Below are 53,776 nucleotides of genomic sequence, written 5' to 3'. Positions count from 1 at the left end.
GCCCGCCACCAGCGCCAGCACGGCCGCGACCAGCAGGGCCGCGCCGCTGCCGGTGAAGGTGTAGGCCGCGTCGCCGAGGCTCAGGCGGCGGTCGCCGAGGACCCCGGCCAGCGGCGGTGCGGCGACCACCGCGACCAGGGCGGTGACCAGCGCCAGCGCGCGGGGGCGCGGGGCGTCGTCCACGGCGGCGGCGGTGGCCCAGGCGACCCCGGCGCACACGCCGGTCAGCGCCGCCGCGACCACCACGACGACCAGGTTCGTGACCAGGGCCGCCACCAGCAGGGCGACCGCCCCGGCGACCACGGCCAGGCCGAGCAGCCGGCGGCGGCTCAGCGGGGCCAGCAGGCGCGGGCCGGCGAACACGCCGTACGCCAGCCCGGCCGTCAGGCCCAGCAGCAGCGCGCCGTAGCCGGGGTCGCCGCCGCCCAGCACGCGGACGTGCACCCGGGCGGCCGCCAGCAGCGCCGCGACGGGCAGGACCGTTCCGACGACCGCCGCCGACAGGCCGGGGACCCCGCCCTCGCGGCGCAGCAGGGCCGCGACCGGCGCGGGGAACTCCGCCTCGCCGCCGGGCAGGCCGCCCAGCATCGCCGTCACGAACCCGGCCGCCCCGAAGACCACCGCCGTGGCGTACAGCACCAGGTGGACGCGGTCGGCGCCGCCCAGCAGCGCGTCCGCCAGCAGCGCCAGCAGCACGAACGCCAGCGCCGCCAGCGGGGCCGTCCCGAAGACCAGGCGCAGGGCGCGGCGGCGCACCGCCCGCCCCACCGTGCCGTCCTCGTCGTCGGCGACGCCGGTGGCGACGCCCTCGACGGCGGAGGCCGCCGCCGCGCTCCACACCATGCCCGCGCACGACACCAGGACCGCCACGATCGCCGTCCACAGCACCGGGTTGACCGCCGTGACCAGCAGGTCCACCACCGGCACCGAGAGCATCAGGAACGCCCGCAGCCCGTCGGCGGCCACCAGCGCGATCCGGCGGTCCAGGCGCGCGGCGGCCGTGCCGAACACCGGCGCCAGCAGCACCGGCAGCAGCCACGCCACCAGCACCAGGCCCACCGACTGCGCGCGGGTGGCCAGGGCGTCGTCGCGGGTCAGCGTCGCCGCCATCGCGGTCAACGCCGGAACCGTCAGCCAGTGGCCGAGGCTGGACAGCGACAGCATGGGACGCAGCCGCCGCAGCGGCTCGTCACCGGGTTGCGGCTCGGCGGAACGCGGCCGAGTGACGCCCGTTCTGGTCATGCACGTCAGGGTATCGGCGGGAATGTCATTAGGAGCCCGACTTCGCCGAGGACGGCGCCGACTTCGCCGACTTGCCCGTGCTCGACTTGCCCGTGCTCTTCTTGGCCGCCGGCTTGCGCGTCGTCGTCCGCTTCTTCGGACCGCCGCCCGCGGCCACCTTCTCACGGCGTTCGGCGAGCAGCTCGGCGGCGCGCTGGATGGTGATCGACTGGACCTCGTCGCCCTTGCGCAGCGACGCGTTGGTCTCACCGTCGGTCACGTACGGGCCGAAGCGGCCCTCCTTCACCACCACCGGCTTGCCGCTGACCGGGTCGTCGCCCAGCTCGCGCAGCGGCGCGGCGGCCGCGGCCCGGCCCCGCCCCCGCTGCTTGGGCTGGGCCAGCAACTCCCTGGCCTGCTCCAGCGTGACGGTGAACAGATCCTCCTCCGAGCCCAGCGAACGCGAGTCGGTGCCCCGCTTGATGAACGGCCCGTAGCGGCCGTTCTGCGCGGTCACCGGCTCGCCGTCGATCTCGCCGAGCACGCGCGGCAGCGACAGCAGCTTCAGCGCGTCGTCCAGCGTGACCGTGTCCAGGCTCATCGACTTGAACAGGCTGCTGGTGCGCGGCTTCGGCGCGTCCGCCTTCTTCGTGCGCTTCTTCTTCTCGCCCTCGGCGGGCTCGGCCGGCTCCGGCAGGATCTCGGTCACGTACGGGCCGAACCGCCCCGACTTGGCGACGATCCGGTGCCCGGTCCCCGGGTCCACGCCCAGCTCGCGGTCGCCGGACGGCTGCGCGAACAGCTCCTCGGCCTTCTCCGCCGTCAGCTCGTCGGGCGCCAGGTCCTCGGGGATGTTGACGCGCTCGCCGTCGCGGTCCAGGTAGGGCCCGTACCGGCCGACCCGCACCATGATGTCGGTGCCCCTGATCGGGAACGAGGAGATGCCCTTGGCGTCGATGTCCCCGATGTCCTCGGTGAGCTGCTTGAGACCCTCCACGCCGCCGTCGCCGAAGTAGAACCGGGTCAGCCAGCGCACCCGCTGCGCCTCACCGCGCGCGATCTCGTCGAGACCGTCCTCCATGTGCGCGGTGAAGTCGTAGTCGACCAGGTTGCCGAAGTGCTTCTCCAGCAGGTTCGTCACGGCGAACGCCAGGAACGACGGGATCAGCGCCGTGCCCTTCTTGAACACGTAGCCGCGGTCCAGGATCGTCGAGATGATCGACGAGTAGGTGGACGGGCGGCCGATCTCCCGCTCCTCCAGCTCCTTGATCAGGCTGGCCTCGGTGTAGCGCGCCGGGGCCTTGGTCGTGTGGCCCAGCGCCTCCAGCGCGCGCGCCGCCAGCGGGTCGCCCTCGGCCAGGTTCGGCAGGCGGCGCTCGGCGTCGTCGCGGTCGGTCGCGGGGTCGTCGGCGCTCTCCACGTACGCCTTCAGGAACCCGTGGAACGTGATCGTCTTACCGGTCGCGCCGAACTCGACGGCCTCGCCCCGCGTCGACACCCCGGCCACCCGCACCGACACCGACTGGCCGACCGCGTCCTTCATCTGCGACGCGATCGTGCGCTTCCACACCAGCTCGTACAGCCGGAACTGGTCGCCGCTCAGCCCCGTCTCGGCCGGGGTGCGGAACACCTCGCCGGCCGGGCGGATCGCCTCGTGCGCCTCCTGGGCGTTCTTGACCTTGGAGGCGTACACGCGCGGCCGGTCCGGCACGTACTCCGCGCCGAACAGCGTCGACGCCTGCCGCCGCGCCGCCGTGATCGCCGTCTCCGACAGGGTGATCGAGTCGGTCCGCATGTAGGTGATGAAGCCGTTCTCGTACAGCTTCTGCGCCACCGACATCGTGTACTTGGCGGAGAACCCCAGCTTGCGGCTGGCCTCCTGCTGCAACGTCGTGGTCCGGAACGGCGGGTATGGCTTGCGCGTGTACGGCCTGCTCTCGACCGACCTGACCTCGTAGGGGCGGCCGGTGAGCCGCTCGGCCAGCCCGCGCGCGGCGGCCTCGTCCAGGTGCAGGACGTTCTGCGTCTTCAGCACGCCCTGGGGCGAGAAGTCACGGCCCTGCGCGACGCGCTTGCCGTCGAGGGAGACGAGGGTCGCCTTGAAGACGCGCGGCTCCTCCCCCTTGCCGGTGTCGAACTCGGCGGCGATGTCCCAGTAGTTCGCCGGGACGAACGCGATGCGCTCGCGTTCCCGCTCCACCACCAGGCGGGTCGCCACCGACTGCACGCGGCCCGCCGACAGCCTCGGCATGACCTTCTTCCACAGCACGGGGCTGACCTCGTAGCCGTAGAGGCGGTCGAGGATGCGGCGGGTCTCCTGGGCGTCGACCAGGCGCAGGTTCAGCTGGCGAGGGTTGGCGGCGGCGTGCCGGATCGCGTCCTCGGTGATCTCGTTGAAGGTCATCCGGTGCACCGGGACCTTCGGCTTGAGGACCTCCTGGAGGTGCCAGGCGATCGCCTCGCCCTCCCGGTCCTCGTCGGTGGCGAGATAGAGCTCGTCGGCCTCGGCCAGCAGCTTCTTGAGCTTGGCCACCTGGGCCTTCTTGTCGGCGTTGACCACGTACAGCGGCTCGAAGTCGTGCTCGACGTTCACGCCGAGCTTGGCCCACGACTCCCCCTTGTACCTGGCCGGGACCTCGGCGGCACTCCCGGGAAGGTCCCGGATGTGGCCGATGCTGGACTCCACGACATAGCCACGGCCCAGGTATCCGGCGATCTTCTTCGCCTTCGTCGGCGACTCCACGATCACCAGGCGGGTCCCGCCGCTCTTCGCAGTGCCGTTGTTGGCTGGCACAGTCGCTCCAACCTCGCTGTCTGGTCTCTTCTACCCCGAACCGACGTCAACGCCGCCCGGCGGCGCTTTGCTTCCCGCGCTCTCCCGCCGGCGTTCCCACAGGCGGCGGTCCGCCCACCCGCCGCCGCTCCGTGGCCGTCGCCCGTCCACTCGGGACGGGCGGCGCCAGAGGTGCCGCGACTCCGACAGGATGACACGTCCGCGCCGCTGCACGGACCGCGCCCGCTACCGGAGGCTCCTCCGCCGTACATCGGCGGGCCATAATTGGCCGCAATGGTGGAGTACACCTACCTCGTCCTGCGACTGCCCCGCGGCACCACCCGTGAAACCGCCCGGCAGGTCCTCACCGAGCACGCCGAGCACGGTGGCTGGGAACTGGACCGGCTGCGCGTTCACCCCGACGGTAGCCGGTGGATCCAACTGCGCCGGAAGATCATTCGTCAGGTCCGGACGTTCTGACCGGTCCCGCCCGGAGCGTAGCACTACGTACCAATGCTATGACGTGCGGTAATCATTCGGTGCCGCAATGATAGGTGTCCGGACAGGGCTTTGCCCGCCCCGGACCGCGCCTCCGGGACGGGCAAAGCGTCTTGTGGCCCCCTCCCGCGGCGGTGTGCGGTTTTCCCGACACCGCCACGATCAGGGGTTTCGTCGTGCCGACCGGCCGTGCGGGGCGCCGTGCCCCGCCGCGCCCAGCGGCCACGTTCGGTCAACCGTGCGGACCTCGCGGCCGTTGCCACCCGGGCGGACCGGCGGCTCGTCCTCTCCGGCGGCCGGACACGGGGCCCGGCCGCCGGATCGGCGTTCCGCAGTTCACGGACATACCGTGAACGGTTTTACGGTCGGACCGTCCGGATCACCGGCGGCCGGGGCGCAGCCGGCGGCCCAGCGCCAGCGTCCCCGACAGGGCGGTCATCACGACGGCGGCGACCAGCACCCACACCGAGCCGGGCTCCTTCTCCATGGGCTCGGTCGCGGCGACCGGCTTCACCGCGCCGAGGGTGTCGGTCACGTTCCCCACCTCGGGGAGGCCGCCGGTCTCGGGGGCCTTCACGTCGCCGCCCACCGGCAGGCTCGACAGCTGGGGCAGCTGCACGCCGTCCACGCCGGGCAGGTCGCCGCTCCTGACCGCCTGGGTCCGCTCGGCGGGCGCCGGGGCCATCGGGACGACCGGGACCTTCGGCAGGACGCCGGTGCCGGGCAGGTGCGGGACCTTGGGCAGCGCCACCGGGGGCCGCTTGGTGTCCACCGGCAGGGTCGCCGCGTCGGCGGGCAGCGCGGCCGGGTCCAGTGGCAGCGCCGAGGGCTTCACCGGCAGCGCGCCGACCATCGGCAGGTCCATCGCCGGGGCGGGCGTGGCCGTACGGGCGGCGGGGTTCTGGACCGGAAGCCCCTTGACGGTCCTGCCCGTGTCCAGCGGGAGCTGGGGCAGGCCGTTGCCGAGCGACGGGACGGCGGGCAGCGGCTCGGGCTTCGCCGCGCGGGCGGCGTCGGCGGCGGGCAGCTTCGGCAGGGCGGGCAGCGCCGCGGCCGGGCTCATCGGCAGGGCGCGGGGCAGCTCCCGCACGGCGGGCAGCCCGGGGGTCCGCGCGGCCTTCCCGTTCTTCTCGTAGGAGTGGTAGCCGCCCCAGCTCGGGCCGCTGCCGCCGCACTGCGGGTCGGTCTTCCCGGCGACCTGGACGATGTTGCCGCACACGTCCACCGGGGCCTTGGTCGGCGCGTGCGTCTGGTTGCCGCCCTTGGTGTGGTTGCCGGAGCTCTGCGGGCCCTCGACGACGGCGGTGCCATGGCAGCCCGCGGCGGCGTCGCCGAGGATGGCCACGGCGTTGCCGCACACGTTCACGGGGATGGTGACGGGCGCGTTGACCTGGTTGCCCGCCAGCACGCCGCCGGTGCCGCTCGTGGTCTGGTCGCCGCCGGAGCTGCTGCGCACGTGCGCGCCGCCCTGGCAGAACGCGCCCGCCTCGCCCAGCACGGCCACGGCGTTGCCGCAGACGCTGACGGGCACCGACACCGGGGCGTTCACCTGGTTGCCGCCCAGGACCGAGTGGTCGCCGTTGGTGGTCTGGCTGCCGGTGCCGTGCCCGCCGTTGCGGACGCTGGCGCCCCCGTCGCAGTCGGCGGTGGCGTTCCCGACGGCGTTGCCGCAGACGTCGACCGGCGCGGAGATCGGGGCGTTCACCTGGTTGCCGCCGCCGACGCTGGACTTGCCGGAGGTCTGCTGCCCGGCGCCGGTGCGGCCGCCGTTCTTGACCTTGGCGCCGCCGTCGCAGCCCGCGACCGCGTCGCCGAACAGGGCGGCGGAGTTGCCGCAGATGTTGATCGGCGCCGAGATCGGCGCGTTGACCTGGTTGCCCGCGATCACGCCGCTCGTGCCGTCGGTGACCTGGCCGCCGTGGCCGCCGTTGTCGACCTTGGCGCCGCCCTTGCAGCCCGCCTCGGCCGAACCGAACACCGCCAGGGCGTTGCCGCAGACGTTGACCGGGGCCGAGATCGGCGCGTTGATCTGGTTGCCGGACGCGACGCCGCTCTTGCCGGAGGTCTGCTGGCCGCTCGCGCCGCCGTTGTTGTGGACGGTCGCGCCGCCCTTGCAGCCCGCCTCGGCCGAGCCGAGCACCGCCAGGGCGTTGCCGCAGGCGTTGACGGGCGCGGAGATCGGGGCGTTGATCTGGTTGCCGGAGGCGACGCCGTGCTTGCCGGAGGTCTTCTGGCCTCCTCCGCCGCCGTTGTTGTTGTGGACGGTCGCGCCGCCCTTGGACTTGCCGTGGCCGTTGCCGCTGATGTCGACCGGGGCGGAGATGGGCAGGTTGACCTGGTTGCCGCCGAGGACACCGGACTGGCCGGAGGTGGTGTCGGCGAAGGCCGCGGCGGGGATGGCGGACGCACCGAGAGCGACGAAGCTCGCGGTGAGCGCGGCGGTACGGGCGGTACCGATGGCCCACGTACGCATGATGCTCCTCTTGTTCGGGGGAGAACTGATGACTTGCAGGGAAGAGCCGAGATGCGGGCGCGCGAGGGCATGGCGAGGCCATGGGTTGGAGTCGCGCGGGGTCATCCCGGGGGTGACGCGCCGCCAGGGGGCGTCGCGTCGCGGTCCGATTCGCCCGAGCCGCACGGGCGGGGGACCTCAGAGAGGGAACTAGTCAGGTGCGAAGCTCGGCTCGTCCGCGGCGGTGCGGACGGCCGGCGGGACCGCGCCGGGGGCGCGCAGCAGCACGCCCTGCGGACGGCCCGGAACCCAGGCCCGGCGGGCCAGGGGGGCGCCGATCCCACCGATGAGGATCAGGCCGGCGGCCGGGCTGACGCCCCCGGCCTGTGCCAGCGCCGGGATCGGCGCGACCGGGGCCGCCTGGTCGGCGGCGCCGGAGTGGGAGGCGTTCTTCTCGAACGTCCCGGCGAAGACGTGCGCGTCGCCCGCGGTCCGGTGGACGCGCTTGGAGGCGTTCCGCTTCACGGAGCGCTTGGCGACCGGTTCGCCCTTGTCGGCCTTGGCCGCCGGGACCGCGCCGGCGTCCGGCACGACCTGCCGGACGGGCGGGTCCGCGGGGGGCCGCTCGACCTTCACGGGAGGCTCGACCTCGCGGTCCTTGACGGCGCGCACGATCTCCCGGACGGGTCGTTCCGGGAGCACGCGCCGTTCGGCGACGCGCACGGCGTCACCCACGACCGGGGTGTCCGCGACGACGCGCCGGGCGTCGGGGGTCTCGGCCTCGGCCTGCGCGGCCCCACCGAGCAGCCAGCCCGCGGCCGCGAGCCCCACGACGACCAGGAGCCTGCGGACCGCGCCACGGCACGGCACGGCGGAGACCGCCCGCCGAAGTGCCGCGCCGAAGGTCACAGGTGCTCCTCACCGTTCACACCAAGAGCGGGTCATCCCGCCCTCCACGTTTGGTGACCGTAGCACCACGCTTCGCACTCGTGACGGCGTTTCGGCGAGAAAATCAGGCGTGATCAAGGAATTGGTCGAGAACGCGCACGCCGAAGCGCAGTCCGTCCACCGGGACGCGTTCGTCGATCCCGTGGAACATTCCGGAGAAGTCCAGTTCCGGGGGGAGTTTGAGCGGCGCGAAGCCGTAGCAGCGCATGCCGAGCTTGGCGAAGTGCTTGGCGTCCGTCCCCCCGCTCAGGCAGTACGGAACGGGTAGGGCGCCGGGGTCCTCCGAGATCAGGGACCGTTCCATGGCGGCAACCAGGGCCCCCTCGTACTCGACCTCCAGCGCCTGGTCGTGATAGACGAATTCGCGCTTGATGTCCGGACCGATAAGTTCGTCCACAACGGTGAAGAACTCTTCCTCATATCCCGGCAGGAAACGCCCGTCGACCTGAGCGGTGGCGGTCTGGGGAATGACGTTCGTCTTGTATCCGGCGTCCAGGCGCGTGGGGTTCAGCGTGTGCCGGAGCGTGGCCCCGATCATCCGGGCGAGCGGCCCGATCTCCGCCAGGCACTTCTCGGGCTCCGCGGGGTCGAACTCGACGCCGTAGGCCATACAGGCCCGTTCCAGGAACGCCCGCACGGTCTTGGTCATCTGCACGGGGAACCGGTGCTCCCCCAGCCGCGCCACGGCCCCCGCCAGCGCCGTGACGGCGTTGTCGGGATGGACCATGGACCCGTGCCCGGCGGTCCCGCCGGCGGTGAGCTGCATCCAGGCGATGCCCTTCTCGGCGGTCTCGATGAGGTACATCCGCTTGTCACCGGGCACCGTGAGGCTGAAGCCCCCGACCTCCCCCACCGCCTCGGTGCACCCCTCGAACAGCTCGGCGTGCTCCTGGACCAGCCACTGGGCCCCCCACTTGCCCCCGGCCTCCTCGTCCGCCAGGAACGCGAGCACGACGTCCCGCGACGGCCGCCGCCCCTCCCGCAGCCGCTGCCGCACGACGGCGAGCATCATGGCGTCCATGTCCTTCATGTCGACGGCCCCGCGCCCCCAGACGCACCCGTCGGCGATCTCACCCCCGAAGGGGTCCCGCGTCCAGTCCTCGGCCCGCGCGGGCACGACGTCGAGATGCCCGTGCAGCAACAGCGCGTCCCGCCCCGGATCGGTCCCCTCGATCCTGGCGATGACACTGGCCCGCCCGGGGTGCGACTCGTAGATCCGCGCCTCGAGACCGACCTCGTCGAGCAGCCCCGCCACGTACTCGGCGGCCACGCGCTCCCCCGGCCCCGAGTTGTCCCCGGGGTTGCTGGTGTCGATCCTGATCAGCTCCTGGCAGATCCGGACGACCTCGTCCTCAGCGACGTTCCCGTCGGCCACAGCGACCCCTCACCCTGGACAGCAGCTACCCGCCCATGGTGCCCCCTCGATCGACTTCGCCGCGAGTCCGGACCTTTGGTATGGTGAACCCCGTCGCGCAGAGCCGCGACATGCACACCTGTCCGGGTGGCGGAATAGGCAGACGCGCTAGCTTGAGGTGCTAGTGCCCTTTACGGGGCATGGGGGTTCAAGTCCCCCCTCGGACACCGAACTCCATATATGGGGGCAAAGCGGGACGAAGGCAGCTTCGTCCCGCTTTGCGTTGCCGACCAGCCAACCATGCGGGTATCGAGCCAGGTCGAACCCATGACCCGCCAGCAAGCAAGCGCCGCACAGGCCACAGGCGTCCTCACCCCCAGCAGGCCGAGCACGGCCACTGCATCACACCTGCCTACATCGACTACCAGCTCGCTCACAACACCGCAGAGCTACGACGGCCCCGTCTGGACCTGTTGTACCTGCACACCCCCGAGCACGGCGCACATGTAGACCGGGACCAACTCCTTCACCAGATCCGCGGCGCGTTCGAAGTATGCGAACAAGCCGTCCACCAAGGCCGCATCACCGGATACGGCGTCGCGACCTGGAGCGGCTTCTCCAGCGACGTGTTCACCGTCCCCGAACTGCTCGCCGTCGCCCAGCAAGCCGCCGACGGATCCAAGCACCACTTCACCGCCATCCAGCTTCCGGTCAGTCTGGTTCACCTCGCGCCACTCACCCAAGCCCTCAACGAGGATGGTCCGATCGGCAGGCGACCCGAGAGGGCTCGAGGTATGAGCGTCCGTCCCTCGCAGCGGCGGCGGACTGCCCACCCTGGTCAGCGAGGAACTCGCCGAGCTGATCGCCCCCGGGCTGTCGGCCAGCGCCGCCGCGCTGACCGTGGTCGCCTCCACACCGGGTATCACCGGCGTCCTGCCGTCCGCCTCGACCGCGGCACACTTGCAAGACGCACTAACCGTCTTCCAACGCGCACCGCTACCGCCCGAGCATCTCCGGGAGATCTGCCGTGTTCTCCGAGCCTGACGATCCGGCCGTCCGCGACCGTACGCACACCGCACTGGCCACCGCGGCCAACCAGCTCGGCTGTGCCCTTCTCCCCAATACTGCCGACGCCTGGGGCACGGAGGCCCGCACCCTCGGCGCCCCCGTGCGGGACGGTCACGCTCGTTCCTGGCTACGCGTCGTCGAAGTCCCTGAGCACAAACGCGGCGGCAAACCGTGGACGGGCACCGCCCAAGCCGCCGAGTCCATCCCAGCCAGCATCCCCGGCCCCGGCTTCTTCGCACCGCGGAGTGGTCCTGCGGGCCCTACGCCTACCGCGCCGAACTCACCACACCTACATAGCCGCCCCAGTCTGCTCGCCCTTGCCTCTCTGACCGTCGCTCCATCGCCGGTAGGACGCGAGCCGGGGCGCATCAGGGCCTCCAACCAAACCGGAGCGCTCCCATCGTGGTTAGGCGATCAAGGCTGCGGGGTAGGGGTAACGCCGCAAAAGTCACATTGCGCCCACGGGGGGACATGATGGCGCACATTCAAGTCAAGAACTTCGACAAGCCCGACGAGACACGCTCGTTCGAGGGCAAGGGCCACGCCGACATCGTCATGATGGCCGACCGGGCGGTGGGGCGCGGCGTCTTCGAACCCGGCTGGCGCTGGTCCAACAACGTCAAGCCGATCGCCGGCACCGACCTGTGTCAGGTGTCGCACCTGGGCTACTGCGTCTCCGGGCACATGCGCGTGTACATGGCCGACGGCACGGAGCAGGAGGTCAACCCCGGCGACGCCGTCGCCATACCGCCGGGCCACGACGCCGAGGTGGTGGGTGACGAGACGTGCGTCCTGCTCGACTTCGGGGAGATCTCCGAGTACGCCAAGCGCTCCTGACAGGAGCATTCCGGTCCCATCCTCACACCCGTGGGGACGGGACCGGACGTCTATTCAACGCCGCCGACGACCCAGCGCCCATCTGACGGAGCCCAGGCCCTGGGCAAGTTCCGCCGTGCGCCAAATCGTGGCCGATGAGGTGACCGCATTCCTCGGCGCCGCCCCGAGACGCGGGGGCCTTGATCCACCCCGCCGCGCCCGGGCGTGCTTTTCGGTCACTGCGAAGATGAACCCGCAGGTCAAGACCGTGATTGCAGCCATCGCCCCACGGGCCAGGCGGTCATCGTCCGCCTGATCATCCGCCGGGCGAGGCGGTTGAACCCCCAAGCCGCCGGGCAGGACGAGCTGTTCGGTCTGCGGCGCTACCACGCGGTCTTCACCGACTCCCCGTTCCCCCTGGCGCACCCGCCCGCAGCACGCCGAGGGGCCCTGCACTTCGAGTTCGAGTCCGGAGAGCGCAGGGTCCCGTGTGGCTCAAGGGCACCAAGCCCCTTCTCAAGGGCGGCAAGCGCGGCGTCAACATCCCCGGCTTCGGTGATCTACTCGAAGGCGACAAGTTCAACACCGGAGGCGCCGGAGCCGCCGAGCAGACCCCGGAGGACCTGCCCGCCTCGTGCATCCCCAAGAGCGGCGCCATCGTTTTCAACGCCGAGGTCGACCGCCAGAAATAACCCCGGAGAACACAGGAGGTGAAGTCCCCCTCCGGCGTTCTCTAGTGCGATGTGGGCCGCGAGGGTTGCTTGACGTGTCGGGCGTCTGGAGAGGTGGGCCCGACAGCTATTCGTGTCGTACTGCGGGGCCATTGTTGTTTGGGGTCCAGTTCCAAGTGGTGATTGTGGTTTGCATTAGGCGGGTGGCTGTTGAGAGGTGGGCGCCGGTCCACCAGGACAGGGTTACTGCGCGGCGGCAGTCGGGGTGGTCTACGGGGATCCAGGTGCCGGGGAGGCGGGTGGTGGTGTTGCGGGCTATGCCGGGGACGAGGCCGATGCCGAGGCCCGCGCCGATCAGTTCGGCGATGGCGCTGAGTTCGTCGACCTCGCAGATGATCTTCGGGGTGAGGTTCCGGGTGGCGAAGAGGCGGTCGAGCAGCCGCCGTTGCCAGTGTCCCCTGCTCGCGGAGATGAAGGACTCGTCGGCGAGGTCGTCGATGCTCACCGACGGGCGGCCCGCCAGGGGGTGGTCGTGTGATGCGCCCACTCCCACCGGCTCCTCGAACAGCCGGACCGATTCCAGGTCGTCGGCGGGGATCGGCTGTGAGGCGACGCAGAGGTCGATCTCCTGGGCCCGCAGGGCGCGGGCCATCTCCGCGGCCGGCATCTGGTGGAGTTCGACCTCGATGCCGGGGTGGGCGCGTTTGTACGCCGCGAGTGGCCCGGTGAACGTCAGGAAGGTCTCCGACGCCAGTCTCACGGTGCCGAATCCCTCGCCGGTGGACTCGGCCACGGCCCGCCGTCCCGCGTCGAGTTCGCCGAGGGAGCGTTCGACGTAGCCGCGGAAGAGCCTTCCCGCCTCGTTCAGCCGGAGCCTGCCCGCCCGGTCGAACAGGGGGGTGCCGAGTTCGTTCTCCAGCCGGGCGATGGTGCGGCTCAGGGACGGTTGGGCGACGCGGAGCTCCTCGGCCGCGCGGCTGAGGTGCTCCAGGCGCGCCACCACCAGGAACTGCCTGAGCATGTGCAGGTCCATGATCGTCGGCTCTCTTCCGGGGGCTTCGTCATGCCCTCGGGATCATAGCTTCATAGCCATATTGATCTTAGACGGGATAGCGGTTGAGGCATAGCTTGTGGGCGTCGATGGATCAGTAGTGAGGAGGACGCCATGGTCATCGCAGCCGACAGGTCCGTGCCGGTGCGCGCCGCGCGCCGGACGAGAGCCAGTGGGTGGGTGCTGCGGGCCGTCGTCAGCGCGCACGCGATAGCGGGGTTCGGGCAGCCGGTGTTCGCCGGGGTGTTCCTGAGCGGTGACTACGACGGCCTGCGCTGGCATCTGACCGGCGCGAACGTCGTCACCTCCATCGGTTATCTGCAGGTGGTCGTGGCGGTCGTGGTCTGGGTGCGGTTGCGCCGGGCGTGGCCGTTCTTCGCCACGCTGGTCGTGGTGGTGGCCGAGACGGTGCAGTACTTCGCCGGGATGGAGGGCGCGCTGTGGCTGCACTTCCCGCTGGGGGTGCTGACCATCGTCGGGCTCACCGTGATGTTCATCGACGTGTGGCGGCAGCCCCTCGGACGGTCCGCGAAGGAGCCCGGCGATGAGTGAACGGGAGACCGCCCCGGTCCGGGGGGTGACGCGGCGTCGGGTGCTGGGCATCGGCGGGGCCCTCGGCACGATGGCGTTCGCCGGGGTCTCGACCTCGGCCGCGCTGGCCCGCCGCCCGTCGCACACCGGCGCCGAACTGCGCAGCGCCGTGCCGCTGCCGCCCCCGTTCCAGGTGCCGCTGCCGGTTCCCGCCGTGCTGAAGCCGGTCGGCACCGCGGGCGGGATCGACCGTTACGAGATCACCCAACGCGAGGCGACGGCGGAGATCCTGCCCGGTGTCCGGACGCCGCTGTGGACGTACGAGGGCACCTTCCCCGGGCCGACGATCGAGTCACGGCGGGGGCGGCCGGTCGTCGTGACGCACCGCAACGAGCTGCCCGTGCCGACCGTCGTGCACCTGCACGGTGGACGGACCCGGGCCGATTCCGACGGTTATCCGACCGACCTGGTCCTGCCCGAGGGGTGGTCGGACGGCCATGCCCACGGCGGCCATGGGACGCACGGGATGCACGATCCGCGGGCCGTGGTGACCAGGCGGACGCGGGACTACACGTTCCCGCTGGACCAGCGGCCGACGATGCTGTGGTACCACGACCACCGCATGGACTTCACCGCTCCCGCGATCTGGCGCGGCCTGGCCGGGTTGCAGATCGTGCGCGACGACGCCGAGGAGGCGCTCGGCCTGCCCGCCGGGCGGCGCGAGCTGCCCCTCATGATCGCCGACCGGGCGTTCGCCGCCGACGGGAGCCTCGTCTACCCCGCCCTCGATCCGGCGCTGCGGCGCCGGCCGGGCGTCCGCGAGCCCTATCTCGCGGGGGTCCTCGGTGACGTGATCCTGGTCAACGGGGCCCCGTGGCCGGTGCACGAGGTCGACGCGGCCCGGTACCGGCTGCGCGTCCTGAACGGCTCGAACGCCCGGCACTACGAGCTTGAGGCGGTCACCGACGACGGACGCCCGCTCGCCCTCGTCCAGGTCGGCGCCGACCAGGGGCTGCTCGCCGCGCCGGTCACCCACCGGCGGCTGCCGATGGCCCCGGCCGAACGCTACGACTTGGTCGTCGACTTCTCGTCCGTCCCGGTCGGCGGCCGTGTCCGGCTCGTCAACCGGCTGGGCTCCGGGCGCACCCGCGACGTGATGGCCTTCCGGGTCGCCCGCAGGGCCGCCGACGACAGCCGCGTCCCGCGCGTCCTGTCGGACGATCTGCCGACCTGGCGGCGGTCGGACGCCGTCCGGGTGCGCGAGTTCTCCTTCCGCGCCGGACGGATGCACGGCGGCCACGGGTGGCTGGTCGGCGGGCTGCCGTTCGACCCGGCCCGCTCCGACGTCACCGTCCGCCTCGACGACGTCGAGGTGTGGCGGCTGGTCGCCGACGTCCACCATCCCGTGCACCTGCACCTGGTCGGCTTCCGGGTGCTGTCGCGCGGCGGGCGGCCCCCGCTGCCCCACGACGCGGGCCTCAAGGACACCATCTCCCTGCGGCCGGGCGAGTCGGCCGAGATCATCACCCGGTTCGACGGCTACCGCGGCCGCTACCTGTTCCACTGCCACAACGCCGAGCACGAGGACATGGGGATGATGGCCAACCTGGAGGTCATCTGATCCCCGCCGGAGAAACCCGGGGCGGTCCGGTCACATTCGTCGGGCGGGGTCCGTCAGGGCAGTGAGTGAACGAAGTTCCACCAGCCGCCGGGAGGCCCCGATGTCCGTCACGCTCGTCGTCGTCACCGTTCTGACCGCCGCCTGGGTCGGGTTCTCCGGCTTCTCGCTGCTGCGTCGCGCCGACTTCGTCGTCCAGCCCCTGATCGCCTACGGGGTGCCCCAGGCCTGGTGGACGTGGCTGGGCGCGGCCAAGGCCGCCGGTGCGGTCGGCCTGCTGGCCGGGCTGGCGGTGCCCGCGATCGGTGTGGCGGCCGGGGTCGGCCTGGTGGCCTACTTCCTGGGCGCCGTCGTCACCGTGCTGCGGGCGCGGTCGTACAAGACCGTGGCCTTCCCGGTGCTGTACCTGGTCCCGGTCGTGGCCACCCTGGCGGTGGGAGCCGCCGTCTGACCCGCTGTGCGGCAAGGTCCCGGGCGGTCCGGGACCTTGCCGCGTCAGGGTGTGCCGAAGAGTTCGTTCAGGTGGTGGGTGAGGATGGCCAGGGCCGCGTCGCCGTCGCGTTGGCCGCCGAGGACGCTCTGGCCCAGGCCGTTGACCAGGGCCAGCAGCCCGGCCGCGGTCATCTCGGGGTCCCTGCCGGGGGCGATCTCCCCGGACCGCTGGGCGGTGCGGATCTGCTCGGCGAGGAAGGACTCCAGGCCGTCGGGCTGGGCCGTGGCGTGTTCGGCCAGCACCTCGGGGTCGTTGAGGACCAGCGTGTAGTAGGCGGCGTAGGTCCTGGTGATCCGGCGGCTCTCCGCGTCGGTGGGCAGGACGCACGACAGGATCGCGGTCACGATGGCGCGCGGCGCGGGCGAGGGGCCCGCCGCGCTGATCCACTCCAGCATGCGGGCCTGGAGCTGGGCGCCGAGGCGGTCCAGCGCGTCCAGCAGGAGCGCCCGCTTGGTGGTGAAGTAGTACTGCACCAGCCGCAGGGAGACGCCGGCCTCGGCGGCGACCGCCCGCATGCTGGCCGCCTGTAGTCCCTGGGTGTCGGCGATCCGCAGCAGCGCCTCGGCGATCCGCTTCCTGCGCTCCTCGTGGTCGACCCGCGCGGGCATGGGCACCGCCCCTTTCGTGATACAGGCGTATCATGATACAGACGTATCATGAAAATCGGTGGGTTCAGGGACGACAGGAGCGGGGAGCGCTTCCGCGCCGCCTACGAGCGGGCGCTGCGGGAGCTGTGGCCGGGGCCGAAGGAGACGCTCGACGTCCCGACCGCCTTCGGGACCACCCGCGTCTACCGCGCCGGGCCGCCCGGCGGCCGGCCGATCGTGCTGCTGTCGGGGGCCGGCGGGAACGCGCTGATGTGGCACCGGTACGTCGAGGCGTTGAGCCGCCGCCATCCGGTCGTCGCGGTGGACACCGTCGGCGAGCCGGGCGCCAGCGTGCAGACCGCCCCGATCGGTGACGGCCGGGACGGCGCGGCCTGGCTGGAGGAGCTCCTGACCGCGCTGGAGGTGACGGAGGCCCGGGTGGTCGGCTGCTCCTACGGCGGCTGGCTGGCCCTGCTCCACCAGATCCACCACCCCGGCCGGACCGCCTCCCTCGTGCTGCTCGACCCCGCCGGTTTCGCCGACCCGGGGTGGCGTTTCCTCACCTGGGCGATCGCCGGCGGGCTGGCCGGGATGGCGCCGCGTCCGCTGCGCCCCCCGCTGGCGCGGGCGGTCTCCAACAGCACGATCCTGGAGACCGAGCTCATGCGCATGATGCGGTCGACGATGGGCTTCCGCCGCGGGCTCCCGGCCGCCCGGGTCCTCACCGACGAGGAACTCCGCCGCGTGCGCGTGCCCTGCCTGTTCCTCCTCGGCGCGCGCAGCGCCCTGCACGACTCCCGCCAGGTCGCCGAACGCGTCGGCGCGCTCGTGCCCACCGCCCGGGTGGAGATCGTGCCCGGCGCCGGTCACGCGCTGCCGACGGACCACCCGGAACTGGTCGCCGAACGCGTCCTCACGGCCGCTCGGTGATCCGGCCGGTCACCGCGTCGATCGCCGCCGCGACGCTCCCGCGCAGCTCCCGGGCGTCGGCTCCGGCGCGGGACCGCAGGTTCACCCCGTGCGCCAGCAGGGCCAGGACCTCGGCGGCGGACTCCGGATCGGACCCGGCGGCGAGCTGGCCCCGGTCGCGGGCGGTGAGGAGCGCCGCGCGCAGGGCGTCGCGCAACCCCTGGTGCTGCCGGTCGAGGACGGCCCGGACCTCGGGATCGCCGTTCTCGGCGCCCGCGTGGGCGTTGGAGACCATGCAGCCCCACCGGGCGTGCTCGCCCGTGCAGCGCGCCTCGATCAGCGCGGTGAAGAAGTCGGTGATGGCGGGCAGCCCGCGGTCGTCCCCGGCGAGCCGCTCCTGGGCCGGGCGGGAGCGGCTCTGGACGTAGCGCTCCAGCGCGGCGCGGTAGAGCCGCTGCTTGCCGCCGAAGGTGGCGTACAGGCTGGAGCGGTTGAGCCCGGTCGCGTTCACGATGTCCTGGACGCCGGTCGTGGCGACGCCCTGCCGCCAGAACAGCCGCACCACCGTCTCCAGGACCGCGTCCGGATCGAAGTGCTTGACGTCCGGCATGGTCCATCCCGTCATCTTGAAATGAGGATTCCAAGATACTCCGCTCCGGGGGTGGCCCGGGAGCCGCGGCGGCGTCTATCTTGAAACGGTCGTTCCAAGAACTGCGGTGAGAGGACCCCCGTGAGCGTCAACGCCGAGCTGCGCGCCTTCTACGAGAGCCGCCAGAAGCAGATCCCCGCCGACATCCGCGCCGTGATGCGGCGGGCGGCCCGTGAGCAGGAGGAGTCCGGCCAGGCCGGCCGCGCCCTGAACGCGGGCGCCAAGGCCCCGTCCTTCGCCCTCCCCTCGGCCACCGGACGGACCGTCGCCCTGGACGGGCTGCTCGCGCGGGGACCGGTGGTGCTGACCTTCTACCGCGGCGCCTGGTGCCCTTACTGCAACATCGCCCTGCGCTCCCTGCAACGGCACCACGACGACATCACCGCCCGGGGAGCCCGCCTGGTCGCCGTCTCCCCGCAGGTCCCCGACGAGTCCCTGTCCCTGGCCGAGAAGCACGGGCTGGGCTTCGACGTGCTGAGCGACCTGGGCTGCGACGTCGCCAGGCGGTACGGCCTCGCCTTCGACCTGCCGGACGACCTGGCCGCCGTCTACGACGGCCTCGGCATCGACCTGCTCCGCTCCAACGCCGGGCACGCCCGCACGCTGCCCCTGCCCGCGACCTACGTCATCGACCGCGGCGGCGCGATCCGCTGGGCCTTCGTCACCACCGACTACACCGCCCGCGCCGAGCCCGCCGACATCCTCGCCGCCCTCGACGCGCTCGGCTGAACGCGCATCCCCTCTCCGCCGTCCGGCCCGCCGAAGGTGTAGGCCCGCTTATTTGGGCATAGAGGCGGCGTAACCTTCGTGAGGAGGACGGAGATGACTGTTACCGGGATCATCACCGCGATCGTCATCGGTGCGATCATCGGCGCGCTCGGACGGCTGGCGCTGCCCGGGCGGCAGCCCATCGGGATCCTGCTGACCATCGGTATCGGCATCGTGGCCGCGCTGCTCGGCACCGCGATCGCCCAGTCGGTCGGCGTCGCCACCACCGACGGCATCGACTGGATCGAGCTGGTCTTCCAGATCGGCCTGGCCGTCGTCGGTGTCGCCGCCGTCGCCGCGTTCCGGCGACGGGGTCACGGCACCCATCGGTAACCGGGCCTGAGCGGCGGCGCGGGGCCCGGCCCCGTGCCGCCGCCGCTCGGCTCGGGAACAACAACGCGGGCCGCGCGGTTACCCCTGATGGCTGGTGTGCCTGGTGTCCCCGGGCCTCACCCATCGCCTTCGCGGAATACCGTCCGGCCGGAGCCGCGTCGTGCCACTCGCCGAGAGGCGACCCGCACACCAGTCCACAGCTTCCGCCGCCCACCCCGACGAAGGTCGGGGTGGGCGGCTTTCCTACGGCCATGGTGCGGAGGCGCCGGGCCGTCGAGGGTGGTCCGCATGCGATCACCTGTGCTCCTCCCCGCGCTCGCCGCCGCGGGCGCCCTGACCCTGGCCGCGTGCGGCACGTCCGTTCCGGTGGTGAGGACGGCCACCGCCGCCCCGGCGGGGTTCGCCCTGCCGCGCCCGACCGGCCCGCACCAGGCCATCGGGACGACCGAACTGCACCTGGTGGACCGGGACCGCCCCGACCCCTGGGTGCCGGGCCGGCCCCGTGAGCTGATGGTCAGCGTCTGGTACCCGGCGGCCGCGCCGTCCGGCCGGACCGCGCCGTACCTGCGTCCCGGCGTGGCCCGGACGCTCGCCCAGGCCGACGCGCTCGGCGTGTTCAAGGCGGGAACGGTCGACTGGGCGGGCGCGCGCACCCATGCCGCCGAGACCGCCCCGGCCGACGTCCGGCGCGGCGCGCGGCCGGTCGTCCTGTACTCCCCCGGCTTCGGCGTTCCCCGCGCCCTCGGCACGACGGTCGCCGAGGAGCTGGTCAGCCGCGGGTACGTGGTCGTCACCATGGACCACACCTACGAGACGGCGCCGGTGGAGTTCCCCGGCGGGCGGGTCGAGGTCCAGCGCCTGCCCGAGCAGGGCCCGGCGCGGCTGAGGACCGCGCTCGACACCCGCGTCAGGGACACCCGCTTCGTCCTGGACCGGCTCGCCGACCTGCGGCGCGGGCGCAACCCCGACGCCGGGGACCGCCGCCTGCCCCGCGGGCTGGGACGGCTGCTCGACCTGTCCAGGGTGGGCATGGCCGGGCATTCGGCCGGCGGGATCCAGGCGGCCGAGACCATGCGCGTCGACCGGCGCCTGGACGCGGGCATCGACATGGACGGCACCCTGCAGTACGCGGAGGGCGACCTCGTCCAGGTGGCCCGCACCGGGCTCGACCGGCCGTTCCTGCTGATGGGCGCGGCGACCGGCGGGACGCCGCAGACGCACCTGACCTCGCCGTCCTGGGGATCGTTCTGGAAGCGTTCGACCGGCTGGAAGCGCGACCTCAACGCGCCCGCCGCGAGCCACTACTCCTACACCGACGTCCAGGCCGTCCTTCCGGCGCTGGACGAGAGGCTCGACATCCCCGAACGGGACCGCGCCGCCCTGATCGGAACGGTCGATCCCCGGCGGATGACCGCCTCGACGCGGGCCTACGTCACGGCGTTCTTCGACCGGACGCTGCGCGGCCGGCACCGTCCGGTCCTCGACCGCCCCTCCCCCCGGCACCCCGACTTCCGCTTCATCGGCTGAGGGGGCCGACCCTGACGCGGCCCTGAGCCGACCCTGAACCTCCCCTGGGAGGGGCCTCGGAAGGGCCGGCGCGGACCTAGCGTGATCGACGTTCGGGCGGCCGCGGCCGCCTCACCGGCACGTTGGTCCTGAAGGGACAGCCCATGCCTTTTCGAAGAAGTCTGGTGGCGCGCGGCGCGGCCGTGGCGGCGGGGGCCGCCATGGTCGCCGGCGCCGTCAGCGGCTTCACCGCCCCCTCCCCCCGGCAGGCGGCGCCGGTCGCCTCCCAGGAGTTGCGGTGGGCTCCGTGCGACCCGAAGTATCCGGGGGCCGAGTGCGCCGATCTCTGGCTGCCGGTCGACTGGGCCCGCCCGGACGGGCCGAGGTTCGCCCTGGCGCTGGCCCGCCGCAGGGCCGCCGATCCGGGCGCGCGCGTCGGCTCGCTGGTCTTCGGGCCCGGCGGGCCGGGCGACTCGGGCGTGAGCAGGGTGGTGACCGGGATCCAGCGGTTCAGCCCCGAGGTTCTCCGCCGGTTCGACATCGTCAGCTTCGACCCGCGCGGCGTGGGCGGCAGCGACGCGGTGGTGTGCTCCGGCGAGCTGCTGGCCCAGCGGCCGTCGCCCAGGATGACCGGCCAGGCGGACTTCGACCGCACCGTGGAGTACAACCGGCGGCTCCGCGCGGACTGCCGCGCGCGCAGCGGCCCGGTGTTCGACCACCTGGACACCGGGAACACCGTCCGGGACCTGGACGCCGTCCGGGCCGCGCTCGGCGAGGAGAAGCTGACCTTCCACGGCAGCTCGTACGGCACGATGCTCGGGGCGCAGTACGCCGAGACCTACCCGCGCCGGATCCGCGCGATGGTGCTGGAGAGCGTGATCGACCACAGCGTTCCCACGGCCCGCGGGTTCCTGAGGGCGCAGGGGGCCGCGGCGCAGGACTCGTTCGAGGAGTTCGTGAGGTGGTGCGGGCGCACGGCGGACTGCGCGCTGCACGGCCGTGACGTGCGGGCGGTCTGGCGAGGCCTGCTGGCCCGCGCCGAACGCGGCGAGCTGGAGAACCCGGGCCGGCGGGGCACCTCCCTGTCGCCGATGGACCTGGTGAACCTGATCGCCTTCAGGTCGTTCTACAAGGCCGACTACGCGGGCCTGGCGAAGACCGTCGCCGGGATGGAGGCGAGCGCGCCGCTGCCGCCGTCGGCCACCACGCCCGCGCCGATCCCGATGACCGTCCCGGTCTTCTGCTCGGACTGGCGCCTGCCGGTGCGCGACCACCGCGAGTACGCCTCGATCGTGCGGGAGATGGACAGGGTCGCGCCGGACATGCCGTACCTGATGCCGCTCCACGCGGTGGCGGCGTGCCTGGGATGGCCCGCGGACAACCCGCAGCACCGCCTCAAGGTGCGCGGCGCCCCGCCGATCCTGGTGTCGAACGCGGTGCACGACCCCGCCACCGGCTACCCGTGGGCGGTCTCGGTGGCGCGGCAGCTCGGCCGCCAGGGCGTGCTGCTGACCTACGAGGGCGCGGGTCACGGCAGCGTCACCAGCGGCCCGTGCATGGAGAACGCGGTCGACCGCTACCTCGTCGAGCTGGCGGTCCCGCCGCGCGGCACCCGCTGCCCCGCGGTGGGGACCTGACCGGTCCCCCTCAGGCCGTCCGGTCGTCGGGCGGGGCGTCGAGACCGAAGCGGTCGCGGACGTCCGGGCGGCTCAGCAGCCCGTCGGGGTAGCCGGGGCCGGGGCGCGGGGCGACGTCCTCCACGCGCAGGGGCGCGTGGCAGTGGGAGCAGACCACCTCGGCGGCGCGGTCGTCGGGGAGGGACTCCCACCAAAACTTGACAGTGACTAGTTCTGCGTGGCTCAATCTTTCCATCGACAAGATGCGGAGGCGGCAGGCCCGGCCTCCCGCGGAAGGAGACGGTGGCCATGTTCGACACTCTGCTGTTGCTGCTGGGTCCCCTGCTGGGGTTCCGTCTGCTGGGGGCGCTGGGCGTCCGCCGCTTCGCCGACTGGCGCGTGGCCGCCGGGCACGGACTGGCGTTCATGCTGGTGTTCACCGGGGCCGCGCACTTCGTCCCCGGCAGCGTCACCGTGATGCCCGGTCACGACGACATGGTCGCGATGGTCCCCCCGTTCGTACCGTTCCCCCACCTGGCGGTCTACGCCACCGGCGTGCTCGAACTCCTCGGCGCGCTGGGGCTCGTGGTGGGGCGGACGCGCCTCGCCGCCGGGGTCGGCCTCGCCGTCCTCTTCGTGCTGATGCTCCCGGCCAACATCTACGCCGACCTGGAGGACGTGTCCCTGAACGGGGACCCCGCCACCCCGCTGTGGTTCCGGATCCCCGAGCAGGTCGTCTTCATCGCGGTCGCCCTCGGGGCGGCCGGGGTCGGGGCCAAGCGCGCCGAACCCGCACCGGTCGGGGCCGACGCCGCCGAGCGCGCGGCCGCCGGACGGTGAGATCCCGCCGGGCCGGACTTCGGGCCCCGGCGTGTCCGACGCCTTCCCGCCCGGCCCGCCGTGCCTGCATGATGCCCTGGCGGTGGCGGTGCACGGCGGAGGAGGTTCGGGTGATCCAGGTTTCGGTGTGCGGCCCTCGCGAGGCCGCGCCGCAGGACGTCGCCAACGCCCGGGAAATCGGGCGGTTGCTGGGCGAACGGGGCGCGGCCGTCATCTGCGGGGGCTACGGCGGGGTCATGGAGGCCGCCGCCGAGGGCGCGTCCTCGGTGGGCGGGCTGGTGGTCGGGGTCCTGTCCGGCCCCACCCGGGGAGGCTCCACCCCCTACCTCACCGTGGCCATCCCCACGGGGATGGGGGAGGCGCGCAACGCCGTCATCGCCCTGGCCGGGGACGCCGTCATCGTCGTCGGCGGCTCCTGGGGCACCCTGTCGGAACTCGCCCTGGCCCGGCGCAACGGCACGGTCGTCGTCCAGCTCGGCGGCTGGCGCGTCGTCGACGAGAAGGGACGGCCCGTCGAGGGGGTGCGCTACGCCGACAGCCCGGTGGAGGCCCTCTGGCTCACCGGGCTGTTCGGCTAGCCGGGCGAGCCGGGGCGTGGAGCTCCGCCGCCGCCTGGAAGGATCGTTCCTCGTGCGCCCGCGCGGCCCGGAGCCGCTCCGCGCCCCCGGACACCCCTGTTGAACCCGGTGGGGGGCGGTGGACGTAGGGCTTCGTGTGCTGCTGTGGGGAGGGGTCCGGGTGTCTGCGGGGCGTTGGCGGAGGGTCGTGTCGTGGGTCGTCACCGGGGCGGCCCTCGCGTTCGTGTTGTTCGCCCTGCTGCTTCCCAACCGGGTGGGGCGGGTCGCCCCCGAGGCGTTCGTCCGGGTGCCCGTCGAGGGGGTGTGCGGGCTCGGGGCGCTGCTCCTGCTGCGGGGGCGCTGGCGGAAGGCCGCCGCCGTCCTGGGTGGAACGCTCCTCGGGGTCGTGCTGGTGGTGAAGGTCCTCGACATGGGGTTCCACGAGGTCCTCGTGCGGCCCTGGGACCCCGTGCTCGACTGGGCCTTCGTGGGGGCGGGGTGGGAGTTCTTCACCGCTTCGTACGGCGGCACGTTCGCCGGGGTGGGGGCGGTGGTGGCGGGGATCGTCGCCGTCGTCCTGATGGCCCTGTCCTCGTTGCGGGTGGCCGGGGTCGCCGGGCGGAACGGCGACGTCGCGGGCCGCGTCGTCATCGGGCTGTGGGCCGTGTGGACGGCGGGGACCGTGTTCGGGACGCAGTTCGTGCCGGGGGTTCCGGTGGCGTCGCGGGACACGGCCCGGCTCGCCGTCGGGCGCGCGCTCAAGGTGCGGGACGGGCTGCGGGACAAGCGGGCGTTCGCCAGGGAGTCCCGGGCCGACGCCTTCCGCGGCGTTCCGGGGGGCCGGATGCTGGAGGCGCTGCGGGGCAAGGACGTCGTGATCGCCTTCGTGGAGAGCTACGGGCGCAGCGCCGTCCAGGATCCGCGGTACGCGCGGCGGGTCGGGGCCGTGCTCGACGCCGGGACCGAGCGGCTGCGCCGGGCCGAGGTCGGGGCCCGCAGCGCCTTCCTGACCTCGTCCACGGCCGGGGGCGGGAGCTGGCTCGCGCACGCCACGCTGCTGTCGGGGGTGTGGATCGACAGCCAGCAGCGGTACCGCGCGCTCGTCTCCGGCGACCGGCTGACGCTCAACGGGGCCTTCCGGCGGGCGGGCTGGCGGACCAGCGCGTTCATGCCCGCCATCACGCGGGCCTGGCCGGAGGGCGGGTTCTTCGAGTACGGCAAGGTCTACGACGCCCGGAACCTCGGCTACCGCGGACCCCGCTTCGCCTACGCCACCATGCCCGACCAGTACACGCTGTCGGCCGTCCAGCGGTTCGAGCGGGACGCCCACGCCGGTCCCGTGATGGTGGAGACCGCGCTGGTGTCCAGCCACGCGCCCTGGGCGGCCGTCCCGAACGGGGTCGTCGACTGGCGGCGGATCGGGGACGGGTCGGTGTTCAACGGGCAGGGCGCGGGGCTGGACGCGCGGATGCCCGCCGACGTGCGCGGCGCGTACCGGCGCTCCATCGAGTACTCGCTGAACACCCTCATCTCCTACGCCGAGACCCACGGCGACGACGACCTGGTGCTGGTCTTCCTCGGCGACCACCAGCCCGCCCCGCTCATCACCGGCGAGAACGCCGGCCGCGACGTGCCGGTCACCGTCGTCGCGCGGGACCGGAAGGTGCTGGACCGGATCGCGGGCTGGGGCTGGCGGGACGGGCTGAGGCCGGGGCCGGACGCCCCGGTGTGGTCGATGCGGGACTTCCGCGACCGGTTCCTGACGGCGTTCGGGTCGCGTCCCGGCCCGAACGCCCACCGCTGACACCGCCGTTTTCTGGGCCTGTGTCCGAACGCCCCGCCGGTTTACCGTGGAGATCGTCCGGTTGGGGAGGCGCCCATGCCGTGTGGTCGTGTGAGTGGTCCCGCGTACGTGCGCGTGGGGTTCGCCGACAGCCTCTATCAGCGGGTCGCCTGGCTGATGCTGACGGCGGCGCTGGACGCGGCGCTGCCGGGGCTGGGGAGCGCGGCGCGGCGGACGCGGGTGATCGTCGACTCCGCCGAGGGGACGGTGGGCGCTCCCGTCGCGTTCGACCCGGAGCGGTGGCTGTCGCTCACCCTGGCGGCCGGGGAGGGCGGGCGGCCGCGGTTCGGGTCGCCGGTCCCGGGGCTCGCGCCGGGGCAGCGCCCGCCGCACGACGCGATGCTCCTGGAACGGCCGCGCTCCGGCGGCGACGACGAGTTCCACGAGGTGCTGGCCGTGCGGCGGCCCGTCCGGTCGCCGCGGGAGGGCGAACGGCCCGTCGCCGAGCCCCCCGCGGAGGAGGAGCGGCCCGAGGACGAGCGGATCCTCACGGTGGCGCGGGCGGTGTCGGCGCTGGCCGCGCTGTCGGAGGAGCCGAAGTCGCGGGAGCGGGCGCGGCAGGTCGCGCTGCTGCTGCCCCCGGCCCTCGGCATGGACCCCGGTGACGTGGAGCGCGTCCTGAACGGGCTCAGCGGCCGCGACGAGCAGGAGCGCTTCCAGCGCGCCCTGGACGACCTGGTGGCCGAGTGCCAGGCGTTCGGGGAGGAGGCGGTCGCCGCCGCATGGCGGCGGCGGGCGCGGCGCGACCATCCGGCGCGGGTCCCGGGCAGGGGCGCGGAGTTCCGGGTCGTGCTGCGGTGCGCGCTGGGCGACCTCGGGGCGCGGATCGTGGACGGCCCGGCGGTGCTGCGGTACGCGCGCAGCGTCGTCCACCTGATGACCTACCAGGAGGGGCTGCCGTGGACCGCCGCCCGGTCGGTGCGGACCGGACGGGCGGTCCGGCAGGTCGTGCTGGCCGACGAGGACGCCGGGATCGCGCTGAACGTCGAGGTCGTCGACGGCGTGCCGCGGTGCAGCCAGATCCTGGCGGCGGACGGGGAGCGGCTGACGCTGTGGGAGGTGCCTAGCCGCGCTGGCGTCGTGCCCATTCGGTGAGGTCGATCGGGCGCGCCGCCCGGCCGCCGATCGGGTGCACGCCGACCAGCAGCTGGCCCCCGCGCTGCTCGATCCGCAGCGGGCCGAGCTGGACGCGGGCGTCGGCGGCGTGGAACGCGGCGACCAGCAGCGCCGCCAGCTCCGGGGACGGTTCCTGCGCGCGGAGCTGGGCGTCGAGGCGCTCGTCCAGGTCGGGGGCCGTGCCGAACAGGTAGCGGGTGTCCCCCGACGGCGGCGTGTAGCCGACGCGCAGCCCGACGGACGCGGCCAGGGCCTCGTACAGGTCGGTGAGGACGGGGCGCGCGGCCTCGTCGGTGGTGGTGATCCGGCCGGGCAGGACGGTGGTGGCGCGCTGGTCGAAGTCGGCGGTCACGGCCGCGCGCAGGGCCGCGAGCTCCGCCTCGGTCGTCTCCAGGGCGCGGACCAGCGACAGGTGGGCGGTCTCGCGCTCGTCGAGGCGGGCGGCGGCGGCCGTGGCGCGTTCGGCGAGGTCGTCCAGGGTCTCGCGGTGGGCGGCGGCGGTCTCGCGCAGCTCGTTGAGGGAGCGGCGGGCGGCCTCCAGGCGGCCGAGGGACTGGCGGAGGTCGGCGACCTCCTTGCGCAGGGTGTTCAGGGTGCGGGAGGCCGTCTCGGCGTCGGCGCGCAGGGCGTCCAGGTCGCCGGTGGTGCGGCGGGCGGTCTCGTCCAGCGTGGCGCGCAGCGCGCGGGCCTCCTCGTCGGTCCTGGTCTCGACGGCCGCCAGGTCGGTGGCGGCGGCGAGGGAGCGCGCGTTCCCGGTGAGCTCGGCCAGGTCGTCGCGGAGCTTCGCCAGTTCGGCGCGGCGCTGCTTGTCGGTGCGCAGCATCATGATCTCCAGCACGACGACCACCCCGGCGAGCAGGATCACCAGGACCGTTACAAAACCCATGAGGCTGGACTATAGGGGCGTTGCCCCCTTCCGTGGGGCGAGCCGGACCCGCAGGTGACCACCGGGATCACGACCATCCGGACGTTCCTGTCTTTTCAAGGAGGATCCGTGTCCGGCGCGCCGTCCCGGCGGACCGCGCGGGCGAGTTCGGCGCGGACGGTGGCGAGGGCCGGGCGCGACAGGCTGGCGCGGCGGGCGACGGTGAGGACCCGGCGGATCACGGGCGGATCGGTGATCCGGCGGACGACGACGCCGGGGGCGCGTTCGGGGTGGGCCAACTCGGGCAGCAGCGTCACGGCCTGGCCCGCGGCGACGAGGGTGAGCAGGGCCGCCTCGTCGGCGGTGTGGTGGCGCAGGTCGGGGGTGAAGCCGCCGTACCTGCGGCACGTGTCCTGGATCGTGCGGCCGTGGCCGAAGCCGGGCGGGCCGCCCGCCCAGACCGCCGACTCCAGGGCCGGGATGTCGGCGTGCGGGAGCGCGGCGGCGGGATGCCCGGCGGGCAGCACCAGCAGCATGTGCTCCTCGTGGAGCACCTCGAACGCCAGTCCCGCCGGGCGCGGCCGGGGCGCGTGCTCGTCCTCCCAGACCACGGCGAGGTCGCAGTCGCGGCGTTCCAGCGCGCCCAGCGCCTGGTCGATCTCGATCCGGGTCTCGACGCGCAGCCCGGGGTGGCGGGCCGACAGGTCGGCGAGGACCGGGGCGAGCAGGCGGGTGGCGGTCTGGAACACCGAGATCCGCACCACGCCCGTCACCGCGCCCGCGGCCGCCGCCATCTCCGCCTCGGCGCGCTCGACGCGGTCCAGCAGGACGTCGGCGTGCCGGACCAGCACGTGGGCGGCCTCGGTGAGGCGCAGGACGCGGCCGTCGCGTTCGAACAGCGGGACGCCCGCCTCGCGCTGCAGGGCGGCGAGCTGGTGGGAGACGGTCGAGGGCGAGTAGGACAGCGCCTCGGCGACGGCGGTGACCGTGCCCCGCCGGTGCAGCTCGGTGAGCAGGCGAAGGCGCTGGAGGTCGAGCATCGTTCGGGAACCTCCGATGTTTTCGGCCGGAATCTTGCGATGGACGGGCCGGATCCCGCCGTCCGACGATCCTCCGTGAGGCCGCTCACGAAGGGAAGACCGCATGGACGCACGTGTGGAACTGATGGTCCGGTACGCGGGCGGATTCTGGCCGGAGGTGATCGACAGCGCGGACGGCGCGTGGCTGACGACCACGGAGGGGCGGCGCGTCCTCGACTTCACCTCGGGCCAGATCTGCGCGACGATCGGGCACGGCCACCCCCGCATCCGGGAGGCGGTCGAGCGCTCCCTGCGCGACGTCGTCCACCTCAACTCGCGGATGCTGTCCACGCCCGTGCTGGACCTGGCCGAACGCCTCGTCGGGGTGCTGCCGGAGGGCCTGGACCGGACGATGTTCGTCAGCACCGGCGGGGAGGCGAACGAGGTCGCGCTGCGGATGGCCAAGCTCGCCACCGGCGGGTTCGAGGTGCTGGCGCTGACGCGGAGCTGGCACGGGATGACGGCGGGGAGCCAGGCGCTGACGTTCTCGGGAGGGCGGCGCGGGCACGGGCCGACACCGCCGGGGATCTTCGCGCTGCCCGCGCCGTACGCCTACCGGTGCCCGGTCCGGCACTGCGCGGGCACCTGCGACACGACCTGCCTGGAGGTCGGGTTCGAGCTGTACGACCAGCAGTCGGTGGGGGCCCCGGCGGCGGTGATCGCCGAGCCGGTGCTGTCGGCGGGCGGGGTGCTGGTGCCGCCGCCGGGGTACTTCGCGCGGCTGGTGGAGCTGGCGCACGAGCGTTCCCTGCTGGTCGTGCTGGACGAGGCGCAGACCGGGTTCGGGCGGCTCGGCGCGATGTTCGCGATGGACCTGTTCGGGGTGACGCCGGACCTGGTGACGCTGTCCAAGACGCTCGGCGGCGGGCTGCCGATCGGGGCGGTGGCGACCACGGCGGGGATCGAGCGGGCCGCCTACGACGCCGGGCTGTTCTACTACACCTCCCACCAGTCCGACCCGCTTCCGGCGGCGGCCGCGCTGGCGGTGCTGGAGGTCGTCGAGGAGGAGGACCTGGCGGCGCGGGCGCGGGAGCGCGGCGAGCGCCTCGGCGGGCACCTGCGGAAGCTGGCCGAACGACACAAGGAGATCGGCGAGGTCCGGGGGATGGGGCTGCTGTGGGGCGTGGAGCTGGTCCGCGACCGGGACACGCGGGAGCCCGCGGTGGAGTTCGGCGACGAGGTCACGCGGCGGTGCGAGACGGCGGGCCTGTGCATGAACGTCGTGCGCGGCGACCGGAGCGGGCTCAGCTCGTGCCTGCGGATCGCGCCGCCGCTGACGGTGACCGACGACGAGATCGACACCGCCGCCGAGATCCTTGACGAGGCGCTGACCGGCGCGAAGAAGGGCTGACACCGCCCCCTCGATCCTTGCGAACGCTGTGCGCTGTTGCGTACATGCATCCCCCTGCGTACAGTGTTCGCAACGAGAGAACGCCGTTCCCGGAAGGGGCGGCGCCGAGAGGGGCTGTGATGGAAGCGCTGCGAGGGCGGCACCCGCGCCGCTGGTGGATCCTGGTCGTGCTCTGCCTGAGCACGCTGGTCCTGGTGATCGACAACATGGTCCTGACGGTGGCGATCCCGCCGCTGGCCGAGGACATCGGCGCGACCCCGCAGGACGCGCAGTGGATCCTGGAGTCCTACATCCTGGTGTTCGCCGGGCTGCTGCTGACGGCGGGCAGCCTGTCGGACCGGTTCGGCCGCCGCCGGGTCATGCTGGTCGGGCTGGCGCTGTTCGGGCTGTCGTCCCTGGCTGCCACCCTCGCCACCGAGCCGTGGCACCTGATCGTCGCCCGCGTGGTGATGGGGATCGGCGGCGCGCTCATCATGCCGAGCACGCTGTCGATCCTGATCACCGTGTTCGACGACGCGGAGCGGCGCACGGCGATGGCCGCCTGGTCGGCGGTCGCGATGGTCGGCCTGGTCGGCGGCCCGGTGCTGGGCGGCGCGCTGATCGCCTGGTTCTGGTGGGGCGCGATCTTCCTGATCAACGTTCCGATCGCGGTGCTGGCGATCGTCGCCGCGCTGGTGCTGATGCCCGAGTCGAAGGGCCCGTGGACCAGGCCGGACCCGCTGGGCGCCGTGCTGTCGGTCGTCGGCATGACCGCCCTGGTGTGGGCGATCATCGAGTGGCCCCGGCACGGCCTGACGCACCCGGTCACGCTGCTGGCGTCCGGCCTGGCCGTCGCCGGTCTCGCCGGGTTCGTCGCCTGGGAGCTGCGCACCGCCTCCCCGATGGTCCCGCTCGGCCTGTTCCGGGCCCGGAACTTCTCCGGCGGCAGCCTGTCGCTGACCCTCGTCCAGATCGGAAACGGCGGCCTGCTGCTGGTGCTGACCCAGTACCTGCAGCTCGTGCTCGGCTACTCCCCCACCGAGGCGGGGCTGGCGTTCCTGCCGATGGCCGTCGCGTCGCTGCTGTTCAACGGCCTGGGCGCGGCCCTCGGCCGGCGGATCGGCAACCGGGCCGCCGCCGCGGGCGGGCTGGCCGTGGTCGCGGCCGCGTTCGCGATCCTGGCCTCGCTGTCGGCCGACGACGGGTTCTGGCCGCTCGGCGTGGCGCTGTTCGTGCTCGGCGCGGGCGGCGGCCTGGCGGCGCCCGCGGCGATCTCGGCCCTGATGAGCACGGTCCCGCCGGAGCAGGCCGGGGTCGGGTCCGCGCTGAACGACACCATCCAGCAGGCCGGCGCCGCCCTGGGCGTGGCGATCCTCGGCAGCGTCGTGACCGCGGGCTTCACCGGGGCCATGCCGGAGGACGCGCCCGAGCGGGCGCGGCGTTCCCTCGGCGAGGCCCTGGCGCTGGGCGACGCGGGCCTCGCGGGGACCGCGCGGGAGGCGTTCACCTCCGCGATGGGCACCGGCTTCACCATCGCCGCCGCGGGGGTGCTGGCCGCCGCGGTGCTCGCCCTGGTGGTGATGCGCGACCCCAGGGGCACCCCGGCCACGGCCGAAGAGGGGGCCGACACGCCCGCCCCCGCCCTCCACTGACACCCCCTTCCTCTTGAAAGAGACCACCGTGACGAACGACGTGACCTGGAACGACAACGGCGACTGGCAGGCCGGCGGCGGGTGGGGCGCCCGCGACTCCCGGGGCCGGGACCTCGACCTGGCGCGCTGGCAGGCGCGGCTGGACGGGCTGCGCGCCGCCCACCGCGTTCCCGGCGCGACCCTGGCGGTGCTGGTGAACGGCCGCGTCCACGAGCTGGCCAGCGGCGTCCTGCACCGGGGCACCGGGGTCGCCGCGACGCCCGACTCGGTGTTCCTGTGCGGATCGATCGCCAAGGTCTACACCGCGACGCTGGTCATGCGGCTGGTCGACGAGGGCCTGCTGGACCTGGACGCGCGGGTCGCCGACGTGCTGCCGGAGTTCGCGACGCCGGACCCGGCGGCCACGCGGGAGATCACCGTCCGGCGGCTGCTGTCGCACACCGGCGGCGTGACCAACGACTTCAACCACGACGGCGGGCGCGGCGACGACTGCCTGGCCGGCTACGTGGCGGCGGCCCGCGACGTGCCGCTGGACTGCCCGCCCGGCACGGCGATCTCCTACGGCGGCCTCGGCTACGTCGTGCTCGGCCGGATCGTCGAGGTGCTGACCGGGATGACCTGGGACCGGGCGCTGCGCGAGAAGGTCCTCGCGCCGCTGGGGCTGGAGCACACGATGACGCTGCCGGAGGAGGCGCTGCGGTTCCGGGCGGCGATGAGCCATCTGGGCGAGGCGGGCGCCGACCCGGAGCCGGCCCCGGCGTGGGACCTGATGCCGCGTTCCGTCGGGCCCGCCGGGCGGATCATCTCGTCGGCCGGTGACATGGCCCGCTTCGCCGGGATGCACCTGGACGGGGGCCTCGCCCCCGACGGGACGCGCGTGCTGGAGCCCGGGACCGTCGCGGCGATGCGGCGCCGCGAGGCCGAGGTCCCCGACAAGTGGACCGTCAGCGCCGACGGCTGGGGCCTCGGCTGGACGCTGTACGACTGGGACGGCGTCGCGGGCTACGGCCACGACGGCGCGGCCATCGGCCAGTACGCCTACCTGCGCGTCGTCCCGTCGGCCGGGGTGGCGGTGGTGCTGCTGACCAACGGCGGGGGCGCGCGGCGGCTGTACCACGAGCTCTTCCGCGAGCTGCTGGCCGAGCTGGCGGGGGTGCGGATGCCGGAGCCGTTCGGCGCCCCGGCGACGCCGCCCGCGATCGACGTGGCGCCGTTCACCGGCACCTACCGGCGGGCGGGCGTGGTGGTCACCGTGGGCGAGAGGGACGGCGCGCCGCACATGCGGTACGAGTTCGTGGACGACATGAAGGACGTGTCGCCGCCGCTGGACATGGACCTGACGCCGGTGATGGAGACCGAGCACGGGACGGTGTTCGCGGCGTCGGGCGCGGGGCCGTCGTTCAGCGAGGACCACATGCCGGTGGTGTTCTCGACGCTGTCGGACGGCACGGAGTGCGTGTACGTGGGGATGCGCGCGACGCCGAAGGTCCCGGCCGCCGAGGGCTAGGCCCGGTCCGGCGCGGAGCGCCGTGTCGCGTACACGGCCAGGGCGCCGAGGGCCAGCAGGGCCCAGCCGCCCGAGACCGGTTCGAGCAGGGCCACCGGGACGCCGGACAGCAGCAGGAGCCAGCCGATCTCGACGGGCAGCGCGCCGGTGGCGAGCACGCTCCTCCTGGCCAGCAGGCCGAGGCCGACCAGCGCGACGCCGCTGAACATGAACCACAGCGCCGTCATGCGGGGGGCGTCGTCGTTGGCGACGGTGTTCCACAGGCCCTCCGCCAGCATGTCGCGCCAGTGCGGGGCCGACTCGACCGCGCCCACCGCCAGGTGCGCGGCGGCGGCGGCCAGGATCAGGCGGGGGAGCCAGCGGTGGAGTCCCGTGGGGTTCATGACGGTCCCTTCTTCCCGGGCGCGGCGCCCGTGTCGGCCATGGCGGCGACGATCAGGTGGTGGAGCGGATGGACGGCGGTGAGGGCGGCGACGGGCCTCACGGCGCCGGGCTCCTCTCCGGGGCGGCGGCCGTCGCGTCCGCCCGCCCCAGGACCAGGGCGCACAGGGCGCGCTTGTCCTCGTGCGGGAGCGGGGGCGCCAGGTGCGCGCCCCCGATCAGCACCAGGTACACCAGCGTGGCCGTCCGGTCCGGGTCGGCGTGGCCGGCCCGCTCGCACAGGTCCCGCACGTAGGCGACGCGGGTGGCGTCCACGCGTTCCTGCACCGCCGCCGCCTCGGGGTCCTGCTTGGCCCAGGCCCGGACCGCGATCTCCAGGTCCGGGGTGGTGTCCCGGAGCGCCTCGGCGACCAGCAGGTCGAGCCGTTCCCGCGCGGGCAGGTCGGCCGCGCCCTCGACCGCGTCGATGACCGCGGTCGTGTACTCGGCCTCGAAGTGGGCCAGCAGCCGGGTCCGGAACTTCGGCACCGACCCGAAGTGGTGGTAGAACGCCCCCTTCGACATGCCCATGCGCTCGCAGACCCGCTCCAGCGTCACCGCCGGGGCGCCCTGCTCGGCCAGCAGCCGCAGGCCCTCCGCCAGCCACTCCCGGGCTCCCCCGCTCTCCATGCGTCCACCTCCATACCAAAATGTTTGGTATGGACCCTACACGGCCGGACGGGCCCGCGCTCCGCGGGTGGGGTGTCCGGCCGTCAGCCGACGAGTTCGCAGTCCGTGGCGCGGGGCTGGCCCCAGTCGTTGCTCTGGAACTTGCGGCGGATCTCCACGTCGCACTCCACGACGCTGCCCTGGCGGATCTCCTTGGGCAGGTCGCCGCGGCGCAGCCAGGGGACGTCGGTGCGCGGGACGGTGCCGCTGTCGTCCTTGCGGACCTGCTTCACCGTGGACGACAGGACGGTGACGTTCACGTTGGAGTCCTCGGACGCGAACATGGGGTTCTCGGCGACGCGGGCCTTGACGCGGCCCTCGGCCATCACGGGGGTGAACGCGCCGCAGCCCGTGGTGAGGCCCGTGGTGAGGAGCGCCAGCGCCGCGCCCAGAGTGATGGCCTTGACCCGCATCCGTGCTCCGTCCGGTGGTGTCGTCCGTGGGGTTCGCGATTCTGACGTGACGGTGGTGGCGGCGGTTCCCGCGCAGGTCAGATGTGTGCCTCGATCTGGCGGACGGGATGTCCCAGGGCCTCGCCGAGGGCGGCCAGGTCGGCGCCGGACAGGGGCTGGCGCTCGGGGTTCCAGGCGGCGATCTCGAAGCGGGCGAAGCCGCACGGCCAGTCGTAGCGGAGGTCGGTCAGGGGGATCCGCGCGCCGCAGCAGGGGACGGTGGCCTCCAGCGCGGTCAGCCCCTCCCGCTCCTCCGCCTCCTCGGCCAGCTCGTCGAACCAGTCGGAGATCTCGCGGCCGCAGCGGGGGCAGGTGACGTGCTGGAGGTTCTCGTGGGGGTGCACGATCGCGACGCGGTCGTACCAGTCGATCTCGACCTCGGGGTCGGGCTCCTCCGGGTAGAGCAGGGCGCGCAGCAGGTCGGCGCAGGCGTCGGCCGCCTCGGGGGACGGCTGCCAGCGGGGGTCGGTGGGGATCACCGACACGACGAAGTCGCTCACCGGAGGATCATGGCAGGGGCCGCCGGCGGCCCGCCCGCGAGGGGCGGGCCGGGCGCGTCACATCGGGTTGTCGCGGAGCCAGAGCTCGATCAGCTGGTCGGTCTCGGCCGTCGTCGGCTGGATGCTCTTCTCCTGGTGGTCCACCTTCAGGCCGACCGGGACCAGGGCCGGGACCTGGCCGCTGTGCAGGGCCTGCCGTTCGGGGAGCTGCTCGTAGGGGCCGGGGCGCCACCAGTAGAGGCGGGGGGTGATCGCCTTCTCGCCCGCCTGGAAGTGGCGCTCGACCAGCTCCTGCATCGTCTCGAACGCCGCGAACAGGTGCACCGGGCCGATCACGTGGACCACCACGTACTCGGGGATCGGGAACGCCACCAGCGCGCCGTACCGGGCCGCCGCCGGGTCCACGTACCGGCTCAGGACGTGGACGTGGGAGCCGACGTAGCGGTGGGTGCCGCCGACGTGCATGATCGGGACGCCCTGGATGTCGTCGGTGCGGGAGTAGTGCTCCTCCCGGTCCAGGGACGCCTCCAGGGCCGCGCCGAAGGCGGCCTCCTCGGTGACCCCGTTCAGCTCGCCGCGGTTCAGCGGCATCAGCGAGTCGGGGTAGTCCACGACCACCGTCTCCAGCAGGCCGGGGGCCAGGGGACGGGTGACCAGGGCCGACCGCATCTCGGGGGTCAGCGCCTCGTCGGGGTAGAGGCGCAGCCGGAACCGCTCGCCGTCCAGGAGGTTCCGGGTGTCGGAGTGGGTGGCGCTGCGGGCGAACATCGTGGCGGTCTGCTCGGCGTACTGCGCCGCGATCCCGGGCAGGTCGGCGCGGGAGTTGCGGCCCGCGTACCGCCGCCACTCGGTGATGTCCTGGGTGGTGGCGGTGCCGTCCGGCAGCGTGAGCCGCAACGTGTCGGGCCGGAGCAGCGACGCCGTCATGCCGCGTTCAGCGAAGGCGCGCAGCAGGGCGTCACCGATGATGTCGGGTGCGGGGGCCGACATGGTCCTCCTGTCGTGATCGTGGAGCGGTCGCTCCTTAGACTCCCCGGACGGCCCGGCGGTTCGGCCTGGTCGGGGACCGATTCGCCGGAGGCCGCCCCGCCGTCCGGCCCGCTGTGCCTACAGTGGTGCCCTCAGGCGGCGGCGCGCGCGGCACCGCCGAGACGCGTTCCTGGGCCCGGCGTTCTCGGGCGGCCGGCCGGGTCTCCGGGACGGTGGGAACCCGAACGGCCGTCCGCGTCCCGTGGCCTCCGGCGGACGCGGGGCGGGCGCGGCTGGATGTGGCCGGAGGGGAATGCAGGGCCGGGCGGCGCGCCGCGGACGGCGGGTCCGGGCCTGCCTCGATAGGGGCCCATCCAGTCCGCGCCGGAAATCAATCCAGGTCATGGCGTGTTGTCCGGGGGATTGTCCCGTTTTCGGAGAGGTGTTTCCCGTGCGCGTCGAGATCTGGTCGGACGTGATCTGCCCGTGGTGCTACATCGGTAAGCGGCGGTTCGAGAAGGCGCTGGCGGCGTTCCCGCAGCGGGACCGGGTGGAGGTCGTCCACCGGTCGTTCCAGCTCGACCCGGACGCGCCGCGGGACGAGACCCGGCTGACGGTGGACATGCTGTCCGCCAAGTACGGGATGACCCCCGAACGCGCCGCCGCGATGGAACGCGAGATGGAGCGCCGCGCCGCCGAGGACGGCCTGGAGTACCACCTGGACGGGGGCCGGGTCGGGAACACCGCCGACGCGCACCGGCTGCTGCACCTGGCGCGGGAGAACGGCGTGCAGAACGCGGTGGTCGAGGCGTTCTACCGGGCGCACTTCACCGACCGGCGATCCCTGTTCGACCGGGACGAGCTGGTGGCGGTCGCCGTGGAGGCGGGGCTCGACGGCGACGCGGCGCGCGCGGCGCTGGAGTCCGGGGCGTACGCCGCGGAGATCGCGGCCGACCAGCGCGAGGCGCGGGAGCTCGGCGCGACCGGGGTGCCGTTCTTCGTGGTGGACCGCCGGTACGGCGTCGCGGGGGCGCAGCCGGCGGAGGCGTTCGCGGAGGTGCTCCGGCGGGCGTGGGCGGACGCGCAGCCGTCGATCACCCTGGTCGGGGAGGACGGCGACGCCTGCGCCGACGGGGCCTGCGCGGTCCCCGAGCGGTCCTGACGGTCAGGAGGCCGGGCCCGCCTCCCGGGTGGGCTCGGTCTTCGGGTCGTCGTCGAGCGCCTCGCGCTCCCTGGCGTGGTACTCCTTCAGACCCTCGGGAAGATCGGTGAAGTCGTCGATCGGGACGTCCCGGGGAACGATGTGCGGGGCCTCCCCCGGCGGGGCGGGTTCGCCGATCTCGGTTCCGGCGCGCAGCGCCACGATGTCGGACTCGCCGCCTATTCCTCCGGCCCTGGTCATCGTCGTCTCCTTCGGTGTACGCCTGGGTTGGGATTCGTTCCCCGTGGGGGCGTTTCACACCTCAGGGGCGGAGGGGGACCGGCCGGGGGCTCAGAGCGCCGTGCGCAGCGCCTCGCAGGCGGCCAGCAGGCGGTCCCGCAGCGGGCGGGCGCGTTCGGCGAACTCCTGCTGGCGGCGGGCGTAGTCGGCGCGGCCCTCGGGCGTCTCGATCCGGACCGGCTCGTAGCCGAGGGCGCGCAGGTCGTAGGGGCTGGCGCGCATGTCGAGGGTGCGCACGTCGCGGGCCAGCTCGAAGCAGTCGGCCACCAGATCGCCACTGACCAGCGGCGACAGCTTGTAGGCCCACTTGTACAGGTCCATGTTGGCGTGCAGGCAGCCGGGCTGCTCCAGGTCCTTCTGGCCGTCGCGGGTGGGCTGGAGCGCGTTGAGCGGGCGGGCCCGCGGGGTGAAGAAGCGGAACGCGTCGAAGTGGCTGCACCGGACGCCGCGCTCCTCCACGACGGCCGCGACGCCGTCCGGGCCGAGGCGCAGCGGCCAGGACGCGTGCCGGACCTCGGGGGTGCGGTAGACCATCGCCCACTCGTGCAGGCCGAAGCAGCCGAAGAACGCGGGCCGGGAGGCGGTGGCGGCCAGGAGCCCGGCGATCCAGTCGACGGACTTCTTGCGGCGCTCCATGAGCGCGGCGGTGTCGAGGGTCGCGCCGTCGGGGGTGTCGCGGTAGTCGCGGCCGTAGTCGGCGGCGTTCCGCAGGACGACGCCCGCGCCGGGGTGCCACTGGCGGAGCTTGGCGGGGCGGTGGCTGTAGTAGGTGAACAGGAAGTCCTCGACGGGATGGCTCCGGCCCTGCTCGCGGCGCTCCAGGTGCGGGTTCACCCACGCGTCGACCCGGGCCCGGTGCGCCTGCGCGCGGGCCCGCCACTCCCGTTCCTCCAGAACCTCCACGGGCGCATGGTATGCGAGCCCGTGGAGGTTCCCCCGCCTCGTCGGCGTCAGGAGGAGGGCTCGACGAACTGCATGTCGAGCTGGATCTTGACGGTGTCGCCGAGCATGCCCGCGCCGAAGCCCAGGCCGAACTCCTTGCGGCTCAGCTCGCCGGTCGCCTCGAAGCCCGCGTGGCGGCTGCCGGTGCCGGGGAACTCCCGGACGCCGTCGAACTCCACGGCGAACGTGATCGGCCGCGTGACGTCGCCGATCGTGAGGTCCCCGGCCATGGTCCAGTCCTCGCCGGAGCCGGTGATCGCGGTGGAGCGGAACGTCATGCGGGGGCGGCGCGCGACGTCGAGCATGTCCTCCTGCTTGACGTGGGCGTCGCGGTCGGCGTTGCCGGTGTCGATGGAGGCGATCTCCACGGTGGCGGTGACCTCGACGTCGGCCAGGGTCTCGCCGACCCGCAGGGCCGCGGTGAAGTCGTTGAAGCGGCCGCGGACCTTGGAGATGCCGAGGTGGCGGATGACGAACCCGACCGACGAGTGGAGCGGGTCGAGCGCCCAGTCGCCGGGCGCCAGGGGCAGGGCGGTGGTTCCGGTGTTCACGGTTTCGGTGCTCATGGCCCCCACGCTGCCGGGGAGCGCGGCGGGGAGGGAGACCGCGCTGAGACTGGCCCTGACACGGCCACGATAAGACGGCGGGGCGGCGGTTACCGTGGCCGTTGTGAGCGACAACGAGCTGGGAACGTTCCTGCGGCTGCGCCGCGAGTCCGTCACCCCCGCCGAGGTGGGCCTGCCCACCGGGCCGCGGCGGCGGACGCCCGGGTTGCGGCGGTCCGAGCTGGCGACGCTCGCCGGGATCAGCGTGGAGTACCTGACCAGGCTGGAGCAGGGCCGGGACCGCAACCCGTCGCCCCAGGTGCTGGCGGCGATCGCCGACGCGCTGCGGCTGTCGCACGAGGAGCGCATGCACCTGCTGTTCGCGACCAAGCACGCGGGCGGCAGGACCAGCCTGCTGACCTGCCCGGCCGAGATGCCGCCGACGCTGCGGCCCCGCGCCACGGTGCTGGCGCTGCTGGAGCGCCTGGAGCCGACGCCCGCCGTGGTCGTCAACCGCCTCAACGACCTGATCGCCTACACCTCCGGCTACGAGCGCCTGGTGCGGCCGCTGGGGATCCTGGACGGCGAACGGCCGAACCTGGTGCGCTACGTGTTCGCGAACCCGCGTTCCCGCGACGCGTTCCCCGACTGGGAGTGGGTCGCGACGCAGCAGGCGGCGGTGTTGAAGGACGACGCGGTGCGGATCGACGAGCACGCGGCGGCCCTCGCGCGGGAACTGACGCTGGTGGCGGGGGCGGCGTTCACCGAGCGGGTCGCGGCCGCGGCGGCGTTCGCGGCGCGGAGCGGGACGCAGCGGATCGCGCACCCGGAGGGGGAGCTGCGGCTGGCGTTCGAGTCGCTGGCGCTGCCCGACACCGACGGCCAGGAGCTGGTCGTGTACCTGCCGGACGACGAGGCGACGGCGCGGGTCCTGGACCGGATCACGGGGCGGCGGCCGGGAACGCTGCGGATGGTCACCGCCTGATCCCGCAGCACCGTCTGGTTCGTACCATTTCAGGGTGATCCCCCTGGACGGACCCCGGACGGCCCGGACCATCGCCGTCGCGGCGCTGTCGGCGTTCGTCGGCGTGTACGTGGTCGGGGCGTTCGGGCGGCCGGGCGCGGTCGCGCTGGTGCCGCTGGAGCTGGCGGTGCTGGCGTCGCTGCTGCCGCACGTGGTGCCGGGGCTGGCCCGGTTCCGGCGGTGGTGGCTGCCGGTGGCGCAGACCGGGGCCGCGGCGGTGGCCGTGGCGGGGTTCGGCGGGCCGGTCGGGCTGCTCGGGGTGGCGGCCGGGGCGCTGCTGCTGGGGTCGCGGTGGTGGGCGTCGGCGCTGGTCGTCGCCGCCGGGGTGGGGGTCGCGGCGGCGCGGGCGGCGTCGGTGGCGGGCGCGCTCGACGCGGCGGGGACGGTCGTGCTGGCCGCGCTGGCGACCTACGGGCTGTGCGCGCTGACCGAACGCGTGGAGGCGGCGGGCGCGGCGCGGCTGACGCGGGCGCTGACGGCCGTACGGGAGGAGCGGCTGCGGGTCGCCACCCTGCTGGAGGCGAGCATCGGGCGGGCGCTGGAGGCGCTGGCGCGGCCGGGGGACGCGGCGGCGGCGCTGCCGGTGGCGCGGTCGGCGCTGAGCACGGCGCGGGAGGCCGCCGCCGACCTGCGGAGCCTGTCGCTGGCGCCGGAGATCGCGACGGCGCGGTCGCTGCTGGCGGCGGCCGGGGTCGAGGTGGCGGTGGACGTCCGGCACGCCGAGCCGCTGGGGCAGGCGGGGGCGCTGCTGGCGACCGTGCTGCGGGAGGCGGTGACCGACGTGGTGCGGCTGGGGACCGCGCGGCGGTGCGTGATCGAGACCGACGAGCAGGGCGGGCTGCTGACGTTGCGGGTGATCAGCGACGGCGTGCCGACCGCGGCGCGGGGCGCGGAGGCGCTGGAGGACGTGCGGCGGCGGCTGGCGGCGGCCGGGGGGCGGCTGGACACCGGGCTGGACGCCGGCGGAAGGTTCCGGGTCGCGGCGTCGGTGCAGGTGACCGCGGTGCCGCGGCCCCGGCCGAGCGCGGAACGCCGGATGTCGCTGGCGCTGCTCGGGGTGGTGCTGGTGGGGCTGTCGCTGCGCGGGCTGTTGCAGGTCCCCCCGTCGCGGCTGTGGATCGCGGTCCCGGCGCTGGCGGTGGTCTGCGGGGCGCAGTTCCTGTGGACGCGGCCGCGCGTGCGCCACTGGCCGTGGTTCCTGGGCGCGCAGGCGGTGCTGAGCTACCTGCCGATGCCGTGGCTCGGCGGGGCGTGGGCCCCGGTGCCGGGGTTCCTGCTGGGGTCGCTGCTGCTGCTGTTCGGGGCGGCGGCGTGGCCGGTCGCCGTGCTGGTCGTCGCGAGCGTGGGCGTGCTCGCGCCCGTCCTCGGCGCGGACGCCGCGACGACCGCGAACGCGATGGTCAGCGCCCTGGTCACCGGCCTGATCGTCTACGGGATGGCGTCCCTGGCGCGGCTGTCGGACGAGCTGCGCGCCGCCGGGGCGGACCTGGCGCGTTCGGCGGTGGTCTCCGAGCGGCTGCGCGCCGCCCGCGACCTGCACGACCTGCTGGGCCAGAGCCTCACGGCGATCCTGCTGAAGGCGGAGCTGGCCCGCCGCCTGCCGCCCGACCGGGCCGGCGCCGAGCTGGCCGACATCGCGGCGATGGCCGAACGCGCCCGCGCCGACATGGCGACCGTCGCCGGTGAGGCCCCGCGACTGGAGCTGGCGAAGGAGGTGGAGACGGCGCGGTCGATCCTGGCGGCGGCCGGCATCGAGGTGACCGTGACCGTCGCGGGCGACCCCCCGGACGAGGCCCAACCGGTCCTGGCGGTGGTGCTGCGCGAGGCGGTCACGAACGTGCTGCGGCACAGCGCCGCGACGCGCTGCGCCGTCGAGGTCTCGGCGGCCGGCCTGACGGTCCGCAACGACGGGGTGTCCGGCGCGGTGACTCCCCCGGGCTCCGGGCTGGGCAACCTGGCCACCCGCCTGTCCGCGGTGGACGCCGCCCTGACCGCGGGACCGGCCGGGGACGGCGGCTTCGTCCTCACCGCTGCACTCCGCCCCGCCCCCTGACCGGCGCGGCGGGCCGCAGGGCGTGGCGTCCGCCCGGACCGACCACCTGGGCGACCGGCACAGCATCGTCCTCGACCCCGCCACCTACCGCCACCTCGGCACCCGGTACACGGTCGCCCGCACGGACACGGTCGAGGGCAGGACGGTCACCTACCGGGCGGGCACCGTCCTCGGCCGGAGCGCGGGTTCAGGAGGGCGAGGCGTCGTAGGTGGTCTGCGCCTCGATGATCTCCGCCGCGTGGCTCTTGATCCAGCCGGTCAGGGCCTGGAGGGGCTCGGTGATCCCGGCGCCGAGCGGGGTCAGCCCGTAGGACACCCGGGGCGGGACGGTCGGCTCGACGGTCCGCCTGACCAGCCCGTCCCGGACCAGGGTGCGCAGCGTCTGGGACAGCATCTTCTCGCTGACCCCCTCCACCTTCGCGCGCAGCTCGGAGAACCTCAGGTCGCCCTCGCGCAGCGCGGTCAGGACCAGGACGCCCCACCGGCCGGTGACGTGGTCGAGGACCATCCGCGCCGGGCAGTCCCGCCGGAAGACATCGTCCATCGCCGTACCGTCCCCACCTGCGAGCCTTCTTGTGGCTCAGTACCTTACCCAAAGGTACGTACTTCCTGAAAGTAAGCTGCTTTCCTATCGTCGGGGCATGGACAACACACAGCGCGTCGCGCTCGTCACCGGAGGCGGGCGCGGCATCGGCGCCGCCACGGCCGTGGAGCTGGGCCGTCGCGGCTTCCATGTGATCGTCAACTACCGCGGCGACGCGGCGGCGGCCCGGGAGACGGCCCGGGCCGTCGAGGCGGCGGGGGGCACCGCGCGCCCGTTCCAGGCCGATGTCCGCGACGCCGCCGGCGTCGCGGACATGGCCGCGGCCTGCGGTCCCGTGGACGCCCTGGTCTGCAACGCCAACATCACCCCGCCGTTCGCGCCGTTCGAGGACATCCCGTGGGACGCCTTCATGGACAAGGTGGGCGGGGAGCTGGCCGCCGCCTTCCACGTCACGCGCGCCCTGCTGCCCGGCATGCGCGAGCGGCGCGGCGGGGCGATCGTCTACGTCTCCAGCCTGAGCGCCGAGCTGACCCGCCCCGGCGCCATCGCCCACGCCACCGCCAAGGCCGCGCTGGACACCTTCGCCCGGTACGTGGCCGCCGAGGCGGGGCCGCACGGCGTCGCCGTCAACGTCGTCTCCCCCGGCGCCGTCCGCACCGACGTCCCGGCCGCCGCGCGCACCCAGACCGAGGCCGAGCTGAGCGCGCGGTCCATCCTCGGCCGCATGGTCGAGCCCGCCGACGTGGCGCCGGTGATCGCCGCGCTGCTCGACGGCGGCTTCCCCGCGGTCACCGGCGCCCGCATCCCGGTGGACGCCGGTTTCCGCGTCCTCACCGCGCCCTGAGGCTCAGCCCGGGGGTCAGCGGGGCGCGACGTGCCGGTCGGCCCAGGAGCGGACGGCCTCGAACAGGATCGGGGCGGTGCGCTGCAGGTTGATCGAGTGGCCGGAACCGGGGACCACCACCGCCCGCAGGCGCGCGGACGGCCCGTACCAGGGAGCCTCCTGCGCCCGCAGGGCGGCGGGGCCGGAGCAGTCGGAACCGGCGCCGCCGCAGATCAGCCGGTCGTGCCGGCCGACCGCGAGCAGGACCGGGACCTGGATGCGCCGGTACTCCTCCGGCGTGGGGAACGCCTCGAACGAGGGGAAGACGTCCGGCTGCGCGGCGGCCTCGTCCCCGGCGAGGGTGGCGGGCGCCATCGTCGGGCGGTGGTAGAAGAAGTCCGCGCGCGTTCCGGGCCTGGTGGTCACGTAGCCGTCGTCGAGCCCCAGACCGGCGAAACGCGGATCACGGCCGGCCGGGTGGAGGGCCTGCTCCAGTTCGGCGAACGCCGCGTCGTTCTGCCGGCTCGCCACCCCGGTGAGCACGATGCCGTCGACGGCCCGGGGCTGGTCGACGGCGATCCGCATGGCGATCGCGGAGCCGAGCGAGTGGCCCGCCAGGACGACGCGCGCGAAGTGGCGGCCGCCGATCCGCCCGGCGCGGAGCTCGCGCAGGACCTGCTGGACGGTCCCGGTGTGGGTCTGGGGCCGGTAGCGGTCGCTGGACGGCCGGGAGCTGCGCCCGGCCCCCAGCCGGTCGATCGCCAGCGTCGCGTACCCGGCGCGGTTCATGGACTCGACGTACGACGGCACGCGGGGCGCGGGCCGCGTCGACCAGTACCCCTGCCCGTACGTGCCGCCGGGGACGAGGACCTGCACCGTGGTCGCCCGCCGGCCGGGGGGCGCGCACAGGGTGCCCGCGACGCGCTGGTCGGCGGGTTCGCCGGGCGCCATCGACACCGCGACCGTGACGCCCTGGCAGCGGGCCGGGGCGGCGGCGTGCGCCGCCGGGACCGGCGCGAACGCCGCGAACGCCAGCGCGGCCGCGGCGATGGGGAAGGTGCGCATGGATCTCCTCGTCCAAGGAAACTCTGTACGCCATACACCATAGCCAATCTTTGTACGTTGTACAGAGTTTTCTTGGACGAGGGGTCGGCGTCCCGCGCCACGGCGCTCGCCTCACCCGGGGCGGGAGGTCCAGGCGTCCACCGTCGCCGCGGCCCAGTCCCGGACGCGCTCGGGGAACCCCTCGGCGGGGAAGTCCCCGTCCCCGGCGACCTCCGCGATCGTCACGGCGAAGCGCACCGGCGGGCGGTCCACGGCCGGGGCCGCGACCTCGGGGGCGGCCGCGAGGGCCCTGCCGGGGGCACGGTGGGAGTTGCCGCGCCGGGCGTGGCGGACCCGCCGGTCCGCGCCGTCGGGACCGTCCCGCAGGTACGCGTGCAGGAGGCTCCAGGGAGGCGCGGCGTCGGTGCCCGGGATCCGGCTGGGGTGCTGGAGCAGGAAGCAGGAGACCGAGACGCCGTGCAGCGGACCCCAGGGCGGCCGCCGGGAGTGGTCCAGCGCGAGCAGCACGTGGAAGAGCTCCTCGCAGGAGCGCGGTTCCGCCGGGGCCCCGCATTCCGGACAGTGGATCACCGTCGCGTCTCCTTCCCCTGACCTGCCGCGCGCCGCCGTCCCCGAGTCTGGGATCTCCACCTGCCGGAGGGTCAAGGAGCGGGGTCGTCGCCGTTCATCGCGCGGGCGAGCCAGTCGAGCGAGCCCGTCTCCAGGGCCTGCCGCGCCAGGCGCCTGGCGGACTCGGTCCGGAGCTGCTCCAGGGAGCTGTCGATCCACGGCTGGGTGTTCCGGTTGCCCTGCTCGCGGTACTCGACGGCCTGGATCAGGCATTCGAGCTTGTCGGCGTCGCGCGCGCAGACGGCCTCGGGGCTGGACTTCCCCTCGTACTCGGACACGGCGCCCGTGATCATGGCGGCGACGGCCTCGGGCAGCCCGCGCGTCTGGTGCGCGGTGACCCGCTCGTTCGACGCCTTCGTGACGTAGGGCCGGGCCAGGTAGGGGATGTCGGTGAGGCGGGTCTCCTGGCTGTCGTGGAAGAGGCTGAGCAGCGCGGCCCGCGCGGGATCGGCCCCCTCCAGCGCGGCCAGCACGCTCGCGATGACCGCCGCGCGGAGCGAGTGGTCCGCGATGCTCTCGGGGTCCCCGACACCCGCGACGAGCCAGCCCGTCCGCCGGTAGCGCTTGAGCAGCCCGATCTCGTACAGGAACCCCGCCAGCCGCTCCGTCTCGTCCGCCACGCTCACCCTTTCCCACGACCGCCGACCACACGACGACCGTAGAGCACGACCCGGCTTCCGATCTTGACGGGCGGTCCGGCGCGCCCCAGGATGAGGCGCAGATGGAATCCTCCGACGCACCGGACGCGCGCCTGACGGCGTTCGGCTCCCAGCTGGTCGAAGTCCATGACCGGCTCCGCGGGGAGCTGGCCCGCCTCAGCGACGACGTGGACGCCTACCTCGACGGCGGCACGCGGCCCCGGGACCTGCGCGCGCACTGCCTGGCCTTCTGCGCCGCGCTGGAACGCCACCACACCGGCGAGGACGCCGGGGCGTTCCCCGCGCTGGCCGAGCGACACCCCGAGCTGGCCCCCACGCTGGACAAACTGCGCGAGGACCACTGGCTGGTCTCCGGCATCCTGCGCAGGCTCCAGGAGCTGGCCGGCGGGCTGGGCCCCGAGACCGGCGACCCTCGGGAGGCGCAGCGGGTGCGCGGGGAGCTGGACGGCCTGATGGCGATCGTGGAGTCGCACTTCCGGTACGAGGAGCGCAGCATCGTCGAGGCGCTCGACGCCCTGAACGTCCCGGAATGGGCGGGCGCGCCGCCCGCCTTCCTGCGGGCGGGCACGCCGACGACCCCGTAGCCCGCGTCCGTTCACCGGGCGGCTCAGCCGGCCGCCCGCCGCACCAGCTCGCCGATCCGCTCCTCCACCTCGGCCGTCACCTCGGTCAGGGCGAACGCGGTCGGCCACATCGGGCCGTCGTCCAGCTTCGCCAGGTCGTTGAACCCGAGCGTCGCGTAGCGCGCCTTGAACTTCTCCGCGCTCTGGAAGAAGCAGACGACCTTGCCGTCCAGCGCGTAGGCGGGCATCCCGTACCAGAGCTTCGGTTCGAGGGCCGGGGCGTTGGCGGTGACGACGGCGTGGACGCGCTCGGCCATGACCCGGTCCGGGTCCCGCATCTCGGCGATCTTCGCGAGCACGTCCCGCAGCGCCTCGGCCGCCTTGTCCGCCCGCGAGGCCCGGCGGGCCGCCTTCTTCTGCTCCTGGGCGTGCTCCTTCATCGCGGCCCGCTCCTCGGCGGTGAACCCCTCGTAGCTGCTGTTCGCGGTGCCGGCCATGGTCACTCCCTGGTGTTCGTGGGTCCTGGTCCGCCCGGTGGTGCCGGGTCGACCTCCGTGGTCATACTGTCCCCCGGCCGGGGCACGGGCCGCTTCCGTGCCGACCACGGAAACCACCACGGAGAACGGGTCGGTGCCGGTCCCGGAGCGCCCCCGACGCCCGAGGACGCGGCCCGTGGCTGAGCGCGTTCAAGGCCATGGACATGGACGAGCGGTGGGCGGACAGGTCCCCGGAGACCATGCTGGAGACGTTCCGCTGGTTCCGGGGCGAGGGCTTCCGGCCCCTCCCCACCACGCCCGGCCGGGTCAGGCGGTCCGGTTCTCGGTCTCCGGGGCGGCGTGGCGGGCCGTCTTCACCGCCGAGACCAGCAGGATCAGGGCCAGGGCGGGGATCAGGACCAGGTCGGGGACGGTGCCCAGCAGCAGGCCGCCCAGCAGGGCCCCGGCGACCGACCCGGCGACCATGACCGCCACGAACCGGCGGTGCGCGCCCAGCACGGCGAAGCTGCCGTCCCGGCTGTAGCGGGCGAAGGCCACCAGCATGGTGGGCAGCGACACCACCAGCGACAGGCTCCCGGCGGTCCTGATGTCCACGGCGAACAGCAGCACGATCGTGGGGATCAGCAGCTCGCCCCCGGCCACGCCCATGATGGCGGCGACCACGCCGATCCCGAACCCGGCCACCGCCCCGGCGACCGTCTGGACCGGGCCGGGCAGCGCCAGGGAGCCCGGCGCGGCGTGGGTCGCGACCAGTGCCGCGGCCATCAGCACCATCAGCGCCGCCAGCACCCGGTGGAGGGTGGCGGTGCGCGTCCGCACCGCCCACGACGCCCCGACCCAGGCCCCCAGCAGGCTTCCGGCCAGCAGGTTGGCCGCCGCCGTCCAGTGCGCGGCGACCTCGGCGGCCGGGACCGCGGCCAGCCGGGCGGGCAGCGCGGTCAGCACCACGATCAGGCTCATCGCCTTGTTGAGGATGACCGCCGCCAGGGCCGCGAACCCGAACACCCCGATCAGCAGCGGCAGCCGGAACTCCGCCCCGCCCAGGCCGATCATCCCGCCCAGCACCCCCACGGCGGCCCCGGCCGCGAACACCGGCGGCATCGACCGCGCCTTGCCGGCCGCCGTCGCGGTGGCGTCGTCGGTGCTCATCTCGGCCCCTCCCATCGCCCGGCCCCGCGCCGGGCACGCGGTCAGGGTCCAAGGATGCCGTGCCGCCGCCCGGGGACCGGGCGCGCGGTCACCACGCGACGGGGCCGAGGCGGTCGACGAAGATCCCGGTCGGCCCGTCGGCGCCGAGCGTCGCGAGCCGGACGATCGAGTCGGTGCCCTCGGTGACCGTCAGCTCGCCGGTGTGGTGGTTCATGTCGGTGGCGGCGAACTTCCGGTTGGCGACCTCCCCGGGGGTGGCGACGTTGAACCTGATGTCCGGCAGCGCCTGGGCGTACCGGACGGTGATCATGTTCAGCGCCGCCTTCGAGGAGCTGTAGGCCAGCTCGTGCATCCGGGAGACGGGCTGGTCCGGGTCGGTCACGACCGCGAACGAGCCGCCGCCGCTGGACACCATGACCACCCGCGGCTCGTCCGCCGCCCGCAGCAGGGGCAGGAACGCGTGCGTGACCCTGACCGGCCCGTACACGTTGGTGTCGTAGACCGCGTGGATCTCCTCGGCCGTGGCGTCCGCGGGCGCGACGACGTTCCCCGGCGTACCGGCGTTGTTGATCAGTACGTCCAGCCGGTCGGTGTGCTCCCGGACGAGCCGCACCGCGCCGGCCACCGACGCGTCCGAGGTCACGTCCAGCGGGACCATGACCACGTCCACGCCGCCGTCGGCCAGCCGGGCGGCGGCCTCCCGTCCCCGGCCCTCGTCGCGCGAGCCGAGGAAGACCGTCCAGCCCCGCTCGCCGAGCCGCCGGGCCGCCTCGAAACCGAGCCCCTTGTTGCCGCCGGTGACCAGCACCGTGGTCCGCTCCGCCGGGCGCTGCGCCTTCGTGGTCGCCATGGTTTCGTCCTCACTCGTGGGGGTCGTGTGCCGCGCGGATCGTCGGCGCGGCATGCTGACGAGCAAGAGACGCCGGTGTCCCGTCCCCCGTGACAGAGCCGTTCACGTGACGTACGTCACCGGCCGCGGATGTCACGAAGCGGCGGGTTGCGGAGTCTTCTGCCAGGAGCACGGTCGAGAACGGACGGGCGGGAGCCGGGTATGAGCGAGGGCGATTCCGTGGGCGCCGCCACCGAGGCGTTCGTGGCCCACCGCAATCTGCTGTTCACCGTGGCCTACGAGATGCTCGGCTCGGCCGCCGACGCCGAGGACGTCCTCCAGGAGGTCTGGCTGCGGTGGGCGGGCGTGGACCTGGACGAGGTGCGGGACCGGCGGGCCTACCTGGTGCGGATCACCACCCGGAAGGCGCTGGACCGGCTGCGGACGCTCGGCCGCCGCAAGGAGTCCTACGTGGGGCCGTGGCTGCCCGAGCCGTTGCTGACCACGCCCGACGTGGCCGAGGACGTGGAGCTGGCCGACAGCGTCTCGATGGCGATGCTGCTGGTGATGGAGACCCTCGGCCCGACCGAGCGGGCGGTGTTCGTGCTGCGCGAGGTGTTCGACCTGGACTACGACGAGATCGCCCAGGCCGTCGACAGGACCCCGGCCACCGTCCGCCAGATCGCCCACCGGGCACGGGCGCACGTCGCCGCCCGCCGGCCACGCGACGTCGTCTCCCCGGCCGAGAGCCGGGCCGCGCTCCAGGCGTTCCAGCGCGCGCTCGAAACCGGCGACCTGCAAGGTCTGCTGGACGTCCTCGCACCCGACGTCGTCCTGCTGAGCGACGGCGGCGGGGTCGTGCACGCCGTGCGGCGGCCCATCACCGGGGCCGACAAGGTGGCCCGCCTGCTGGCCGTCGGCTGGAACAAGGTCGGCGCCTGGACGTCGGTCGAACCGGTCCAGGTCAACGGCCACCCGGCGCTGGTCCTGCGACGCGACGGGGGGATCCACGGCGTCGCGGCGATGCGGATCGAGGACGGTCTCGTCACCGGGCTCTACTTCGTGGTCAACCCCGAGAAGCTGTCGCGGGTGGGGCGGGAGACCGCGCTGAGCCGCTGAGCCCGCGACGCCCCGAGCGGATCACGTCGAGGTCGCGCCCCGGCCGCCGCGGCGGCCCGCCACGGCGGCCCCGACCGAAGCCGCCGAGCACAACAGCACGCCGAGGCCGAGGTACCAGGGCACGCGGTCCACCGTGGAGCCGTCCTCCCAGCGGCAGGTCGCCTGGGGCGGGAACGCCCTCCGCTCCATGTCGTCGAAGCCGGGGCCCTGCGCGGCGGGCGGGTCGGGAACGCCGTAACGCCACAGGTTGCAGGAGTGGTAGTCGTTCTCCCAGGGGACGAGCAGGAACAGGCCGACCAGGTACAGGCCTCCGGCGGCCACGGCGAGCGCGACCGCGGCCCGGCGCCGCCTCGCCCTGGAGGTGTCGTCGCGAGCTGATCTGATAGCGGTTCCCTCCTCCGGCGCACGGACCACTCCATCATCGGCCGTGATCGGGTTCGCTCGGACCGGTTCGGCGTGGTGGGTCACCTTTCGGGGGCGCCGTGCGTCTGGTGGGTGACTCGAAGGGAGCGTTCTGTGGATCGGAACGGGGTTTTTCAGCGGGAGCGGGCGCGTCTGCTCGCGGTGGCGTTCCGGGTGCTCGGCTCGGAGGCCGACGCCCAGGACGTCGTGCAGGAGGCCTGGGAGCGGTACGCCGCCGCCGACCCCGCGGAGATCCGCAACACCCAGGCGTGGCTGACCACCGTGGTGACCCGGCTGTGCCTGGACTTCCTGCGGCGGGCCCGGGAGGTCCCCCGGCGGCCCGAGGAGCTTCCCGCGGTGGACGGGGGCGACGACCCGCAGGAGGTCGTGGCGCTGGCCGGGGAGCTGACCTCGGCGATGGTGGTCGTCGTCGAGGAGCTGACGCCGCCGCAGCGGGTCGCGCTGATCCTCCACGACGTGTTCGGCGTCCCCTTCGAGGAGGTCGCCCGCGTCCTGGACACCTCCCCCGCGTCGGCGAAGAAGCTGGCCAGCCGGGCGCGGGGGCGGCTGCGCCGGGCCGACGCGCCCGGGGGCGACGAGCCCGGCCGGGCCCGGCCCGTGGTGGAGGCGTTCCTCCGGGCCGCCCGGCAGGGCGACCTCGACGGGCTCGTGGCCGTCCTCCACCCGGACGTGGTGCGGACCGCCGACCCCCAGGCGGTTCCGGCCGGGGCCGCCCAGCGGATCCGGGGCGCGCGGGAGGTCGTCGCCGAGACCCGGGCGCTACGGGACAACGCCAGGAACGCCCGGCTGGTCACCGTCGACGGGCGGCCCGGGATCGCCGTCGGGTCGCACCTCGCGCTGGTCTTCCGGGTCGTCGACGGGCTCATCGTCCACTACGACGTCGTCGCCGACCCGCGGCGTCTGGACCTGCTGCGGATCGAGGGCTGACCGATGTTCGTCGCCTATGTCGCCGTCACCGTCGCCACGATCGTGGCCAACGCCGCCATCGCCGTCGCCGACCTGGCCGGGGCCCGGTTCGTGCTGGCCAACTCGGCCGAGGTCGGGGTGCCCCGGTCGGCCCTTCCCGCGCTGGCGCTGCTGAAGGCCGCCGGTGCGGGCGGGCTGCTGCTCGGGCTGCTCGGGGTGGAGCTCCTCGGGACCGCCGCCGCCGCCGGGCTGGTGCTGTTCTTCCTCGGGGCCGTCGTCGCGCACGTCCGGGCGCGGGTCTTCCACAACATCGCGTTCCCCGGCGCCTTCCTCGCCCTGGCGGTGGGCTCGCTGGCGCTCGCCGCCCTGCGCTGAGGGGCGGCCGTCAGATCCAGCCGGACCCGGTCGCGATGCGGACCGCGTCGGTGCGGCCGCGGGCGTTCAGCTTCGTGATGATCGCCGTCAGGTTGTTGCGGACCGTGCCGGGCGACAGGTGCAGCCGGGTCGCGATCTCGTCGGGCTCGGCGCCCTCGGCGGCCAGCGCGAGGACGTCCCGTTCGCGCGGGGTCAGGGGGTTGTCCGACAGGTCCCACGCGGTGAGCGCCAGGGACGGGTCCAGCACGCGTTCGCCGGACGCCACGCGGCGGATCGCGGCGGCCAGCTCCTCGGGCGGGGCCGTCTTGAGCAGGAAGCCCTGGACCCTCGCGTCCAGGGCGCGGCGCAGGTGGCCGGGCTTGCCGTGGGCGGTGAGCATCAGGGCCTTGCAGGCGGGCAGCCTCTCGCGGAGCTCGGCCGCCGCCGCCAGGCCGTCCTTGCGGGGCATGTCGATGTCCATCACCGCGACGTCGGGGCGCAGGGCCAGGGCCCTGTCGACGGCCTCGGCGCCGTCGGACGCCTCGGCGACGACCTCCAGGTCCGCCTCCAGGTTCAGCAGCGCGGCGAGCGCGCCGCGGATGATGTGCTGGTCTTCGGCGAGCAGAACCCGGATCACGATCACGAGCCTACCCGTGAGGAATTCACGGGTGCCGCGTGATCGGCGCTCTACTGCGGGACGTCGCAGGTCAGCAGGCTTGGAGACATGAGCGATGCGGTGGAGCTGGACGCGGTCAGCAGGGTGTACGGGAAGGGGCGCGGGGCGGTCGCCGCCCTGCGCGAGGTGTCGGTGGGGCTGCCCCGCGGCCGGTTCACGGCCGTGATGGGGCCGTCGGGGTCGGGCAAGAGCACGCTCCTGCACTGCGCGGCGGGGCTGGACCGGCCGACGGCCGGGCGGGTGCGCCTCGGCGGCACGGAGCTGTCGGGGATGGGCGAGGCGCGGCTGACGGAGCTGCGGCGGCAGCGGATCGGGTTCGTGTTCCAGGCGTTCAACCTGGTCCCGTCGCTGACCGTCGAGCAGAACGTCACCCTCCCGCTGCGCCTGGCCCGCCGGAGGGCCGACCGGGCCTGGCTCGGCGAGGTCCTGGAACGCGTGGGTCTCGGCGCGCGGGCGTCGCACCGGCCCGCGCAGCTGTCGGGCGGGCAGCAGCAGCGGGTCGCGATCGCGCGGGCGCTGGTCACGCGGCCGGAGGTGGTGTTCGGGGACGAGCCGACCGGGGCGCTGGACACCATGACCGCGCGGGAGGTGCTGCGGCTGCTGCGGGAGACCGTCGACCAGCTGGGGCAGACGGTGGTGATGGTGACGCACGACCCCGTGGCCGCCTCGTACGCCGACACCGTCCTCTACCTGGCGGACGGGCGGATCGTGGACACGATGCACACGCCGTCCGCCGAGGCCGTCGCCGAGCGCATGACCCGTCTGGGGGCGTACGCCTGATGCTGTCACTCGCCTTGAACACGTTGCGGTACCGCAAGGCCGCGTTCGCCGGGGCGTTCGTCGCGCTGTTCTGCGCGGCGGCGATGGTGTGCGCGTGCGGGATGCTGCTGGACACCGGCCTGCGCGGGACCGTGAAGCCCGAACGGTACGCGGGCGCGCCGATCGTCGTCGCCGGGGACCCCGAGACCCGTTTCCAGAAGCGGAAGGTGAAGGGGGACGAGGTCAAGACCAAGGTGAAGAGCAAGCCCAACACCGCGCGGGCGTGGATCCCGGCGGAGCTGGCGGAACGGCTGCGGGGCGTGCCGGGCGTGCGCTCGGTGGTGACCGAGGTCAGCTTCCCGGTGCCGGGGACGGGGGCCGAGGGGCACGGCTGGGAGTCGGCGGCGCTGACGCCGTTCACGCTGCGGGCCGGGCGGGCCCCGGTGGCCGACGGCGAGATCGTGGTCGACGCCGGCGGGCCCGGGGTCGGGGCGCGCGTCGGGTCCTACCGGGTCGTGGGCGTCACCAGGGAGCGGCTGGAGCACCAGCGTGTCGTGTTCCTCTCGACCGGGGAGGCGCGGCGGCTGGCGGTCCGGGCCGGGAAGGTGAACGCCGTCGGCGTGTGGCCCGCCGGGGCCGAGGGCGCGGTGCGGGAGGCCGTGCGCGGGTCGGGCGCGGTCGTGCAGGTCGGAGACGGCCGGGGGCGCGTGGAGTTCCTGGGCGCGGACGGGGCGCGGGCCCGGCTGGTGAGCATGGGCGCGGCCCTCGGCGGAACGTCGCTGATCGTGGCGCTGCTGTCGGTGGTGGGCACGTTCGGCCTGGCCATGCAGCAGCGCGAACGCGAGCTGGCGCTGCTGCGGGCCGTGGCGATGACGCCGCGGCAGCTCCGCAAGATGATCGGGAGTGAGGCGCTGGTGCTGGGGCTCGCGGCGGCGGTGCCGGGGGCGCTGGCGGGGATGCTGCTGGGCGGGTGGCTGCACGGGGCGTTCACCGCGCTGGGCGCGATCCCGGCGAACCTGCCGCTCAGCGTGGGCGTGTTCCCGCCGGTCGTGGCGGTGGCGGCGACGGTCCCGGCGGCGTGGCTGGCGGCGCGGGTCGCGGCGCGGCGGGTCGCGCGGCTGCGGCCGGTGGAGGC

General features: G+C 74.0%; 56 protein-coding genes, 1 tRNA gene and 1 pseudogene. 29 read left to right on the top strand and 29 right to left on the bottom strand.

All coding sequences use genetic code 11. From position 1 onward, the window contains the following. Positions 1 to 1,242 (bottom strand): annotated as a pseudogene (locus AKI01S_RS23045) (dTMP kinase); the annotation flags it as partial. A 28-nt stretch (positions 1,243 to 1,270) separates the two neighbouring features. After that, on the bottom strand, positions 1,271 to 4,015 hold the full coding sequence (gene topA / locus AKI01S_RS23040) for a type I DNA topoisomerase (RefSeq protein WP_067821622.1): 2,745 nt from the start codon (positions 4,013 to 4,015) through the stop codon (positions 1,271 to 1,273). A gap of 273 nt (positions 4,016 to 4,288) precedes the next feature. On the opposite strand from topA, the gene AKI01S_RS23035 reads away from it, so the two are divergent. Further along, on the top strand, positions 4,289 to 4,474 hold the full coding sequence (locus tag AKI01S_RS23035; RefSeq protein WP_067821619.1) for a DUF5703 family protein: 186 nt from the start codon (positions 4,289 to 4,291) through the stop codon (positions 4,472 to 4,474). Between the two features lie 397 nt (positions 4,475 to 4,871). Here AKI01S_RS23035 and AKI01S_RS23030 read toward each other — a convergent pair whose 3' ends face one another. The 3 genes from AKI01S_RS23030 to AKI01S_RS23020 form a co-directional block, all read right to left on the bottom strand. After that, positions 4,872 to 6,965: a chaplin family protein gene (locus tag AKI01S_RS23030; protein ID WP_067821616.1), complete on the bottom strand. Its 2,094-nt coding sequence runs from the start codon at positions 6,963 to 6,965 to the stop codon at positions 4,872 to 4,874. A gap of 189 nt (positions 6,966 to 7,154) precedes the next feature. Continuing rightward, complete coding sequence (locus AKI01S_RS23025) at positions 7,155 to 7,853, bottom strand: hypothetical protein (RefSeq protein WP_067821613.1); 699 nt, start codon at positions 7,851 to 7,853, stop codon at positions 7,155 to 7,157. A gap of 103 nt (positions 7,854 to 7,956) precedes the next feature. Continuing rightward, positions 7,957 to 9,267, bottom strand: coding sequence for a M20/M25/M40 family metallo-hydrolase (locus tag AKI01S_RS23020; RefSeq protein WP_067821611.1), 1,311 nt, complete (start codon positions 9,265 to 9,267; stop codon positions 7,957 to 7,959). A 120-nt stretch (positions 9,268 to 9,387) separates the two neighbouring features. Here AKI01S_RS23020 and AKI01S_RS23015 point away from each other — a divergent pair. After that, positions 9,388 to 9,473: transfer RNA gene (locus AKI01S_RS23015), tRNA-Leu, on the top strand. Between the two features lie 222 nt (positions 9,474 to 9,695). Here the strand turns inward: AKI01S_RS23015 and AKI01S_RS23010 are convergent. Next, positions 9,696 to 10,160 carry a hypothetical protein gene (locus tag AKI01S_RS23010; protein ID WP_067821608.1) on the bottom strand — a complete coding sequence of 155 codons (465 nt, stop codon included), beginning with the start codon at positions 10,158 to 10,160 and terminating at the stop codon, positions 9,696 to 9,698. 628 nt (positions 10,161 to 10,788) lie between these two features. On the opposite strand from AKI01S_RS23010, the gene AKI01S_RS23005 reads away from it, so the two are divergent. After that, positions 10,789 to 11,151: a cupin domain-containing protein gene (locus AKI01S_RS23005; RefSeq protein ID WP_067821646.1), complete on the top strand. Its 363-nt coding sequence runs from the start codon at positions 10,789 to 10,791 to the stop codon at positions 11,149 to 11,151. Between the two features lie 467 nt (positions 11,152 to 11,618). Beyond that, on the top strand, positions 11,619 to 11,822 hold the full coding sequence (locus tag AKI01S_RS23000; RefSeq protein ID WP_067821605.1) for a hypothetical protein: 204 nt from the start codon (positions 11,619 to 11,621) through the stop codon (positions 11,820 to 11,822). A 106-nt stretch (positions 11,823 to 11,928) separates the two neighbouring features. Here AKI01S_RS23000 and AKI01S_RS22995 read toward each other — a convergent pair whose 3' ends face one another. Next, the gene (locus tag AKI01S_RS22995) at positions 11,929 to 12,822 is read right to left on the bottom strand and encodes a LysR family transcriptional regulator (RefSeq protein WP_245681737.1); all 894 of its coding nucleotides are present in this window, start codon (positions 12,820 to 12,822) and stop codon (positions 11,929 to 11,931) included. Positions 12,823 to 12,966: 144 nt separating this feature from the next. On the opposite strand from AKI01S_RS22995, the gene AKI01S_RS22990 reads away from it, so the two are divergent. From AKI01S_RS22990 to AKI01S_RS22980, 3 genes are all read left to right on the top strand, one after another. After that, on the top strand, positions 12,967 to 13,404 hold the full coding sequence (locus AKI01S_RS22990; protein WP_218009778.1) for a hypothetical protein: 438 nt from the start codon (positions 12,967 to 12,969) through the stop codon (positions 13,402 to 13,404). After that, complete coding sequence (locus AKI01S_RS22985; protein ID WP_067821599.1) at positions 13,397 to 15,004, top strand: multicopper oxidase family protein; 1,608 nt, start codon at positions 13,397 to 13,399, stop codon at positions 15,002 to 15,004. Before AKI01S_RS22990 ends, AKI01S_RS22985 begins: the two co-directional genes overlap by 8 nt. Before the next feature lie 100 nt (positions 15,005 to 15,104). After that, positions 15,105 to 15,452, top strand: coding sequence for a DoxX family protein (locus AKI01S_RS22980; RefSeq protein ID WP_067821596.1), 348 nt, complete (start codon positions 15,105 to 15,107; stop codon positions 15,450 to 15,452). A 44-nt stretch (positions 15,453 to 15,496) separates the two neighbouring features. On the opposite strand, the gene AKI01S_RS22975 is transcribed toward AKI01S_RS22980, so the two are convergent. Continuing rightward, positions 15,497 to 16,102, bottom strand: coding sequence for a TetR/AcrR family transcriptional regulator (locus AKI01S_RS22975; RefSeq protein WP_067821593.1), 606 nt, complete (start codon positions 16,100 to 16,102; stop codon positions 15,497 to 15,499). Between the two features lie 48 nt (positions 16,103 to 16,150). Here AKI01S_RS22975 and AKI01S_RS22970 point away from each other — a divergent pair, with 48 nt between their 5' ends. Further along, a complete protein-coding gene (locus tag AKI01S_RS22970) occupies positions 16,151 to 17,011 on the top strand; it encodes an alpha/beta fold hydrolase (RefSeq protein WP_067821590.1) in 861 nt (286 codons plus the stop codon). Here the strand turns inward: AKI01S_RS22970 and AKI01S_RS22965 are convergent. Further along, the gene (locus tag AKI01S_RS22965) at positions 16,995 to 17,615 is read right to left on the bottom strand and encodes a TetR/AcrR family transcriptional regulator (RefSeq protein ID WP_218009777.1); all 621 of its coding nucleotides are present in this window, start codon (positions 17,613 to 17,615) and stop codon (positions 16,995 to 16,997) included. The two genes, AKI01S_RS22970 and AKI01S_RS22965, sit on opposite strands and share 17 nt — an antisense overlap. Positions 17,616 to 17,720: 105 nt before the next feature. Between AKI01S_RS22965 and AKI01S_RS22960 the strand changes: the two genes are divergently transcribed. From AKI01S_RS22960 to AKI01S_RS22945, 4 genes are all read left to right on the top strand, one after another. Then, entirely contained in the window at positions 17,721 to 18,368 is a 648-nt protein-coding gene (locus AKI01S_RS22960) for a peroxiredoxin-like family protein (RefSeq protein WP_067821585.1), read from the top strand. A gap of 93 nt (positions 18,369 to 18,461) precedes the next feature. Continuing rightward, the gene (locus AKI01S_RS22955) at positions 18,462 to 18,740 is read left to right on the top strand and encodes a GlsB/YeaQ/YmgE family stress response membrane protein (protein ID WP_067821582.1); all 279 of its coding nucleotides are present in this window, start codon (positions 18,462 to 18,464) and stop codon (positions 18,738 to 18,740) included. A gap of 288 nt (positions 18,741 to 19,028) precedes the next feature. Then, positions 19,029 to 20,267 (top strand): alpha/beta hydrolase family protein, encoded by a 1,239-nt coding sequence (locus tag AKI01S_RS22950; RefSeq protein WP_067821641.1) that lies wholly within the window; start codon positions 19,029 to 19,031, stop codon positions 20,265 to 20,267. A 143-nt stretch (positions 20,268 to 20,410) separates the two neighbouring features. Further along, complete coding sequence (locus tag AKI01S_RS22945) at positions 20,411 to 21,883, top strand: alpha/beta hydrolase (RefSeq protein ID WP_067821579.1); 1,473 nt, start codon at positions 20,411 to 20,413, stop codon at positions 21,881 to 21,883. 10 nt (positions 21,884 to 21,893) lie between these two features. Here the strand turns inward: AKI01S_RS22945 and AKI01S_RS50785 are convergent, their stop codons facing one another. Further along, on the bottom strand, positions 21,894 to 22,109 hold the full coding sequence (locus AKI01S_RS50785) for a hypothetical protein (RefSeq protein ID WP_157420046.1): 216 nt from the start codon (positions 22,107 to 22,109) through the stop codon (positions 21,894 to 21,896). A gap of 62 nt (positions 22,110 to 22,171) precedes the next feature. On the opposite strand from AKI01S_RS50785, the gene AKI01S_RS22940 reads away from it, so the two are divergent. From AKI01S_RS22940 to AKI01S_RS22925, 4 genes are all read left to right on the top strand, one after another. Then, positions 22,172 to 22,702: a DoxX family protein gene (locus tag AKI01S_RS22940; protein WP_067821576.1), complete on the top strand. Its 531-nt coding sequence runs from the start codon at positions 22,172 to 22,174 to the stop codon at positions 22,700 to 22,702. Between the two features lie 110 nt (positions 22,703 to 22,812). After that, positions 22,813 to 23,280 carry an SLOG cluster 4 domain-containing protein gene (locus AKI01S_RS22935; RefSeq protein WP_245681736.1) on the top strand — a complete coding sequence of 156 codons (468 nt, stop codon included), beginning with the start codon at positions 22,813 to 22,815 and terminating at the stop codon, positions 23,278 to 23,280. A 160-nt stretch (positions 23,281 to 23,440) separates the two neighbouring features. Then, a complete protein-coding gene (locus AKI01S_RS22930) occupies positions 23,441 to 25,063 on the top strand; it encodes an alkaline phosphatase family protein (RefSeq protein ID WP_084000100.1) in 1,623 nt (540 codons plus the stop codon). 90 nt (positions 25,064 to 25,153) lie between these two features. Continuing rightward, the gene (locus tag AKI01S_RS22925) at positions 25,154 to 26,197 is read left to right on the top strand and encodes a hypothetical protein (RefSeq protein ID WP_157420044.1); all 1,044 of its coding nucleotides are present in this window, start codon (positions 25,154 to 25,156) and stop codon (positions 26,195 to 26,197) included. Here the strand turns inward: AKI01S_RS22925 and AKI01S_RS22920 are convergent. Next, a complete protein-coding gene (locus AKI01S_RS22920; protein ID WP_157420042.1) occupies positions 26,166 to 27,104 on the bottom strand; it encodes a hypothetical protein in 939 nt (312 codons plus the stop codon). The genes AKI01S_RS22925 and AKI01S_RS22920 overlap by 32 nt on opposite strands. A gap of 95 nt (positions 27,105 to 27,199) precedes the next feature. Then, the gene (locus AKI01S_RS22915) at positions 27,200 to 28,123 is read right to left on the bottom strand and encodes a LysR family transcriptional regulator (protein ID WP_067821564.1); all 924 of its coding nucleotides are present in this window, start codon (positions 28,121 to 28,123) and stop codon (positions 27,200 to 27,202) included. A gap of 103 nt (positions 28,124 to 28,226) precedes the next feature. Between AKI01S_RS22915 and AKI01S_RS22910 the strand changes: the two genes are divergently transcribed. The 3 genes from AKI01S_RS22910 to AKI01S_RS22900 all read left to right on the top strand — a co-directional run bounded on the left by AKI01S_RS22910 (position 28,227) and on the right by AKI01S_RS22900 (position 32,651). After that, complete coding sequence (locus tag AKI01S_RS22910) at positions 28,227 to 29,513, top strand: aspartate aminotransferase family protein (RefSeq protein WP_067821561.1); 1,287 nt, start codon at positions 28,227 to 28,229, stop codon at positions 29,511 to 29,513. A gap of 119 nt (positions 29,514 to 29,632) precedes the next feature. After that, complete coding sequence (locus AKI01S_RS22905; RefSeq protein WP_067821557.1) at positions 29,633 to 31,144, top strand: MFS transporter; 1,512 nt, start codon at positions 29,633 to 29,635, stop codon at positions 31,142 to 31,144. Between the two features lie 28 nt (positions 31,145 to 31,172). After that, the gene (locus AKI01S_RS22900) at positions 31,173 to 32,651 is read left to right on the top strand and encodes a serine hydrolase domain-containing protein (RefSeq protein WP_067821554.1); all 1,479 of its coding nucleotides are present in this window, start codon (positions 31,173 to 31,175) and stop codon (positions 32,649 to 32,651) included. Here the strand turns inward: AKI01S_RS22900 and AKI01S_RS22895 are convergent. From AKI01S_RS22895 to AKI01S_RS22875, 5 genes are all read right to left on the bottom strand, one after another. Continuing rightward, entirely contained in the window at positions 32,648 to 33,034 is a 387-nt protein-coding gene (locus AKI01S_RS22895; protein WP_067821551.1) for a DUF6463 family protein, read from the bottom strand. The two genes, AKI01S_RS22900 and AKI01S_RS22895, sit on opposite strands and share 4 nt — an antisense overlap. Positions 33,035 to 33,131: 97 nt before the next feature. Further along, positions 33,132 to 33,701: a TetR/AcrR family transcriptional regulator gene (locus tag AKI01S_RS22890; protein ID WP_067821548.1), complete on the bottom strand. Its 570-nt coding sequence runs from the start codon at positions 33,699 to 33,701 to the stop codon at positions 33,132 to 33,134. 83 nt (positions 33,702 to 33,784) lie between these two features. Then, positions 33,785 to 34,153: a fascin domain-containing protein gene (locus AKI01S_RS22885; protein WP_067821545.1), complete on the bottom strand. Its 369-nt coding sequence runs from the start codon at positions 34,151 to 34,153 to the stop codon at positions 33,785 to 33,787. A 77-nt stretch (positions 34,154 to 34,230) separates the two neighbouring features. Next, on the bottom strand, positions 34,231 to 34,692 hold the full coding sequence (locus AKI01S_RS22880; RefSeq protein WP_067821543.1) for a hypothetical protein: 462 nt from the start codon (positions 34,690 to 34,692) through the stop codon (positions 34,231 to 34,233). A gap of 57 nt (positions 34,693 to 34,749) precedes the next feature. Next, the gene (locus AKI01S_RS22875) at positions 34,750 to 35,682 is read right to left on the bottom strand and encodes a hypothetical protein (protein ID WP_067821540.1); all 933 of its coding nucleotides are present in this window, start codon (positions 35,680 to 35,682) and stop codon (positions 34,750 to 34,752) included. A 430-nt stretch (positions 35,683 to 36,112) separates the two neighbouring features. Here AKI01S_RS22875 and AKI01S_RS22870 point away from each other — a divergent pair, with 430 nt between their 5' ends. Further along, positions 36,113 to 36,823: a DsbA family oxidoreductase gene (locus AKI01S_RS22870; RefSeq protein ID WP_067821537.1), complete on the top strand. Its 711-nt coding sequence runs from the start codon at positions 36,113 to 36,115 to the stop codon at positions 36,821 to 36,823. Between the two features lie 3 nt (positions 36,824 to 36,826). Here AKI01S_RS22870 and AKI01S_RS22865 read toward each other — a convergent pair whose 3' ends face one another. From AKI01S_RS22865 to AKI01S_RS22855, 3 genes are all read right to left on the bottom strand, one after another. Then, positions 36,827 to 37,063 (bottom strand): hypothetical protein, encoded by a 237-nt coding sequence (locus AKI01S_RS22865; protein ID WP_067821534.1) that lies wholly within the window; start codon positions 37,061 to 37,063, stop codon positions 36,827 to 36,829. A gap of 90 nt (positions 37,064 to 37,153) precedes the next feature. Further along, on the bottom strand, positions 37,154 to 38,005 hold the full coding sequence (locus AKI01S_RS22860) for a 3-methyladenine DNA glycosylase (protein WP_067821531.1): 852 nt from the start codon (positions 38,003 to 38,005) through the stop codon (positions 37,154 to 37,156). A gap of 47 nt (positions 38,006 to 38,052) precedes the next feature. Beyond that, positions 38,053 to 38,610, bottom strand: a complete 558-nt coding sequence (locus AKI01S_RS22855; protein WP_067821528.1) for a YceI family protein — start codon at positions 38,608 to 38,610, stop codon at positions 38,053 to 38,055. Between the two features lie 103 nt (positions 38,611 to 38,713). Here AKI01S_RS22855 and AKI01S_RS22850 point away from each other — a divergent pair, with 103 nt between their 5' ends. Then, complete coding sequence (locus AKI01S_RS22850; RefSeq protein WP_067821526.1) at positions 38,714 to 39,574, top strand: helix-turn-helix domain-containing protein; 861 nt, start codon at positions 38,714 to 38,716, stop codon at positions 39,572 to 39,574. 34 nt (positions 39,575 to 39,608) lie between these two features. Continuing rightward, positions 39,609 to 41,666: a sensor histidine kinase gene (locus AKI01S_RS22845; protein WP_218009776.1), complete on the top strand. Its 2,058-nt coding sequence runs from the start codon at positions 39,609 to 39,611 to the stop codon at positions 41,664 to 41,666. 187 nt (positions 41,667 to 41,853) lie between these two features. Here the strand turns inward: AKI01S_RS22845 and AKI01S_RS22840 are convergent, their stop codons facing one another. Next, complete coding sequence (locus AKI01S_RS22840; protein WP_067821523.1) at positions 41,854 to 42,210, bottom strand: winged helix-turn-helix transcriptional regulator; 357 nt, start codon at positions 42,208 to 42,210, stop codon at positions 41,854 to 41,856. A 97-nt stretch (positions 42,211 to 42,307) separates the two neighbouring features. Here AKI01S_RS22840 and AKI01S_RS22835 point away from each other — a divergent pair, with 97 nt between their 5' ends. Next, a complete protein-coding gene (locus tag AKI01S_RS22835) occupies positions 42,308 to 43,054 on the top strand; it encodes an SDR family oxidoreductase (protein WP_067821519.1) in 747 nt (248 codons plus the stop codon). Between the two features lie 15 nt (positions 43,055 to 43,069). On the opposite strand, the gene AKI01S_RS22830 is transcribed toward AKI01S_RS22835, so the two are convergent. From AKI01S_RS22830 to AKI01S_RS22820, 3 genes are all read right to left on the bottom strand, one after another. Continuing rightward, complete coding sequence (locus tag AKI01S_RS22830; RefSeq protein WP_218009775.1) at positions 43,070 to 44,098, bottom strand: alpha/beta hydrolase; 1,029 nt, start codon at positions 44,096 to 44,098, stop codon at positions 43,070 to 43,072. 111 nt (positions 44,099 to 44,209) lie between these two features. Then, positions 44,210 to 44,668 carry a DUF5946 family protein gene (locus tag AKI01S_RS22825; RefSeq protein ID WP_157420040.1) on the bottom strand — a complete coding sequence of 153 codons (459 nt, stop codon included), beginning with the start codon at positions 44,666 to 44,668 and terminating at the stop codon, positions 44,210 to 44,212. Between the two features lie 71 nt (positions 44,669 to 44,739). Then, complete coding sequence (locus AKI01S_RS22820; RefSeq protein WP_067821516.1) at positions 44,740 to 45,327, bottom strand: HD domain-containing protein; 588 nt, start codon at positions 45,325 to 45,327, stop codon at positions 44,740 to 44,742. A 101-nt stretch (positions 45,328 to 45,428) separates the two neighbouring features. On the opposite strand from AKI01S_RS22820, the gene AKI01S_RS22815 reads away from it, so the two are divergent. After that, positions 45,429 to 45,950 (top strand): hemerythrin domain-containing protein, encoded by a 522-nt coding sequence (locus AKI01S_RS22815; RefSeq protein WP_067821512.1) that lies wholly within the window; start codon positions 45,429 to 45,431, stop codon positions 45,948 to 45,950. Between the two features lie 23 nt (positions 45,951 to 45,973). On the opposite strand, the gene AKI01S_RS22810 is transcribed toward AKI01S_RS22815, so the two are convergent. From AKI01S_RS22810 to AKI01S_RS22800, 3 genes are all read right to left on the bottom strand, one after another. Next, positions 45,974 to 46,426 (bottom strand): iron chaperone, encoded by a 453-nt coding sequence (locus tag AKI01S_RS22810; protein WP_067821508.1) that lies wholly within the window; start codon positions 46,424 to 46,426, stop codon positions 45,974 to 45,976. A 306-nt stretch (positions 46,427 to 46,732) separates the two neighbouring features. Continuing rightward, entirely contained in the window at positions 46,733 to 47,575 is an 843-nt protein-coding gene (locus AKI01S_RS22805) for a sulfite exporter TauE/SafE family protein (protein WP_067821505.1), read from the bottom strand. A gap of 88 nt (positions 47,576 to 47,663) precedes the next feature. Then, the gene (locus tag AKI01S_RS22800) at positions 47,664 to 48,425 is read right to left on the bottom strand and encodes an SDR family oxidoreductase (RefSeq protein ID WP_067821502.1); all 762 of its coding nucleotides are present in this window, start codon (positions 48,423 to 48,425) and stop codon (positions 47,664 to 47,666) included. Between the two features lie 201 nt (positions 48,426 to 48,626). Between AKI01S_RS22800 and AKI01S_RS22795 the strand changes: the two genes are divergently transcribed. Then, a complete protein-coding gene (locus AKI01S_RS22795; protein ID WP_157420038.1) occupies positions 48,627 to 49,523 on the top strand; it encodes an RNA polymerase sigma-70 factor in 897 nt (298 codons plus the stop codon). 21 nt (positions 49,524 to 49,544) lie between these two features. Here the strand turns inward: AKI01S_RS22795 and AKI01S_RS22790 are convergent, their stop codons facing one another. Next, entirely contained in the window at positions 49,545 to 49,844 is a 300-nt protein-coding gene (locus AKI01S_RS22790) for a hypothetical protein (protein ID WP_067821496.1), read from the bottom strand. A gap of 195 nt (positions 49,845 to 50,039) precedes the next feature. Between AKI01S_RS22790 and AKI01S_RS22785 the strand changes: the two genes are divergently transcribed. Together AKI01S_RS22785 and AKI01S_RS22780 are read left to right on the top strand one after the other, a co-directional pair. Next, positions 50,040 to 50,873 (top strand): sigma-70 family RNA polymerase sigma factor, encoded by an 834-nt coding sequence (locus AKI01S_RS22785; RefSeq protein ID WP_245681735.1) that lies wholly within the window; start codon positions 50,040 to 50,042, stop codon positions 50,871 to 50,873. 3 nt (positions 50,874 to 50,876) lie between these two features. Further along, complete coding sequence (locus tag AKI01S_RS22780) at positions 50,877 to 51,227, top strand: DoxX family protein (RefSeq protein WP_067821491.1); 351 nt, start codon at positions 50,877 to 50,879, stop codon at positions 51,225 to 51,227. A 10-nt stretch (positions 51,228 to 51,237) separates the two neighbouring features. Here AKI01S_RS22780 and AKI01S_RS22775 read toward each other — a convergent pair whose 3' ends face one another. Next, positions 51,238 to 51,843 (bottom strand): response regulator transcription factor, encoded by a 606-nt coding sequence (locus AKI01S_RS22775; protein ID WP_218009774.1) that lies wholly within the window; start codon positions 51,841 to 51,843, stop codon positions 51,238 to 51,240. Positions 51,844 to 51,930: 87 nt separating this feature from the next. Here AKI01S_RS22775 and AKI01S_RS22770 point away from each other — a divergent pair, with 87 nt between their 5' ends. Both AKI01S_RS22770 and AKI01S_RS22765 read left to right on the top strand, forming a co-directional pair. Next, on the top strand, positions 51,931 to 52,662 hold the full coding sequence (locus AKI01S_RS22770; protein ID WP_067821488.1) for an ABC transporter ATP-binding protein: 732 nt from the start codon (positions 51,931 to 51,933) through the stop codon (positions 52,660 to 52,662). Positions 52,663 to 52,676: 14 nt separating this feature from the next. Then, the coding region (locus tag AKI01S_RS22765; RefSeq protein ID WP_245681734.1) for an ABC transporter permease at positions 52,677 to 53,776 on the top strand (1,100 nt) is incomplete at its 3' end.

The sequence above is a fragment of the Actinomadura kijaniata NBRC 14229 genome (assembly GCF_001552175.1).
GTDB classification, from domain to species: domain Bacteria; phylum Actinomycetota; class Actinomycetes; order Streptosporangiales; family Streptosporangiaceae; genus Spirillospora; species Spirillospora kijaniata.
Note: the sequence above shows the minus strand (reverse complement) of the source record. Positions and strands in the feature narration are given on the sequence as shown.

Coding starts and splice junctions, on each gene's coding strand:
- AKI01S_RS22800 (WP_067821502.1), bottom strand. CDS start 48,425: ATGGCGACCACGAAGGCGCAGCGCCCGGCGGAGCGGACCACGGTGCTG.
- AKI01S_RS22835 (WP_067821519.1), top strand. CDS start 42,308: ATGGACAACACACAGCGCGTCGCGCTCGTCACCGGAGGCGGGCGCGGC.
- AKI01S_RS22795 (WP_157420038.1), top strand. CDS start 48,627: ATGAGCGAGGGCGATTCCGTGGGCGCCGCCACCGAGGCGTTCGTGGCC.
- AKI01S_RS23005 (WP_067821646.1), top strand. CDS start 10,789: ATGGCGCACATTCAAGTCAAGAACTTCGACAAGCCCGACGAGACACGC.
- AKI01S_RS22985 (WP_067821599.1), top strand. CDS start 13,397: ATGAGTGAACGGGAGACCGCCCCGGTCCGGGGGGTGACGCGGCGTCGG.
- AKI01S_RS23030 (WP_067821616.1), bottom strand. CDS start 6,965: ATGCGTACGTGGGCCATCGGTACCGCCCGTACCGCCGCGCTCACCGCG.
- AKI01S_RS22980 (WP_067821596.1), top strand. CDS start 15,105: ATGTCCGTCACGCTCGTCGTCGTCACCGTTCTGACCGCCGCCTGGGTC.
- AKI01S_RS22940 (WP_067821576.1), top strand. CDS start 22,172: ATGTTCGACACTCTGCTGTTGCTGCTGGGTCCCCTGCTGGGGTTCCGT.
- AKI01S_RS22855 (WP_067821528.1), bottom strand. CDS start 38,610: ATGAGCACCGAAACCGTGAACACCGGAACCACCGCCCTGCCCCTGGCG.
- AKI01S_RS22990 (WP_218009778.1), top strand. CDS start 12,967: ATGGTCATCGCAGCCGACAGGTCCGTGCCGGTGCGCGCCGCGCGCCGG.
- AKI01S_RS23035 (WP_067821619.1), top strand. CDS start 4,289: ATGGTGGAGTACACCTACCTCGTCCTGCGACTGCCCCGCGGCACCACC.
- AKI01S_RS22885 (WP_067821545.1), bottom strand. CDS start 34,153: ATGCGGGTCAAGGCCATCACTCTGGGCGCGGCGCTGGCGCTCCTCACC.
- AKI01S_RS22805 (WP_067821505.1), bottom strand. CDS start 47,575: ATGAGCACCGACGACGCCACCGCGACGGCGGCCGGCAAGGCGCGGTCG.
- AKI01S_RS22950 (WP_067821641.1), top strand. CDS start 19,029: ATGCGATCACCTGTGCTCCTCCCCGCGCTCGCCGCCGCGGGCGCCCTG.
- AKI01S_RS22770 (WP_067821488.1), top strand. CDS start 51,931: ATGAGCGATGCGGTGGAGCTGGACGCGGTCAGCAGGGTGTACGGGAAG.
- AKI01S_RS22840 (WP_067821523.1), bottom strand. CDS start 42,210: ATGGACGATGTCTTCCGGCGGGACTGCCCGGCGCGGATGGTCCTCGAC.
- AKI01S_RS22945 (WP_067821579.1), top strand. CDS start 20,411: ATGCCTTTTCGAAGAAGTCTGGTGGCGCGCGGCGCGGCCGTGGCGGCG.
- AKI01S_RS22975 (WP_067821593.1), bottom strand. CDS start 16,102: ATGCCCGCGCGGGTCGACCACGAGGAGCGCAGGAAGCGGATCGCCGAG.
- AKI01S_RS22830 (WP_218009775.1), bottom strand. CDS start 44,098: ATGCGCACCTTCCCCATCGCCGCGGCCGCGCTGGCGTTCGCGGCGTTC.
- AKI01S_RS22890 (WP_067821548.1), bottom strand. CDS start 33,701: ATGGAGAGCGGGGGAGCCCGGGAGTGGCTGGCGGAGGGCCTGCGGCTG.
- AKI01S_RS22905 (WP_067821557.1), top strand. CDS start 29,633: ATGGAAGCGCTGCGAGGGCGGCACCCGCGCCGCTGGTGGATCCTGGTC.
- AKI01S_RS22955 (WP_067821582.1), top strand. CDS start 18,462: ATGACTGTTACCGGGATCATCACCGCGATCGTCATCGGTGCGATCATC.
- AKI01S_RS22910 (WP_067821561.1), top strand. CDS start 28,227: ATGGACGCACGTGTGGAACTGATGGTCCGGTACGCGGGCGGATTCTGG.
- AKI01S_RS22865 (WP_067821534.1), bottom strand. CDS start 37,063: ATGACCAGGGCCGGAGGAATAGGCGGCGAGTCCGACATCGTGGCGCTG.
- AKI01S_RS22875 (WP_067821540.1), bottom strand. CDS start 35,682: ATGTCGGCCCCCGCACCCGACATCATCGGTGACGCCCTGCTGCGCGCC.
- AKI01S_RS22915 (WP_067821564.1), bottom strand. CDS start 28,123: ATGCTCGACCTCCAGCGCCTTCGCCTGCTCACCGAGCTGCACCGGCGG.
- AKI01S_RS22970 (WP_067821590.1), top strand. CDS start 16,151: ATGAAAATCGGTGGGTTCAGGGACGACAGGAGCGGGGAGCGCTTCCGC.
- AKI01S_RS22920 (WP_157420042.1), bottom strand. CDS start 27,104: ATGGGTTTTGTAACGGTCCTGGTGATCCTGCTCGCCGGGGTGGTCGTC.
- AKI01S_RS22815 (WP_067821512.1), top strand. CDS start 45,429: ATGGAATCCTCCGACGCACCGGACGCGCGCCTGACGGCGTTCGGCTCC.
- AKI01S_RS22780 (WP_067821491.1), top strand. CDS start 50,877: ATGTTCGTCGCCTATGTCGCCGTCACCGTCGCCACGATCGTGGCCAAC.
- AKI01S_RS22995 (WP_245681737.1), bottom strand. CDS start 12,822: ATGCTCAGGCAGTTCCTGGTGGTGGCGCGCCTGGAGCACCTCAGCCGC.
- AKI01S_RS22810 (WP_067821508.1), bottom strand. CDS start 46,426: ATGGCCGGCACCGCGAACAGCAGCTACGAGGGGTTCACCGCCGAGGAG.
- AKI01S_RS22965 (WP_218009777.1), bottom strand. CDS start 17,615: ATGACGGGATGGACCATGCCGGACGTCAAGCACTTCGATCCGGACGCG.
- AKI01S_RS22895 (WP_067821551.1), bottom strand. CDS start 33,034: ATGAACCCCACGGGACTCCACCGCTGGCTCCCCCGCCTGATCCTGGCC.